Origin of the sequence: Flexivirga endophytica, assembly GCF_014640635.1 — a bacterium.
Classification (GTDB): Bacteria; Actinomycetota; Actinomycetes; order Actinomycetales; family Dermatophilaceae; genus Flexivirga; species Flexivirga endophytica.
On record NZ_BMHI01000006.1, the window covers coordinates 1 to 55,348 of the forward strand.

The following is a 55,348-nucleotide window of genomic DNA, read 5'->3' on the forward strand; positions in this document are numbered from 1 at the left end:
CGCATCCACTCAGACCAACGGCTGCGACTAGCAGCATGGTTGCGCGGCTTGCTGCAGATACGAACATGATCGCCCCCTTCAATTCAGTGCAGGCCCCGACCTTCAGGTCCACCACCGCTGCAGGTGCCCAGACGACTACCCGATTGGTGCGACGAAGTTCGACCTCGTTCGGATCCCACAAACGAGTTCTCGTCCAGGGAGCAGGCGTCTCGATAGAGGTTCCACAAACGGTGAACACCCGCGTCAGGGCATGATCCAGCGCGCGGCGCGGCGATGTCGGTCCCGTAGAGCCTGTCCGCGTAGGCATCCCGGGACGCGGCCGTGCTACGGCACACGAGGCGACCACCTCGACAACGCCTTGTCGGTCATTCAGGCGCTCCAGCATCCGGGACTCTTAGTCAGCGGAGACGCTCACTGAGCCAAGCGCTGCCGCTGATCGGTTTCACGCGGCTATTGACACTGAACAGCAGTTGGCTGGGCTGCACCGCATTGGCTGAATTCGATATTCATCAGGGTGCGTGAGATCGGGGATCTCGTTGGTGGTGGGTGTCCTGGTGGGGCGGGTGGTCTGCTGCTGGCGGTGAATCCGCCGGTCAGGGTGAAGGTTTCGCCGGCGTCGCCGCCGACGAGGTGGTCGGGGTGTTCTTTGACGTAGTTGCAGCGTTCGCAGAGGCCTTGGCCGTTGCGTTCGCTGGTCGCGCCACCTTTGCTGTGGGGCACGATGTGGTCGGTGTGGGCGATGGGGGCGTCGCAGTAGGGGGTGCGGCAGGTCCGGTCCCGCAGCTTGATGAAGTCGGCCAGTAACCCGGTGTAACACCGGGAGGCGGACTCCATCCCGATCAGGTCGCCGGTGCCGGGGTAGGAGAACAGCCGCCGTATTGCGGCTGCTTTCTGCGGGTGGTTGGTGATCCATTCGCGGGCCAGGTCGGCCGGGATCGGCCCGTACCCGGGCAGGTCTGCTGGGGTGTCGCCGGTCAACGAGTCCAGGGGCAGGATCAGGTTGATGTTGACGCCTGGGCCGTCGATGGTGGTGCGGCCGGTGACGCGTTCGACGAGGGTGTCGGCCATCACCTGCCCGCGCGGGTGCTCAGGTGTGGCATTCGCATCAGCGGCGGTTTTGAGTGCGGCGAAACACGCGACGCCGTCTTTGACCGGGAGCAGTGCGGTCAGCCAGGTCATGCAGTCCGGTGCGGGTCGCAGGCTGACCCGGCGTTCGGACTCTGCTTTGGCGCGGCGGGCGGTGGCCGCGGCCGGGTCGGCCCGGTACGCGGCGGCTTGTGCCGCGGCGATCAGTCGCCGGTGGGACACGACCCCCAGGTCGCCGGCGATCGCGGTGTCGACGCGGCCCCGGTCTTCCCTGCTCAGGTAGGAGGTGGCGGCGACCAGGTCGGTGGCGTCGCGTTCGTTGATCACCCCGGCCGCAAGGGCCGCGAACGTGCAGGGCATTTCCTCGACCACGGCGTGTGCCAGGCCCAGCAGTCGGGAGCCCAGGTGCGGGGCGGACCGGCGGGCCAATGCGATGTCGGACCCGACTTTGTGGGCGGTGGCGGCCCGGTCGATCCCACGCGGCAGGTCCAGTCGTCGTTGCTGATCGTGGGCTTGGACGGTCAGGCGGGCTTGGCGGGCGGTGATGGCGTTCTTGGCTTCCTCCAACGCCCGTGCCTCGGCCAGCAGGTCCTCCAGGGTGTCAGCGACCACTGCCTCGTCGAGCCGGTCGTGGAAGGCACGCACAGCCGACGCATTGAACGTGCACCCAGCGCGTTCAATCGTATCGGTTCTCATGTCGTCCATGTGTTCGATTATACTCGAATTGTCAGTAAAGACAACACTTTTCGTGCATAACTGTTATCCACATCCCCCTCTCGATGCGCCGGATTGCGAGAGGGATGTGGATAACTCGATAGGTCAGTTCTTAGGCGTCAGCCCGAGCAGCTCGAGAGCCTGGGCGAGCGATGCCTCGGGCGTCTGGTGGGCGTGAACGACGACGCCGGCCTCGTCCGGTTCCAGCGGCTCCAGAGCCTCCAGTTGCGACGGAAGCAGCGACGGCGGCATGTAGTGACCGGTGCGCTTGGCGAGCCGCTCTTCGAGCACCTTCTGCGGAACATCGAGGTAGACGAAGCGCACGTTGTCGCGACCCTCGCGCAGCAGGTCGCGGTAGCTGCGCTTCAGCGCGGAGCAGGTGATGACCGCACTGCGGCCGTCGTTCTCGTGCTCGTCGATCCAGGTGCCGATGGACCGCAGCCAGGGCCAGCGGTCCTCGTCGGTGAGCGGCACGCCGGCGGCCATCTTGGAGACGTTGGCCTGCGAGTGGAAGTCGTCACCCTCGGCGTAGAGCCAGCCCATCGCGTCGGCGATGCCCTCTGCGAGGGTCGTCTTCCCGGAGCCGGAGACCCCCATGACGATGAGGAACTGGGCGGGGTCGTCGGCGGCGCTCATGCGTGCAACTCTAACCAGAGCGCAGCCTCGGCCTCGTCAGGTCGGCAGCCGGAAGCGCTCACGAGGGAGTGCTTCGACCAGGCCGTCCTCGATGAGCGAGACCAGGCACCGGTCGCGCTGACCGGGGTCGTGCCAGACGATGTCGAGCTCCGTGCGCGGCACCGGCGCTGTGGCTTCGCGCAGCACGGCAAGCAGCTTGCCGCGCACCTGCCGGTCGGTGCCGTGCCACTTCTGCGCCTTCTTGCGCGGGCCGTCGTGCGCGGGCCGGCCGGCGAGCACCCAGCTGCACTGTGCGACGACCGGGCAGGCGTTGCAGTCGGGCGTGGTGGCCTTGCAGACCAGCGCGCCCAGCTCCATCACCGCGACGTTCCATCGGGTAGCGTCCGCGTCGTCGGCGGGCAGCAGGGTCTCGGCGAGCCGGGTCTCCGCCGCGGTCAGGCTCGGTGCGGCATGTTGTGCGCCGGTCACCAGGCGCGCCTCCACCCGACGGACATTGACGTCGACGACCGTCGTGCGGATGCCGAAGGCGAACGCGCCCACCGCAGCCGCGGTGTAACTGCCGATACCCGGAAGGGCCTGCAACTGCTGCATATCGGCGGGTATGACGCCCTCGTGCTCCTGCGTGATCGCGGTCGCTGCGGCATGCAGGCGCAGCGCACGCCGGGGGTAGCCAAGACGTCCCCACTCGCGCACGGCATCACCGGGTGACGCGGCGGCGAGCGCGGCAGGGGTCGGCCAGAGCTGCATCCAGGTGCGCCATACCGGCTCCACGCGGGCGACCGGGGTCTGCTGCAGCATCACTTCCGAGACCAGCACCGCCCACGGCCGGTCGACCTCCGGCCACGGCCACTCGTCGGCCGGCACCCGCCACGGCAGGTCGCGGGCGCTCTCGTCGTACCACTGCAGAATGGCGTCGTGCAGGGACTCGGTGTCGGTCATGGAGTTGCGAAGAGCGTTGGGGTAACTAGACGTATCGCTCGAGGATGCTGCTCTCGGCCAGCCGCGACAGGCCCTCGCGGACCGCGCGGGCGCGGCTCTCACCGACGCCTTCGACGGCCATCAGGTCGTCGAAGTCCGCGGCGAGCAACCGCTGCAAGGTGCCGAAGTGATCCACCAGCCGGTCGACGATGGTGCCGGGCAGCCGCGGCACTTTGGTCAGCAGCCGGTAACCGCGCGGGCTGACCGACAGGTCGAGCATGTCGCCGATCACCGAGAAGCCCGCAGCGCGGGCACCGGCCGACAGGTCGAGCAACTCGGTAGAGCTCATCTCGCCGAGCCGGGTGATGGCGTCGTCGACGCTCATGTCGGCCCGGTCGGGGTCGACGTAGTCGCGGACGACGAGCTCGCGGTCGTCGGTCAGGCCGCCGACCAGCTCGTCCAGCTGCAGCGAGATCAGCCGGCCGTCAGTGCCGAGCTCGACGACGTATTCGCTGATCTCCTCGCTGATCCGGCGAACCATCTCCAGCCGCTGCAGCACACTGGCCACGTCGCGGACGGTGACCAGGTCCTCGATCTCCAGCGCCGACAACGTGCCGGTGACCTCGTCGAGGCGCGCCTTGTAGCGCTCCAGGGTCTGCAGCGCCTGGTTGGCGCGGGACATGATCGCGTTGGAGCCCTCGATGACCTTGCGCACGCCGCCGACATACAGGGCGATGATGTGCATCGACTGGCTGACCGACACGACCGGGAATCCGGTCTGCTTGGCGACCCGCTCGGCCGTGCGGTGCCTCGTGCCGGACTCCTTGGTCTCGATGCTCGGGTCGGGCATCAGCTGGGTGCCGGCACGCAGGATCCGGGACACGTCACTGTTGACGACGATCCCGCCGTCCATCTTGGCCAGCTCGCGCAACCTGGTCGCAGTGAACTCGATGTCGATGGGGAAGCCGCCGGACGACATGTCCTCCACGACCGAGTCGTGGCCGATCACGATGAGCGCGCCGGTGCGCCCGCGCAGGATCCGCTCCAGCGCGTCGCGCAGGTCGGTGCCGGGCGCGACGGCGGCGAGAGTTTCGCGGAGGATGACTTCGGGGGAGCGTGACACACGGTCAGTGTAGGTGCGGTCCGCTCGGCGAAGCCGCTCCCACACGCGGCGCGAACCTGTCCGCGTCCTGGGAATCGAGCGTCGAACCTCAGCTGTTGACGCCTTCTGTCGCGCCTCTTCCCTCGGCTGCGCGCCTCGCTCGTGCCTCGCTCGCGTGCTCGCCTCGGTCGGCGCTCACCGGTATGGCGATGGCGCGTGTCGCCGCGTGCACGTCGCGCACCTCGATCACCCGCATCCCGGCCGGCGGCGTCTCGGTGCCCATCGAACCGGCCGGCACGATGGCCCGCTTGAAGCCGATCCGGGCGGCTTCGGCCAGCCGGCGCGGCACTCCACCGACGCCCCGCACGTCGCCGGCGAGGCCGACCTCGCCGACCGCGAGCGTCCCGGTCGGCATCGGGCAGCCGTCCTTGGCGGAGGCCAATGCCAGCGCGATCGCCAGGTCGGCCGCCGGCTCGGAGAGCTTGGCGCCGCCGACCGTCGAGACGTAGCAGTCGTCGTCGCGCAGCCGGACACCCGCGCGACGGTCGAGCACGGCCAGGATCATGGCGGTGCGGGAGTTGTCGACGCCGTTGGTGGTCCGTCGCGCGGAGCCGCCGTTGCCGGGCACGAGCAGCGCCTGCACCTCGGTGACCAGGGGCCGACGGCCCTCGAGGGTGACCGTCACGCAGGTGCCGGGCACCGCCTCCTTCATGTGCGACAGGAACAGGCCACTCGGATCCGGCAGACCGGTGATGCCCATCTCGGTCAGGTCGAAGCAACCCACCTCGTCGGTGGGGCCGTAGCGGTTCTTGGCGGCCCGGACCAGCCGCAGCCGGGAGTGCCGCTCGCCCTCGAACTGCACGACGACGTCGACGAGGTGCTCGAGCACGCGTGGCCCGGCGATCGAGCCGTCCTTGGTGACGTGGCCTACCAGCAGCGTGCCGATGCCGTCGCGCTTGGCGACCTGGATGATCGCGGCGGCGACCTCCCGCACCTGACTGACGTTGCCCGGCGAGCCGTCGACGTCCGCCGACGCGATGGTCTGCACCGAGTCGATGATCAGCAGATCGGGGTGCAGCTTGTCGATCTGCGCGAGCACGGTCGCCAGGTCGGTCTCGCTGGCGAGGTAGAGGTCGCGGGCCAGCGCCTCGATGCGCTCGCCGCGCAGCCGCACCTGGGCCGCGGACTCCTCACCGCTGACGTAGAGGACGGTCTGCCCGCCCCGGGCGGCCCGTGCCGCGACGTCGAGCAGCAACGTGGACTTGCCGATGCCCGGCTCCCCGGCGACGAGAACCACGCCGCCGGTCACCAGGCCGCCGCCGAGGACCCGGTCGAACTCGCCGACGCCCGTCGATCGGTGCTGCGCCCTGGTCGCGTCGACCTCGCCGATCGGCAGCGCGGGCCGCTCGATGGTCGCCGCCGGCGCCGTGCGGACCTGTTGCTGACCGACCTCGGTCACCGTCCCCCAGGACTGGCACTCACCGCAACGACCGGCCCATTTGATCGCCTGCCAGCCGCATTCCGTGCAACGGAACGTCGGGGCCGGGGCCTTCTTGCGTGTGCTGCTCGCCATACGCCGGACTCTAGAGGCGGGCCCCGACAGGCCGTACATGGTGTTCGAGTAGCTTAGCCTCGCCTTACTCACCCGGAGGATGTCGATGTCTCTTGCCAACACCCTGGTCCTCGGCCTCATCGCCGGTGCGACGATCCTGCTCGGTATGCCGCTCGGCCGGCTCCGCGCGCCCGCTCCGGCGACCCGATCGCTGCTCAACGCGATAGCGGTCGGGGTCCTGCTCTTCCTCTTCTGGGACGTCCTGTCCGCGGCGTGGGAGCCGATCGACGCAGCGCTCGGCGACATACATGACGGCAAGGGTGGACTCGGATCCGCGATCGGCTACGGCGTCCTGTTCGCCGTGGGCATCACGGTCGGCCTGCTCGCGCTGGTGGGTTACGAGAAGTGGATGCTCCGCAGGGCGCGCGCCGCGCACGCCCTGCAGCCGATGCAGTTGGCGACACTGATCGCGGTCGGCATCGGACTGCACAACTTCGCCGAAGGACTGGCGATCGGCCAGGCGGCCGCCACCGGCGAGATCGCGATGGCCACCCTGCTGGTGGTCGGCTTCGCCCTGCACAACGCGACGGAGGGCTTCGGGATCACCGCGCCGCTGGCCGCCGACGTCGATGATGCGGGGGAGCGCCGGTTGCCGACCTGGGGCCGGCTCCTCCTGCTCGCGCTGATCGGTGGCGGGCCGACGTTCGTCGGCACCTGGGTCGGGCACAGCTTCACCAGCGACGCGGTGAGTGTCGTCTTCCTGACCCTCGCCGCGGGATCGATCCTGTATGTCGTCATGCAACTCGTCGGCCTCGCCGCGCGCGCTCGCCGTACGGACCTGCTCGCTTACGGCGTCCTGATCGGCCTCGCCGCAGGCTTCCTCACCGACGCCATCGTCTCCGCCGGCGGCGCGTGATCGAGGCAGTCAATCTGGGGAGACTCAATAACGACGGTGGCGCACGAAGACCGCGTAATCGACTCCGGTGCCGTTGTGTTCGGCCAGGATCCGCTCGGCGTGCTCAGGTGTGAACTCGATGCGCACGACCGCCTCGAAGTCGGCGCGGGTGTCGAACGCCCACCGCATCGTCACCGGCACGGACGTGAAGCCGACCCGGCGCCAGAAGCGCTCCACACCCACCGGGTCGTATGACGGCAACGCTCTCCGGAACCACGACCCGAACGTCGACCGGGACGCGTCGTTGTCGATGACGAACGCCACCCCACCGGGACGCATCACCCGGTCGAGTTCGGCGAGTCCCGGCTCGCACCCGCCGCCGAAGAAGTACGCCCACCGCGCGTGCGCGATATCGATCGAACCCGACTGCACCGGAAGGGATTCCGCCCCGCCTGCCCGCACCTCGACCGAGGAGTCGAGGCCTGCGCGGGTCGCGCGTGCACGGGCGGCCTCGACCAGTGGCGGGTGTGGTTCCACCCCGATGACCGAGCGTGCGGACGCGGCGAAGAACGGCAGATGGAAGCCGGTCCCGCAGCCGATGTCCAGCACGTCGGAGTCCGCCCAGTCGCGCACCTGGCGCATGGCCGCCCAGATCGCACCGTCCGGGTCGACGCCGTGGTTCTCGATCTCGTAGGTGTCCGGCGATGTCCAGATGTTCGGCGACGGGACAGTCGACGAAAAGAGGGGCGGGGACGGGATTGCCGCAGGCGCCGAATCTCTTTGTGTCACTTGCGCTTCCGTTTGGACGACTTCGCCGAGGAGGCCTCTTCTGCAGCTTCCTCGGCCAGCAACGTCGCCGGGTGCACGTAGAGCGGCAGCAGCTCACGACCGGCCGGGCCGGCATGCCGCAACGCCGTCGCCTGGACCAGGTGCGCCTCGCAGCGGCGCGCCAGCTCGGCATACGCGTTGTCGCCCATGAGGTGTCGCAACTCGCCCTCGTTGGACACGTAGACCGGTGAACTGCCCACGTGCGCCTCAGGATTGCCCGAGCAGTACCAGTCGAGGTCGTGGCCGCCGGGCCCCCAGCCGCGGCGGTCGTACTCGCCTATCGAGATCTCCAGGTAGGACGTGTCGTCCGGCTGCTCGACGGTGCGGTAGGTGCGCCGCATCGGCAGCTGCCAGCACACGTCCGGCTTGATGGTGTGCGGCGGAACGCCCGTGAGTATGGCGTGTTGGTGCAGCGCACAGCCGGCGCCGGCCGGGAACCCGGGACGGTTGTGGAAGATGCACGCGCCGTCCACGACCCGCGTCTTCCAGTCGCCGTCCTCCTTCTCGCGCCAGCCGTCCTTGGAGTGGCCCTCGTCGTAGTACTGCCACTCGTCGGGTCCCAGCTCGCGGACCGCGGCCTTGACGTTCTTCAGATCGTCCTTGTCGGAGAAGTGCGCGCCCAGGGTGCAGCACCCGACGTCCGGTGCTTCCTCGTAGATGCCCTGGCAACCATTGCCGAAGATGCACGTCCAGGACGACGTCAGCCAGGTCAGGTCGCACCGGAAGCGTTCCTCCGGGTCGTCCGGGTTGTCGAACTCGACCCAGGTCCGCGGGATGTCCAGTGCTGTCTCGACCACGCGCCACATCGTAGGTGTGCGCGTCACCGCTGCACCATCCGATGCAGGCGATCCGACGCGGAGATGAGGAACCGGTCCCCGGGTCGGATAGCGTTGCAGTCATGCGGCTCGGTGTGATCGACGTGGGATCGAACACGGTCCACCTACTCGTGGTTGATGCTCACCGGGGCGCACACCCCCTGCCTGCCACCTCGCACAAGCGCGAGCTGCGGCTGTCCGAGCACACCGATCCGGACGGTTCGATCTCGGCCGACGGGGTCCAGCAACTGACGACCTTCGTCCAGGAGTGCCTGACCATCGCGGACGACCAGGGCTGCGAGGACCTGCTCGCCTTCGCCACCAGCGCGATCCGCGAGGCGCCCAACGGTGACCAGGTCCTGTCGCAGGTGCACGCCGCGACGGACGTGAAGCTGGAGGTCCTCGAGGGCCACGACGAGTCGCGACTGACCTTCCTGGCCGTTCGCCGCTGGTTCGGTTGGTCCGCCGGGCGCCTGCTGGTCGTCGACATCGGCGGTGGCTCCCTGGAGTTCTCGGCCGGCATCGACGAGGAGCCCGACGTCGCGCTCAGCCTTCCGCTCGGCGCTGGTCGCCTCACCCGCGACCTGGAGGGTGACCCACCGGTCGCCGCGGATCTCAAGGTGCTGCGCAAGCAGGTCCGTTCCGACATCGCACGGGTGGTCCGTGACCTGCACAAGGTCGGGACACCGGACCGGGTGGTCGGCACCAGCAAGACCATCCGCTCCCTCGCCCGTGTGCTGGGCGCCGCGCCGCGGGGCGACGGGCCCCGGGTCGACCGGGTGCTCGAACGCGACGCGCTCGGTGAGCTGGTGCCCCGGCTCGCCGAGATGACAGCGGACGAACGCGCAGCACTGCCAGGCGTTTCCGCCAGCCGCGCGCGACAGTTGCTCGCCGGGGCGATCGTTGTCCACGGCGCCATGGACCTGCTGGGGGTGGAACGCCTCGACCTGTGCCCCTGGGCGCTGCGCGAGGGCGTCATCCTCCGGCGCCTCGACTGGCTGGACACCTGATGAGCACCTCGCGGCTGACCGTGCCGCAGGGCCGCATCGCGCTGTCCACCTCCTCGGTCTACCCGCTGGGCGTCGCCGACGGCTTCGTGATGGCCGAACGCCTCGGGTATGACGGCGTCGAAGTGATGATCTGGACCGACCCGGTCAGCCAGGAGTCCGGCGCGCTGCGCAAGCTCGTCGACCACTACGGCATACCGATCGTGTCCGTGCATGCGCCGACGCTGTTGCTCACGCAACGCATCTGGGGTCCGGAAGCGTGGCCGAAGATCGACAACTCGGTCGCCCTGGCCGAAGAGGTCGGTGCGCAGACCGTGGTGGTGCATCCGCCCTTCCGGTGGCAGCGGGAGTATGCCGCGGAGTTCACCGCTGGCGTCGCCGAACGCAACACCCGCACGGACGTGCGGATCGCGATCGAGAACATGTTCCCGTGGCGGGCCCGTGGCCGCGAGATGCAGGCGTACCTCCCCGGCTGGGATCCCGTCGGGCTCGACTACGACCACGTCACGCTCGACCTGTCGCACACCGCGACAGCGGGATCGGACGCTATGCAGATGGCCGAAGATCTCGGTGACCGGCTGGCGCACATCCACCTGGCAGACGGGTCCGGCTCGTTCAAGGACGAGCACCTTGTCCCGGGGCGTGGCTCCCAACCGTGCGCGGATCTGCTGGAGTCGTTGGCCGGGCGTGGCTACACCGGCGACGTCGTGCTCGAGGTCGGCACCCGCAAGCTGTCGATCGAGCAGCGGGAGCTCGACCTCGCCGAGGCGCTCGCCTTCGCCCGGCTGCATTTCGCCGCGTCGGCCGCCGGGCGTTGACCACCGGCTGATCACCGCCGGTCGATCACGCGCGGATCGCCGCCGGGGTCGCTCGGCCGCGCGCGGTCACCGCGCCATACGCTCGGATTCGGACATACCGAGTAAGTGAAGGAGCCACTCTCGTGATCGACCCCAGCGCAGCCGTGCGGCAGGGACTGCTGGCCCTGAGCCGGAGCGATTCCGCCCGGCGGGTCGTCGAGCGTGTGCCGGTCAGTCGCTCCGTCGTACGCCGCCTGGTGGCCGGGGACACCGCCGAGGACGGGATCGGGGTCGCCGCCGACCTGGTGGCCGACGGGCTGCTCGCGTCGTTGGTGTTCCTGTCCGAGGACGTCCGGGACGTCGCGCAGGCCACTCACACCCGGGACGAATACCTGTCGATGCTGCGCGAATTGCACGAGTGCGGGCTGAGCGCCGACGGCGCCGCCGAGGTCAGCATCAAGCTCAGTGCCCTGGGTCGCGAGCTGCCGGAGGACGGCGCGAAGATCGCGCTCGACAACGCCCGGCAGATCTGCGAGGCGGCCGCCCGCGCCGAGACGACCGTCACGGTCGCGACCGAGGATCACACCACCGTCGACTCGACCCTGTCGATCGTGCGCGACCTGCGCGCCGACTTCCCGTGGGTCGGCGCGGTGCTGCTGGCCGACCTGCGCCGCACCGAGGCCGACTGTCGTGACCTGGCCACCGAGGGCAGCCGCGTCCGGTTGTGCAAGGGCGGCGGATCCACGCAGGCGGTCGCCTACCAGGACGAGCACGAGGTGGACCTGTCCTACGTGCGATGCGCCAAGGTGCTGCTGGCGGGAAAGGGCTACCCGATGATCGCGACCCACGACCCGGCCATCATCGACATCACGCGCTCGCTGGCCGACAAGGAACTGCGGGCACCCGACTCCTTCGAGTTCCAGATGTTCTTCGGAGTTCGCGCCGACGAGCAGTCGCGCCTCGCGCAGGCCGGGCACCGGATGCGCGTCTACCTGCCCTACGGCAGCCAGTGGTACCCCTACGTCATGCACCGACTCGCCGAGCACCCGACCGGCGCCGTGTCGGGCCTGCGCAAGAACACGAGAGGATGACCGGCATGTCCGAATCAGCTGAGAAACAGGGAGAATTCGTCGATCGCCGGGTCGCCTTCCTCGGTGTCGGGATGATGGGGGAGGCGCTGCTGTCCGGGCTGCTCCGCAGCGGCGACCCGACTCGGATCGTCGTCTCCGACCACAGCGCGGAGCGCCAGGCACAGGTCGCCGAGAAGTATGGCGTGCAGTCCGCCACAACGGCAGAGGCCGTCGCCGGAGCCACCACCGTCATCGCCGCGGTCAAGCCGCCGGACATGGGCGCGCTGCTGGACGAGATCGCCGCCGGCCTGGAACCCGGTGCCCTGGTGATCTCGGTGGCGGCGGGCATCACCACGGCATACCTCGAGGCACACCTGCCCGAAGGCACCCCGGTGGTGCGCGTCATGCCCAACACCCCGGCCCTGGTCGGCGAGGGTATGACGGCCATCAGCCCCGGCACACACAGCGAGAGCCGCCATCTGGCTGCGGCGCAGGACCTGCTGAGCTCGTCGGGAACGGTGATCTCGGTGCCGGAGAGCAAGCTCGACACCGTCACGGCGATCAGCGGCAGCGGCCCGGCATACGTCTTCTACGTCGTGGAGGCGATGGTCGAGGCGGGGGTGCTGCTGGGCCTACCGCGCGACACCTCGACCGAGCTCGTCGTGCAGACCCTGTATGGCGCCGCCACCATGCTCAAGGAGACCGGCGACCATCCGTCGCTGCTGCGTGAACGGGTGTCCAGTCCCGGCGGGACCACGATCGCGGCGCTGCGACAGCTGGACGACCACAAGGTGCGCGCGGCGTTCCTGACCGCGATGGAGGCGGCCGCGCGCCGCTCCGCAGAGTTGGCTTCCGACCAGGGCTGACGACGGATCGTTATCTGCGCGGCGCTCGCAGTTCACCCCACCTCGTGACCATCGGCGAGCGATGCATGGGAGAGTTGTGCTCATGACTGACATCACGGTGCGCGCCCTCGGGGATGAGGAATGGCAGGTTTACCGGGACGTTCGACTGACTGCATTGCGTGAAGCTCCCGACGCGTTCGCGGCGTCGGTTTCGCAGGAGGAGAAGTTCGACGACGAGTTGTGGCAGGCCCGCATCAAGCGGTCCCGACGACTGGTCGCAGAGGACGGCGACAAGATCGTCGGAGTCGTCTCGGTCGGCAGCAAGCCGGGCAACGACGAACGGGTCAGCGAGCTCTTCGGGCTCTGGGTCGACCCCGAGCTGCGTGGCAAGGGCGTCGCCTGGAAACTCGTGGACGCCGGTGTCCGACAGGCACGTCAGGACAGCTACGACTTCGTCCTCTACTGGGTCGGCACCGACAACGGTCGCGCCGTCGCATTCGCCTCCAGCTTCGGCTTCCGTCCGACCGACGGCCGGCGAGCCATGCAGTCCGAGGCAGAGGATGACGCCAGCTCCGAGGACGAGATGGCGATGGTCTACCCGCTGGGAGACGACCCGGGCGCAGTGCCGAGCTCAGTGCTCTGATCGGCCAGTCGATGACCGCCGCCGACCCACGGGTGCGAGTCGTGTGGGGCGAGGAGCTGACCGCGTACGACTTCGGTCCGCAGCACCCGATGAACCCGATCAGGTTGGACCTGACGGCCCGGCTGTGTCGTGCGCTTGGCGTTTTCGACGCGCCCGGTCTGGAGGTCGTCGCACCGTCGATGCCCGGCGGCAACGACGACTTCTTGTCCTGGGTGCATCGCGCCGACTACATCGACGCTGTGCGCGCCGCCTCCGCCGATCCCGCGTCGGCGGATTCGTCATACGGGCTGGGGACCGAGGACGACCCGGCGTTCGTCGGCATGCACGAGTCGTCGGCGCTGATCGCCGGGTCCACGGTGCGCATCGCGCAGGATGTATGGCGCGGCGAGGTCGACCACGGCGTCAACTTCTGCGGCGGCCTGCACCATGCGATGGCCGCCAGTGCGTCGGGCTTCTGCATCTACAACGACGCCGCGCTGGGCATCCAGTGGCTGCTCGACAACGGCGCCGAACGCGTCGCCTATGTCGATATCGACGTCCACCACGGTGACGGCGTCGAGCGCGCGTTCTGGAACGACCCTCGCGTGCTCACCATCTCGCTGCACGAAACGGGACGAGTCCTCTTCCCGGGCACCGGTTTTCCCGGTGACATCGGCGGCCCGGACGCCCGGGGCAGCGCCGTGAACGTGGCTCTCGCGCCGGGCACCAGGGACGCCTCGTGGCTGCGGGCACTCCACGCGGTCGTGCCGTCGCTGGTGCGTGCGTTCGACCCCGACGTGCTGGTCACCCAGCAGGGCTGCGACTCCCACTACGCCGACCCGCTCGCGCACATGGCGCTTTCTTTGGACGCGCAGCGCACGGCATACACGACACTGCACGACCTTGCCCACGAGGTGGCCGACGGCAAGTGGATCGCGCTCGGCGGCGGTGGTTACGAACTGATCGACGTGGTGCCGAGGGCGTGGACGCACCTCACCGCGATCGCCGCGCACCGGCCGATCGATCTCGAGACCGAGGTCCCCGCCGTATGGCGAGAGCACGTCCGACGCACCTTCGACCGACCCGGGCCGCCGCGGATGGGCGACGGGCAGGCCGAGAACGGTCAGGTCTGGTGGCGCTCCTGGGAGAGCGGCGTCGACCCCGCCGACGCGGTCGACCAGTCGGTCCTGGCCACCCGGGAAGCGGTCTTCCCCCTGCACGGCCTCGACGTCTGGTTCGACTGACTCCTCTGCTTCGACTCCTCGCGCGCCGCCCGCCCGCCGCGGTCGTCGTCTCCGCGGCGGTCCGCCTGTCGGTGGGTTCGGTTGTCGTGCGCTGTCGCCTGCACCCGCGTCCCGAAGTGCCGACGGTCGGTCTGTTGGGACGGGTTTGTGGGTCCAGGGCGTGCCGAAGTGCCGACGGTCGGTCTGTTGGGACGGGTTTGTGGGTCCAGGGCGTGCCGAAGTGCCGACGGTCGGTCTGTCGGGCAAAGACCGCCAGTCACACCGGTAACGCCGGAAACATGCGGATACCTGCACCGATCGCCACATTTTTCTCACCAGTATCGGCGTGTCAGGTGGACATTTCGCGCGCTCAGACTTTCCACAGACACCGCTGACCCTCTATCGTTGCCCAGCAGGACACCTGTGGGACGCGTTGAGCGGCCCGCAGTTCGGGGTCGACATCGCGTCGCCAGAAGAAGGGTTGGCAAGAGCCATGGCCGAAGATCGTCAGCCGGGCGAGGTCACGTTCATGACCGTCGCCGAGGTCGCCGCCATCATGCGGGTCTCCAAGATGACGGTCTACCGGCTGGTGCACTCCGGCGAGCTGCCCGCAGTGCGGGTCGGCCGATCCTTCCGGGTGCCGGAGGACGCGGTCTCCGAATATCTCAGCCAGTCCTACATGGGCACGGCCTGACTCCTCGGCCGAGTCCGCCCGAGCACACTCGATTCGTCTGTGGTCGGGCCGATGGCGTAGCCTTGGGCGGCGCATCAGGTCCTACACCGGACGTGATGACACCGAGGCTTCGCGACCGGTCACGGCGCCACGGCCGACCGGTTCCAATCAGCAATTTTCAGGAAGAGCGTACGCATGGGTTCAGTCGTCAAGAAGCGCCGTAAGCGGATGGCCAAGAAGAAGCACCGCAAGCTGCTTCGCAAGACGCGCCACCAGCGCCGCAACAAGAAGTAAGAGCGCACGGCCGAAGGTCCATCACGGATCAGCGGCCGGCGCGGAGACCAGGACGGGCCTTCGCAGCAGCGCGACCGAGCCCCGGACCGTTTCGTGCGGCACCGGGGCTTCGTCATACCGTGTGGCTTGCCCGAAGAGCGCGACTCGTCTCCCGCACATGCGCGGCGGATAGGATCGTCGCTCAGTCAGTCGTCACCGAGGAGAGTCGATGGGTCGCGTTGTCCTGGTCACAGGTGTGTCCCGGCTGGTCGGCGGTATGACGTGCCGCGCGCTCGCGGCCGACGAGTCCTTCGAGCGGGTCATCGCCATCGACACGGTGCCGCCGCTGCACAGCCTTGGCCGCGCCGAGTTCATCCGGGCCGACATCCGCAACCCGATCATGGGCAAGATCCTCGCTCAGGAGAAGGTCGACACCGTTCTGCACCTCGGCGTGATCATGACACCGAAACAGGCCGGCGGCCGCACCCTGCAGAAGGAGATCAACGTCATCGGGACGATGCAGTTGCTCGCCGCCTGCCAGAAGGCCGAGTCGGTCGAGCGGCTGATCGTCAAGTCGTCCTCGTCGGTCTACGGCTGCTCACCGCGTGACCCGGCGATGTTCACCGAGGACATGAGCGCCCGTCGCCACCCGACCGGTGGCTTCGGTCGCGACTCGGTCGAGGTCGAGACCTACGTTCGCGGACTCGCCCGACGCCGCCCGGACATCGACGTCACCATGCTCCGTATGGCGAACCTCGTCGGTCCCCGCTTGCGCACCACCTTCTCCGAATACTTCACGTTGCCCGTGCTTCCCGTGCCCCTCGGGTATGACGGCCGCTTCCAGGTCCTGCACATCGACGATGCCGTCGGGGTGCTGCACCGGGCCGCGCTCGCCGAGGATCTGTCCGGAACGATCAACGTGGCCGGTTCCGGCATGCTGACCATCCGGCAGGCAGCGCGCATCGCCGGCAAGCCGGTCCTCCCTGTGCTCGCCCAGGCCAGCGCGATCATGCAACAGCTGTCCGGCATGGTCGGCGGCAGCGGCGCGTTCGACGCCGAGCAGATGCAGTTCCTGCAGTTCGGGCGTGGCATGGACACCACCCGCATGCGCACGATGCTCGACTTCACCCCGGAGCACAGCACCCGCGACGCATTCCGCGTGGTGCTCGGAGCGTCCGGCCGTAGCAACGCCGCACACCTGGGAGGTGCACGTGTCTGAGGAGCAGCACACCGGTGCCGCCGACAAGGGCGCGACCGGCGACGGTCCGGCGCGCAAGTCGACGGTGAAGAGGACCGCCGCGAAGAAGTCCGCCGCTAAGAAGTCCGCCGCGTCGAAGAGCCGAACGACCAAGAGCCAAGCGTCGAAGACCACCGCGAAACAGACCACGAAGCCGGCCACCGCCAAGAAGGCGCCGGACTCCGTGAAGCGCGCCACGAAGCAGGCCGCCACGAAGCAGGGAGGGGCGAAAGCCACGCCCGTGAAAGCCGCACCGGCGACCCGCGCGACATCCGCGCCGCGCACCGCTTCGGCGCCGGCGGCGAGTCATCGTCATACGGCGGCTGCGGAGGCGACTCCCCGCAGTCGCCCGTCCCGCAACAACATCGTCGCGGCCGCCCGACGCAGCGCCGGCTCCCGCGACGACCGGTCAGCGACTGGCAACGGGCCCGGGCTGCGCGTCGTGCCGGACCCACCGGAGCGGCCCGAGTCGTCGGAGATCGCGACGAGCCCATCCGACTTCGAGGGTGTCGTCAACGTCATCGTCGAGGGCCTGCGCAAGGCGGGTTCGCTGGTGGGCATCGAGGGTGACGACCTGGAGCGCCGCATCGCTCAGGCGTTGTCGTTCCTGCGGCGCCGGATGACCGGTGACTACGAGATCGACGATTTCGGCTTCGATCGGGAGTTCACCGACCAGGTGTGGCTGCCGATGCTGCGACCGCTCTACAAGCGGTGGTTCCGGGTCGAGGTCCGCGGGATCGAGAACATCCCGGACGAGGGCGCCGCGCTGGTGGTGGCCAACCACTCCGGCACGTTGCCGATCGACGGGCTGATGACCCAGGTCGCCATACACGATGAGCACCCCAAGCACCGGCATGTGCGGATGCTCGGGGCCGACCTGGTCTTCGAGTCGCCGCTGATCGGCGAGCTGAGCCGCAAGTCAGGCACCACCCTGGCCTCGAACCCGGACATCGAGCGGCTTTTCGCCGCGGGCGAGCTGGCCGCCGTCTATCCCGAAGGTTTCAAGGGTGTCGGCAAGCCGTTCTCCGAGCGCTACAAGCTGCAGCGGTTCGGCCGCGGCGGTTTCGTGTCCGCCGCGCTGCGCGCCGAGGTGCCGATCATCCCGTGCGCGATCGTCGGCGCCGAGGAGATCTTCCCGATGATCGGCAACGTCAAGGGCCTGGCGCGGGTGCTCGGGTTCCCCTACTTCCCGGTGACGCCGTTCTTCCCGCTGCTCGGGTTGGCCGGGCTGATCCCGCTGCCGAGCAAGTGGATCATCGAGTTCGGCGCCCCGGTCGACACCGACACCTACGGCGCTGCCGCTGCGGACGACCCGATGCTGGTCTTCGACCTCACCGACCAGGTTCGCGAGACCATCCAGCAGTCGCTGTATTCGCTTCTGCTGCAACGTCGTTCAGTTTTCTTCTGATCGCAGCCTCGTATGCCGCAAACCCGCATCACGCTCATCGGCAAGCCTGACTGCCACCTGTGCGACGACGCACGCGCGGTCATCGAGCGGGTCTGCGCGGACACCGGGGAGTCCTTCACCGAGCGGAACATCCTGGCGGAGCCGGAGCTGATGGCGGCATACGCCGAGCAGGTCCCGGTCACCCTCGTCGACGGCAAGCAGCACGACTACTGGCGGGTCGACGAGCAACGGCTGCGCAAGGCGCTGTCGCGGCGGCGGCTCTTCAAGCGCTGAGGTTCGGAACTCGCCCCGAGCGGTCGAATACCCGCGAGTATTTCGCCATACCCACGGGTAAGTGACCGTTCGGGGCAACTTCCTGAAGCGGCGCCGCGCTGCGACGCGAGTTGCGACGTGAGCCGTCGACGACGCGACCGGGACCACCGGTGAACCATTGGTGAACAGCCTCCGGAGCCCACGAACCGGCGGCATTCTGCTATCACGAGCACACCTCCGGGCATGAGCCGACCCCCGTTTAGCACTTTTGCCGGAATATTGCGACTTTGTGCCTGTGTTCACAAAGACCTACAGTCAGGGGGTCATTGATCCTCTGTGGCGGGCGTTTGATATACGCCTGCCCACGACGCATGGAGGAGTCGGAGCGCACGTGAGCACCGCATCGGCCGACCGTCGGGACATCCCCGAAGCCACTGTGGCTCGGCTACCGCTCTATCTGCGCGCTCTCGTGGCCTTGGACTCCCGCGGAGTAGAGGTCGTCTCCTCCGAGGAACTCGCCGAAGCGGCAGGTGTCCGATCGGCCGGCCTGCGCAAGGATCTGTCCCACCTCGGTTCGTATGGCGTGCGCGGCGTCGGGTATGACGTCGATCGGCTCTCCGAGGAGATCTCCCGCGAGCTCGGACTCCACCACGACTGGTCCGTGGCCATCATCGGCATGGGCAACCTGGGTCATGCGCTCGCGGCATACGGCGGTTTCGCGACCCGCGGATTCAGCGTCCGCTGGCTGGTCGACGAGGACCCGGCAGTCATCGGCACCCAGATCGCCGGCCTGCAGGTCATCGACTTCGCGGAGCTGGAGAAGCAGGCCCCCGAGAGCATCATCGCGGTGCTGGCGACGCCGCCGCACGCGGCACAGCAGGCCGCCGACCAGGCGATCGCGCTCGGTGTGCGGTCGATCCTCAACTTCGCTCCCTGCGTGATCACGGTCCCGGCGGGCGTCGAGGTCCGCAAGGTCGATCTGGCCACCGAGTTGCAGATCCTGGCCTTCCACGAGCAGCGCGGCAGAGACATCACGCTCGGCACGATCGAGGGGGCGCGGTGAGCCTGATCGTCATCGGTATGTCGCACCGCACCACGGGTGTCGACCTCCTCGAGCGGGTCGTGCTGACCGATGAGCAGACCCGTGCCCTGGAGTCGTCGCTCGCACTCAACGAGCACGTCAATGCCACGGTCGTGGTCTCCACCTGCAACCGCGTCGAGATCTACGCCGATGTCGAGACGTTCCACGGCGCGGTCACCGGCATCACCGAGTCCCTCGCTGCGACAACGGGTTTGGCGGTCGGGCAGTTGCGCGACCACCTCTACGTCCACTTCGAGGACCGTGCCGTCGCACACTCCTTCCAGGTCGCAGCCGGCCTCGACTCCGTCGCGGTGGGCGAGGGGCAGATCCTGGGCCAGCTGCGCGACGCACTGCGCACCGCGCAGAAGGGCGGTCACCTCGATCCGTCACTGTCCGCGCTCATGCAGCACGCGCTGCGGGTCGGCAAGCGCGTCCACTCCGAGACCGACATCGACACCGTCAGCAGGTCGCTCGTCGAGCGGTCCCTGGTCGTCGCGCAGTCGACGCTGGGTGAGCTGAGTCAGCAGCGCGCACTGGTCGTCGGCGCCGGAGCCATGAGCGGACTTGCCGCGCACACGCTGGCCCGCGCAGGCATCGGACACCTCACCATCATCAACCGGACACCGGCCAAGGCAGCACGGCTCGCTCAGGCGACCGGGGGAGTCGCCAGTGACTGGTCCGACCTGACCGACGCCGTCGTCGAAGCCGACCTCGTCATCTCCTGCACCGGTGCGGTCGGGCACGTGCTCGACGCCGACAACGTCCGCGGCTCCGAGACTGCGAAGCTGTTGGTCGACCTCGCGTTGCCGCGCGACGTCGATCCCGTGCTGAGCACGCTGCCCGGCATCGCAGTGATCTCGCTGGAGGGCCTCAGCACAGCCGTAGCCGACGACGCCGAGAAGACCCAGCTGACCGCCGCCCACGAGCTGGTGAGCGCGGAGGTCGCCGAGTTCCTCGTCGCCCGGCGGGCCGCAGCCGTAGCACCCGCGGTCGCCGAGCTGCGGGCGCGCGCCGCCGAGGTCGTCTCCACCGAGCTGGCCCGGTTGGACCAGCGCACCGAGCTCTCCGAGCACGACCAGTCACAGGTGCAGATGACCGTGCACCGGGTCGTCGAGAAGATCCTGCACACCCCGACCGTCCGCATCAAGCAACTCGCCGGCGAAGAGCAGGGCGGTCAGGACTATGCCGCGCTGCTGCGGATGCTCTTCGACCTCGACCCGCACGAGTCGCGGGTCTCGGAAATCCCGCATGGCGAGCCTGCTGGAGGTGAGCTGACGTGAACACCGTGAAGGAGAACCGGGGTCCCCGCGAAGTATCGGAGCGAGGGACGAGCGGAGAACTTCGTGGGGTGGTTCGTATCGGGAGTCGCCGCAGCAACCTCGCGATGACACAGACCGGTCTGATCGCCGACCGGCTCCGGGCGATGGGTCACGAGGTCGAGATCGTCGAGATCGTCACCGAGGGCGACACCAACCGGGCCCCGCTGACCCAACTCGGCGGGACGGGCATCTTCGCCACCGCGATCCGAAACGCGTTGCGCGACAACCGCATCGACCTTACCGTGCACTCGCTCAAGGACCTGCCGGTCGCGCCGGCTCCCGGTCTGACGATTGCCGCCATACCTGCTCGTGCGGACGCGCGGGACGCCTTGATCGCCCGTGACGGTCTGACCCTCGGAGAGCTGCCGGCCGGCGCCGTCGTAGGCACCGGGTCACCACGGCGGGTCGCGCAACTGGCGGCCCTCGGACTGGGCCTGGAGACCCGCGAGATCCGCGGCAACATCGACCGACGGATCGACTTCGTCCGGGGCGGCGAGCTCGATGCGATCGTCCTCGCCCGCGCCGGTATGTCGCGCGTCGGTCGCCTCGAGGAGATCACCGAGACGATCGACCCGTTGCAGATGCTGCCCGCGCCGGGACAGGGCGCGCTCGCCCTGGAACTCCGCAGTGACGACGAGGCGTTGATCGAGGTGGTGCGGCAGCTGGACGACGCCGACACCCGCGCCGCCGTCACCGCCGAGCGTGCCGTGCTCGCTCGCCTGGAGGCGGGCTGCTCCGCACCACTGGGTGCACTCGCGGAGGTCACTGAGGATGTCGACGGCAGTCTCGAGATCTCGTTGCGCGCTTTCGTCGGTCGCACCGACGGCACATTCGACCTGCGACGGTCCCAGACCGGACCGTTCGACCAACCGGAGCAACTCGGTCACGACGTCGCAGAGTTACTGCTCGCCGACGGAGCGCTGGATGCGTTCCCGTCCGACGAGCAAGCACCAGAGCCGACCCCCGGCGGACTCTTACCAAGGGACGCAGATCCCGTCACCGTCCACCACCCCCAAGCGCCGCGGAGCGTGAAGAAGTGAGTACAACCAAGACCCGCAAGACACTGCCCCAGATCGCCTTCATCGGCTCCGGCCCGGGCGACCCGTCACTGATCACGGTCCGGGCGGCAAGGCTGCTGCGTGAGGCCGACGTGATCATCATCGATCAGATCGCGCGTGAGGACTTCGTCGCTTCGTTCGCTCGCGAGGACGTCGAGATCGTCGACGCCGGCCACGGTGAGACCGGGCAGACCCTCACCACGGCGTCCCGCGCGAAGCTGGTGGTGCGCACCGCGAAGGCAGCGGCTCGCAACGATGGCACCGTCGGACTGGTGGTGCGGTTGATGGACGGCGACCCCGCGACCTTCAACGGGCTGGCCGAGGAGTCGATCGCCTGCCACAAGGCCGACATCGCCTTCGAGATCGTGCCGGGCGTCAGCGCGGTCAGCGCGGTTCCGTCATACGCCGGCATCCCGCTGGTGGGCAGCGGCGCCCGCACCGTGCACGTGCTGTCCGCCGCCGACGAGAAGACTGACTGGTCCAGCGCCGTGGCGAAGGACGCCACCGCGGTGGTGCTCGGCACCGCCGAGTCGGTGCCGGCCGGACTGGCCAAGCTGCAGGCCGCCGGTCGCGACGCCGACACACCGGTCTCGCTCAGCACCGAGGGCACCACGATCCGCCAGTCGACGCGTGTCACCACGCTCGGCGAGGTGGCGGGTGCGCTCAAGACCCAGCCGCTCACCGGACCTGTGGTCGCGGTCGTCGGCTCGGTCGTCGCACTGCGCGAGCAGTTGTCCTGGTGGGAGACCAAACCGCTCTTCGGCTGGAACGTCCTGGTGCCGCGCACCAAGGAGCAGTCCGGCACGATGACCGACCGGCTCGCGTCGCACGGCGCCGCCAGCGATGTCGTCCCGACGATCAGCGTGGAGCCGCCGCGGACCCCGCAGCAGATGGAGCGTGCGATCAAGGGCCTCGTGACCGGCCGCTACGAGTGGATCGGCTTCACCTCCGCCAACGCGGTGCGCGCCGTGCGCGAGAAGTTCGTCGAATTCGGTTTGGACGCAAGGGCGTTCGCCGGTCTGAAGATCGCCGCCGTCGGCGGCGTGACGGCCGAGTCGCTGCGCGAGTGGGGCCTGGAGCCCGACCTCGTGCCGGCCGGGGAGCAGTCCGCCAAGGGGCTGCTCGAGGAGTGGCCGCCGTATGACGACGTGCTCGACCCGATCAACCGCGTCTTCCTGCCCCGTGCCGACATCGCCACCGACACGCTCGTCGCGGGCCTGCAGGACATGGGCTGGGAGGTCGACGACGTGACGGCATACCGGACGGTGCGTGCTGCTCCGCCGGCGCCCGAGGTGCGTGAGGCGATCAAGGCCGGCAAGTTCGACGCGGTCTGCTTCACCTCGAGCTCCACGGTCCGCAACCTGGTCGGCATCGCGGGCAAGCCGCACGCCACCACAGTCATCGCCTGTATCGGCCCGGCGACCGCCAAGACCGCCGAGGAGCACGGCCTGCGGGTCGACGTGCTGGCGTCCGAACCGAGCGCCGAGGCGCTGGTCGACGCGCTCGCCGACTACGGCCGGGGCCTGGCCCTGACCGCGCAGGAGAACGGCGAGCAGGTCCGTCGCCCGAGCGAGCGGAAGGCTTCGTCGCGGCGCAAGGCCAAGGCTTCTCGATGAGGTTCACCCCACAAAGTTCTCCCCCGCTCCGCTCCTCCGATACTTCGCGGGGACCCCGAAAATGAGCCGGCACAGTGCAGCGAGCGGGAACCCGTGGGCCTTGCCCGCGGGTTCCGCCCGTCCGCGTCGGCTCCGCACGACGCCCGCGATGCGCCGGTTGGTCGCCGAGACGCGACTCCACCCGGCCGAGCTGATCCTGCCGATGTTCGTCAAGGAGGGTCTGGAGGCTCCCGTCGCCCTGAAATCCATGCCGGGGGTCGAGCAGCACACGCTCGACTCGCTGGTGAAGGCCGCGCGTGAAGCGGTCGACGCAGGCGTCGGTGGGCTGATGATCTTCGGCGTCCCGGAGAAGCATGACGAGATCGGCTCGGGCGCAACGGATCCCGACGGCATCCTGAACGTCGCGCTGCGGCGTCTGCGGGAAGAGTTGGGCGACGACACGGTGCTGATGTCGGACCTGTGCCTGGACGAATTCACCTCGCACGGGCACTGCGGTGTGCTTGATGAGCAGGGCCGGGTCGACAACGACGCGACCCTGCAGCGGTATGCCGAGATGGCTGTCGCGCAGGCCGAAGCAGGCGTCCACGTGGTCGGTCCGTCCGGGATGATGGACGGCCAGGTCGCCGTCATACGCCGTGCGCTGGACGACGCCGGTTACACCGACGTCGGGATCCTGGCGTATGCCGTGAAGTACGCCTCCGCGGCATACGGGCCCTTCCGCGAAGCGGTGGAGTCGACGCTGCAGGGCGACCGGCGCACCTACCAGCAGGACAGCGCCAACCGCACGGAGGCGCTGCGTGAGGTGCAACTGGACCTCGCCGAGGGCGCCGACATGGTGATGGTCAAGCCCGCGCTGCCCTACCTGGACATCGTCCGTGACGTCCGCGAGGTCAGCGACGTGCCGGTCGCGGCATACCAGATCAGCGGCGAGATGGCGATGATCGAGGCGGCTGCGGCCAACGGCTGGATCGATCGCGACGCCATGGTCATGGAGGCGCTGACCTCCATCAAGCGGGCCGGCGCGCAGATCATCCTGACCTATTACGCGACCGAGATCGCCCGCCGGCTGCAGGCCGGCTGAGCACTCTTACCGAGCGGACACTAAATGCACTGAGCGGATAGGGAAAGCGGCCGGAATCCGGCCGCTTTCCCTATCCGCTCGCTGTTTGCCTGTCCGCTCGGCGAGGGGGCTGCGAGCGAAGACGCGAGCGGGACCAGGCACTCGGGGGTATGCCGGTCCCGCTCGCGGGTTCATGAGGTGTGACTTCGTTCAGACTGCCACACCGGGGGAGGATTTATCAGAACAGGTACCGGAGGCTTGATTTCAAGCCTCGCTGAGGCGATCGGCTGATCAGGCCTTCACGAACTGCAGGTCGAGGATGATCTTGACCTTGTCGCCGACGACCACGCCGCCACCCTGGAGCGGCATCTCGATGTCGACGCCGAACTCCTTGCGGTTGATCTCGACGGTCGCCTCGAAGCCAGCGCGGGTGCCGCCCCAAGCGTCGGGGCCCACGCCACCGAACTCGACGTCGAACGTGACGGGCTTGGTGACGTTCTTGATCGTCAGGTCGCCGGTCAGCTCGGTCGCGGACACGCTGGTCGACTTGAAGGTCATCGTCGGGAAGGTCTCGACCTCGAAGAAGTCGTTGGTGCGCAGGTGGTTGTCGCGGTCGGCGACGCCGGTGTTGATCGAAGCCATCTTGACCTCGGCCTCGACGCTGGAGGCCTCGAGCTGGTCGGCGACCACGAGCGTGGCGGTGAACTCGTCGAACTTGCCCTTGACCTTGCTGACCATCAGGTGGCGGACCTGGAAGCCGAACTCACTGTGTGCGGGGTCGAGGTTCCAGACGCCGGTGGTCAGGCCCTCAAGTGCGGTGGCGGTGGTGGTCGTCATGTGGTGCTCCTTCGTAGCGAAGTGGAAGTTCGTGTGCCGTTGTCGGCAGCCATCATGCCCAACAATGGTTGATATTTCAATTATTCCCCGATCGCGAAGAAATTTGCGACCTATGCTGTAAGGGTGTCCGAGATCCAGTCCGCTCCGCCCGCTGCCGCCATCGCCGAGGCCGATGTGCCCTGGCTGTCCGATGACGAGCAACGCGCCTGGCGGGCCTATCTGAGGGGGAGCCGGGCGCTCGAGGTCATCCTCGACGCCGAGTTGCAAGCGGTCGGTGTGTCACTCGCCGAGTACGAACTCCTGTCGATGCTGTCCGAGGCCCCGTGCCTGACGATGCGGATGAGCAAGCTCGCCGACCAGACCGTGCAGTCCCGCAGCCGAGTCACGCACACCGCGACCAGGTTGCAGCGACGTGGGTGGGTGGAGCGCCATCCCGCGCCGGACGACGGGCGCGGTATACAACTGCACCTCACCGACGACGGCCTGGCGGCGGTGCGCTTCGCCGCACGGGTGCACGCGACCGGTGTGCAGGAGCACCTGATCCGGCAGATGGATCCGGCGTTGTTCCGGTCGCTCGGCGACGCGATGGACAAGGTGCGGACCCACTTGCTGGGTGAGCAGCCGGCCAACTACAACCCGTAGGAGTTCGCGCGAGGTCGCCTGAGACAATGCTGGTATGACGAGCTCGCCCTCCACGCACGATGGGACACCCGACCGGATCACCCGCGACGAAGCCTCGGCAGCGCTGCTGCAGCGAGCGCGCGACGTCACCCCCGGGGGAGTCAATTCCCCGGTCCGGGCATTCCGCGGCGTCGGCGGCACACCGCGCTTCATCGCCAGTGCGAAAGGTCCGTGGCTGACCGACGTCGACGGCAACCGCTACGTCGACCTGATCTGCTCCTGGGGACCGATGATCCTCGGTCATGCGCACCCCGACGTCCTGGCGGCCGTCCAGGAGGCCGCGACCCGTGGTTTCAGTTTCGGCACTCCGAGCGAGAACGAAGTTGCACTCGCCGAGGAGATCGTCTCCCGGGTCGAGCCGATCGAGCAGGTGCGCCTGGTCAACAGCGGCACCGAGGCGACGATGTCCGCGTTGCGCCTCGCGCGCGGCGCCACCGGGCGCAGCTCCGTGGTGAAGTTCGCCGGTTGCTACCACGGTCACGTCGACCCGTTGCTGGCCTCGGCCGGCTCCGGGCTGGCGACCTTCGCGCTGCCGGACTCCGCCGGTGTGCCGGCTTCGGCGGCGCACGAGACGATCGTGTTGCCCTACAACGACATCGCAGCGGTCGAGGCCGCGTTCGCCGAGCACGGTGACGAGATCGCCTGCGTGATCACCGAGGCGTCGCCCGGCAACATGGGCGTCGTCCCGCCCGCTCCCGGCTTCACCGCCGCATTGCGCCGCATCACCCGCGAGCACGGTGCGCTGCTGATCTCCGACGAGGTGATGACCGGATTCCGCTGCTCCGCGGCCGGTTGGTACGGCCTCGAGGGAGAGCCTGAGGGCGGCGCACCGGACCTGTTCACCTTCGGCAAGGTCATGGGCGGCGGCTTCCCCGCCGCCGCGTTCGGTGGCAGCGCCGAGCTGATGGGCAATCTGGCACCCGACGGACCCGTCTACCAGGCGGGCACCCTGTCGGGGAACCCGGTCGCGACGGCGGCCGGCCTGGCCACCCTGCGCGGTTGCACCCCCGAGGTCTACGACCGGATCGGCACCGTCGCGCACGCGATAGCCGACGGCGCGTCCGCGGCGTTGTCCCAGCACGGTGTGCCGCACACGATCCAGTGGGCGGGCTCGATGTTCTCGGTCTTCTTCACGGGCGGCGCGGTCCGCAACTACGACGACGCCAAGACCCAGGACACCGCCGCGTTCGGCCGGTTCTTCCACGCGATGCTCGATCAGGGCGTCCACCTGCCGCCGAGTTCCTTCGAGGCGTGGTTCGTCAGCGCGTCGCACGACGACGCCGCGGTCGAGCATGTCCTGCAGGCCCTGCCCGCCGCTGCTGCCGCGGCCGCCGCGAGCTGAACGACAGCTGAGAGAGCGACACAGATTCCGATGCGACACTCCGAGCGTGATATTCGTATGGCGTCCCACGGGCGGCACCGATGACTGAGACCGTGGTCCACCTGGTGCGGCACGGTGAGGTCGACAATCCCGGTGGCGTGCTCTACGGCCGGATGCCCGGCTTCCACCTGTCCGAGCTCGGCCGGCAGATGGCCAAGCGCACCGCGGCATACCTCGCCGAGCGCGACATCACCCACTTGGTCTCCTCGCCGCTGGAGCGAGCACAGGAGACCATCGAGCCGCTCGCCGAGACACTGAAGCTGCCGGTCGAGCTCGATGACCAGGTGATCGAGGCGGCCAACGACTTCGAGGGCCTGACCGTCGGCAAGAACCCCAAACAGCTTCTCAATCCACGTTTCTGGGGCAAGCTGACCAACCCGCTCAAGCCGAGCTGGGGCGAGCCCTACGCCGAGATCGCCGAGCGCATGGAAGCCGCGACCCGCGACGCGCGAGCCGCCGCGGAGGGGCACGAGGCGGTCATCGTCAGCCATCAGTTGCCGGTGTGGATCGCGCGGACGCACTTCGAGGGCAACCGCCTGTGGCACGACCCGCGACGTCGGCAGTGCACGCTCGCGTCGGTGACCAGCATCGTCTTCGACGACGACCGCTTCAGTCGGGTCGTGTATGCCGAGCCCGCGGGTGACCTGCTGCCCGGCGCGACGGAGGCTGCCGGCTCCGCGACAGGACGATCCAAATGACCCTTCGCCGTGCCGTTCCCGCGGTGACACTGGCCTGCGTGGCCGCGCTCGGACTCGCGGCCTGCGGCAGCGACGGCGGGAAGTCGATCAGCGACCAGGCCAACCAGGGCTCCGACAAGAACTACCTGTCCGGCGACGGCACGCTCGCACAACTCTCGCCGGGGGAGCGCGGCAAGCCGGTGACCCTGTCCGGCAAGCTGCTGGACGGCACGCCGTGGTCGACCAAGGACCACCCGGGCAAGGTCATCATCGTAAACGTGTGGGGTTCGTGGTGCCCGCCGTGCAAGGCGGAGACTCCGGACCTGCAGAAGGCGTGGGAGAAGCTGCAGAAGAAGGGCGTGCTGATGGTCGGCGTCGACCGGCAGGAAGGCCCGCAGACCGCGGCGGCATACCTGAAATCGGCCGGCGTCACCTACCCGTCGTTGCGTGACGACGGCGGTGCCGCGCTCGTCGCGCTGCAGGGCAAGGCCTCGGCCACGCCGTCCACACTGGTCCTCGACAGCGAGCACCGCATCGCGGCGCGCGTGTCCGGTCCGACGACGACCTCCACCCTCACCGGTCTGGTCAACGACGTCCTGAGCAAGGGTTAATGTCACCCCACGAAGTTTCTCCTCCGCTCCGTCACCCCACGGAGTTCTCCCCCGCTGCGCTCCTCCGATACTCCGCGGGGGCCCCGACGTGCTCCCCCGAATACTTCGTGGGGGCCCCGACTTCTGCCGTCCAACCGTTCGGGGGACTCCGGTGATCTCGGACGCCGCGCAGACCGTTGCCACGGGCAGCCTGCCACTCGCCGTACTCCTGGCGCTGGTGGCGGGCGTGGTGTCGTTCGCCTCACCGTGCGTATTGCCCTTGGTGCCAGGCTTTCTCGGCTATGTCACCGGGCTGACCGACGAGCAGCGCAAGACCCGTCTGGTGACCGGCGCGCTGCTGTTCGTGCTCGGCTTCTCGGTCGTGTTGGTGAGCGTCGCGGCGGCATACAGCTGGGTGGTCAACCTGCGCTACCTGCACCAGGACGCGATGATCCGCATCAGCGGCGTGATCGTCATACTCCTGGCGCTCGTTTACCTCGGCTTCATCGGGCAGCGCGGCATACCCGTGCGCTGGAAGCCGTCCGCCGGCCTGCTCGGCGCACCGTTGCTCGGCGCCGTCTTCGGGCTCAGCGCCAGCCCCTGCGTCGGCCCGGTGTATGGCGCGATCCTCAACCTGGCCAACCCGATCGGTCACTCCGGCGCGACGCGCGGCGTGACATTGGCAGCGTTCTACTGCCTCGGGCTGGGCATTCCGTTCCTACTCATCGCGGCCGGCTGGTCCCGCGCTGAGACCTGGTCGCGCTGGCTGCGCGACCACCACCGGCCAATCCAACTGGTCGGTGGCATCCTCATGCTGGTAGTCGGTCTGATCATGGTGTCGGGGCAGTGGTTGCACCTGATCTCCTGGATCCAGGTCCGGCTGACCGGCTCCGACACGTTCGTTCCGGTGATCTGATGCGTAGATTCGTCCCTCATCTCCCCATCAGTTCGCTGATGTTCTTGCCCGTCCTTCGGCCGGTGATCTGATGACACAAACCAAATCCACCGACTCCGGCACGAAGTCCGGGTCCGGCGGTCGCAAGCCACGGGTGCTGGCGCCCAAGCTGGGTGTCCTGGGCACGCTGCGCTGGCTGTGGCGGCAGCTCACCTCGATGCGCACTGCGCTCTTCCTGCTGCTGATCCTGGCCGTTGCGGCGGTGCCCGGGTCGATCTTCCCGCAGCGCAGCATCGATGCCGGGAGGGTGACGACATACCTGGACGAGCACCAGACGATCGGGCCCTGGCTCGACAAGCTGAGCATGTTCGACGTCTACGGCGCACCGTGGTTCGCGGCGATCTACATTCTGCTGCTGATCTCGCTGGTCGGTTGTGTGCTGCCGCGTTGCGTGGTCCACGCCAAGGCTCTTCGGTCGCCGCTGCCGCGCGTGCCCAAGCGGCTCTCCCGGCTGCCTGCGAGCTCCGAACGCACCGTCGACGCGAGCACCGGCGACCTGGTCGAGGCTGCGCGAGAAACGTTGCGCCGCAAGGGATATCGGGTGCGGGTCGATGACGCCGTCGACGGCGAGCAGGCTGTCACCGCCGAGGGCGGGCGGCTGCGGGAGACCGGCAACCTGCTCTTCCACCTGTGCCTGCTCATCCTGGTGCTCGCCGTCGCGGCCGACCACCTGATGGGCTGGCGGGGCGACGTGATCGTGCCCGAGGGCAACGACACCTTCGTGAGCGCGGTCGGCAGCTACAACACCCTCGATCTCGGCCCCTGGGTCAACACCGACGACATCAAGCCGTGGACCCTGAAGGTCAACAAGCTCGATGTGACTTTCGAGAAGAACGTGCCCAAGGACTCACCGCAGTTCGGCCAGCCACGTGACTTCATCGCCTCGGTGACCACCGGCTCGGCACCGGGCAGCAAGACCACCACCCGCCGGCTGGCGGTCAACGACGCGGTCAAGCTGGACGGCACGTCGGTCTACCTGCTCGGCAACGGCTACGCGCCGGTGATCACCGTCAAGGACCCGAAGGGCAAGGTGCTCTACCACCAGGCGACGCCGTTCCTGCCCCAGGACAACGCGTACCGGTCGGTGGGCGCGGTCAAGGTGCCGGCGGCCTCGCCGAAGGAGCTGGGCTTCTTCGGGTTCTTCCTGCCGACCGCGACGTTCGACGACAAGATGGGCCCGATCTCGACGTATGCCGGGCTCGACAATCCCGCGCTCGTCCTCGGGGCCTACCGCGGAGACCTCTTCCCGGACGGCACACCGCAGTCGGTCTACACGCTCAACACGAAGAAGATGACGCAGGTCAAGGACGGCAAGAGTCCCTGGCGCGCGGTCGTGAAGCCGGGACAGACGGTGAAACTGCCCGACGGCACGACGATCTCGATGGACAAGAAGATCCCGCGCTGGGCAGGCCTGTCGGCTCGCTACGACCCGGGCAAGGGCACTGCGCTCGGCTCGGCGCTGCTCGGCCTGGCCGGACTGATCATGTCGATGACACTGCGCCGCCGGCGCATCTTCTTCAAGGTGCGTGCCGCGGGCCGCGGCGAAGAGGACGACAAGGACTTCGACACGAACGAGACCGGTCCGGCAGGCGGGCGTAGTCTGATCACCGCGGGCGCGCTCGCCAAGGGCGAGGATCCGCGGCTGCAGGTCGCACTCGACGCCCTCCTCGACGGCATCGAGACAAGACTTGGCAATACCCCCACATCTCAGGCAGGTTCGGCACGATGATCACGCTCACGCCCTCCATCTCCTTCGACTGGGGCGGTCACGCCACCGACGTCGGGCTGTCCAACCTGTCCAACAACTTCCTCTACGCCTCGGCGGTCGTGCTCGTGCTGGCGATGATGTCCTTCGCCGCCGACCTGGCCACCTATCCCGGCCGAATGGCACGGGCCGAGCAACGCGAGGCCGAAGCCGCCGAGAAGTCGGCGGCCGTGAGCGCCGGGTCGAGCAGCGGTGGCACCGCCGTGCTCGAGCGGACCGCGGAAGGCACTGGCGCCATACCGGAGAAGAGACAGTGGGCGGGCATCGGTATGTCGCTGTCATGGCTCGGCTTCCTGTTGGTCGCTGCCTGTGTCGTGCTCCGGTCGGCCTCGGTCGGCCGTCCGCCATTGGGCAACATGTACGAATTCGCGATCGTCGGCGCATTCTTCGTGATGGGGGCATTCCTCGGCTGGAGCCTGCGGCGCGACGTGCGCTCGCTCGGGATCTTCGTGGTCGGCCCGACCGTGCTGACCGAGATGCTGGCCGGCCTCGTCTTCTACACCGACGCCAGCCAGTTGCTGCCGTCGCTGAAGAACTACTGGCTGAGCATCCACGTGACGGTCGCGATCCTGTCCGTCGCCTTCTTCACCATCGCCTTCTCCACGACGATCCTCTACTTCGTCCAGAAGTGGCGCGAGGACATCAAGGACACGAAGTACAAGTTCATGGATGCCGTGCCGGGCTCCGAGGTGATGGACCGCACGACATACGGCCTGCTGATCATCGCCTTCCCGTTGTGGACGTTCACCGTCATCGCCGGCGCGATCTGGGCACAGAAGGCCTGGGGCAACTACTGGGGCTGGGACCCCAAGGAGGTCTGGTCGCTGGTGATCTGGGTGGTGTATGCCGCCTACCTGCACGCCCGGGCCACCGCCGGCTGGGGCGGTAAGAAGGCTGCTTACATCGCGCTCGCCGGCTTCGGCTGTGTGTTGTTCAACTTCTGCGTCGTCAACATCTTCATCGTCGGTATGCACTCCTATTCGGGTATGTGATGATCCGCTACAGCATTCTGCGACTGCTCATCTTCGTGGTCGCCCTGCTCGTCCTGTATGCCGTCGGCTTCCGCAGTTGGGCGCTGTTGCTGCTGTCCGCGCTGGTGTCGCTGGTGGTGTCCTTCGTCGCGTTGCGCCAGCAGCGCGAGCAGTTCGCCGAGCAGGTGCAGCGCAAGGTGTCCGAGCGACAGGAGCGCGCCGCGGCATACCGCAGCGCCGAGGACGACGACACCGACGACGAGTGACCCGACTCGTCGGCGATCAGTCGCTGGCCCCGTGTGTGAAGTCGCGCCCGATTGCCACCAGTTCCTGTATGACGTGGTGCACTGCTGCTCGCTCGGCGCGGTCGCGCCGAGCCATCACCAGCACCCGCCGGGCAGTGTCGACGTCACGTAACCGCAGCAGTCGGACGGCGGGGTTCGGGCGGGTGGTGAAGCGCGGCAGCAGCGCGATGCCCTCTCCCGCCGCGACCAGCGCCTCGACCACCCGGTTGTCCCGCACCTCCTGCACGACGTCGGCACGCCGTCCCGTGGTGCGTTCGATGCGGTCCAGCAGGCTGCGGAACGGATAGCCAGGGGGAGTCGTCACCCACGGCTCACCGATCACTTCGCCGGGCCGGACGCTGCGCCGTTTCGACCAGCGGTGGTCGACGGCAACGATGATGTCGAGTGGCTCGCGGACCGCTTCCTGGATCACCAATCCCCGCCGACGCGGAACCGTCGCACGCATGGTGTGCCCGATGACGACGTCGTAGTCGTCGGCCAGCCCCACGAAGTCCTCCTCGGCGACGTCGACGTCGTCCAGTCGCACCTCGATCGGGTGCTCGCGCAGCGCCGCCAGCAGCCATGGCGCGAGGTATTCGATGGCGCTCGGCAGCGCAGCGACCCGGACCTCGCCGGAGATCTCCCCGCGGAACTCGTCGAGTCTGGCCTGGGCACGGGCCAGCGCCGTCTCGACGTCGAGCGCGGCGTCGGCCAGCAACCTGCCCTCGTCGGTGAGCCGGAGCCCACGTCCGTCCGCCTCGACCAGCGTCACGCCGAGATCCCGCTCGGCAGTGCGCAATTGTTGTGACACCGCCGACGGCGTGCGCCACGTGGTGGCCGCCACCGCAGCGACGCTGCCGCGGTCCCGCAACTCTCGCAGCAGGGTGAGGTGTCTCAGCTCCATGAAGGAAGCCTAATGAGACGGCATAGAAAATATCACTAGACCTTCTGAATGCTTGGGACCCAGCATTGACCTATGCCGATCCGCCACCGCCTGCTCGCCGGGCTCGTCGCCGTCCTGTGGGGACTGAACTTCCTCGCGATCCACGCATCACTGCAGCAGTTCCCGCCATACTTCCTGGTGGCGTTGCGCTGGACGCTCATCGCGGTGCCGACCGTGCTGCTCGTGCCGCGGCCGCAGGTGCCCACGCGCTACCTGATCGGGTATGGCGTGGGCTTCGGCGTCCTGCAGTTCGCGTTCCTCTACAGCGCGATGGATGCCGGTATGCCGACCGGGCTCGCCTCGCTGGTGCTGCAGAGCTCGGCGCCGTTCACCGTGCTGCTCGGAGTGCTCGTGGGGGAGCGGCTCACGCGGACCCGCGCACTCGGCGTCATCGTCGCAGTCATCGGGCTGGTCATCGTCGGGTCGCAGCGGGTCGGCGGCGCAGCCTGGTGGCCGTTCGTGCTGACCCTGTGTGCGGGCTTCGGTTGGGCGATCGGCAACCTCTCCAGCAAGCTGGCCCACCCGCCCAAGCCGTTGCACCTCACGTTGTGGATGACAGTGGTGCCGCCGCTGCCGATGCTCGGGCTGGCCCTGCTCCTGGAGGGGCCACAACGGATCGCCGACTCGGTGACCTCATCCGGCAGCGCTTGGGGTGCATGGTCCGGGCTGCTCTACACCTGCGTGCTCGGCAGCGTGGCGGGCAGCGGCATCTGGACCTGGCTGATGACGCGGCACCCGGCGAGCACCGTGGCGCCATACTCGATGCTGGTGCCGGTCGTCGGCCTCAGCGCCGCGTGGATCGCGCTCGGCGAACGCCCCAGCCCGGTCGAGCTGGTGGGTTGCGTGGTGGTCGTCGCCGGTGTGCTGCTCACCTCACGGACGCCGGCGCCGCCCATCGTCCGCGCCGTGGCGATCGACCCGGGCGAGGACGCGGCTCACAGGGAAGGCACAACCGCTTCCGCGGTCCTCCATCAGTAACGGCGAGAACCTGGGTTCAGTCGAACTTCAGGAGCCGTCATGAACCGCCGCATCGCAGCAGCCACCGCAGCACTCGCCGTCGTCGCACTGGCGCCCGCCGGGGCCGTCGTGGCGAACCAGACGATGGCCGATCACGTCACCGTCTCCGGCTCCGCGCCGTCGGTGACGACCCCGGCCGGCCCGAGCAGTCCGGCGACCGGCTCCGGGGGCTCATCGAGCAACGGGTCGTCGGGCAATGGTTCGGGCAATGGCAACAACGGCAACTCGAACGACGGCAACGGCCTCAACCCGTGGTCCCAGGCAGCGACCAGCCGAATCTCCGGCACACCGGTCTCGTCCTGGCCCGGGGTGGTGATGGTCGACACCGTCATGCAGGGCGGTGAGGGTGCCGGCTCCGGCATCGTGCTCACCTCGAACGGCATCGTGCTGACGAACTACCACGTCGTGGACGGCTCGACCGCGATCCGGGTGAAGGCCGCGAACGGCACGACATACACGGCCAAGGTGCTGGGCTTCGACCAGGCGCACGACATCGCGGTCATCAAGCTGGAGGGTGCGAGCGGGCTGAAGACCGCGTCGCTCGACACCGGCAAGGCCGTGCTGGGCGAGAAGGTCACCGCGGTCGGCCAGGGCGGCGGCCAAGGGACGCTCTACAAGACCGGCGGCACCGTGACCGACACCAATGAGCAGATCACGGCGTCGGACGGCGGCACCGGCGCGTCCGCGGAGAAGCTGACCGGGCTCGTCGAGACCAACGCCCAGATCGTGCCGGGGTACTCCGGTGGCCCGTTGCTCAACTCGGACGGTCAGGTCATCGGCATCGACACCGCGGCGTCGTCGACGACACCGATCTCGGGCTATGCCATACCGACCTCGGCGGCGCTGAAGATCGCGAACCAGATCGAGAGCGGCAGCAAGTCCACGGCGGTGCACATCGGCCGTCGCGCCGCGCTCGGCGTCGAGATCAGCTCGCAGCCGGGCGGCACGTATGGCGGTGGCGCGACCGGGGCGTCGGTCGTCGGCACCACCTCCGGCAGTGCGGCCGCAGCGGCCGGGATCACCGCTGGGTCGACGATCACCGCGATCAACGGCAAGCAGGTGGCGAGCCCGACCACCCTGACCGGGGTGCTGGACACGAAATACCCGGGCGACAAGGTGTCGATCACCTGGGTCGACGCACAGGGTCAGTCGCACACGGCCACGGTCACCCTCGGGTCGAGCCCGGAGAACTGAGTCCGGCTATCGGCTCAGGAACAGCCCGAGGCCGAAGAGGACGCCATACGCCAGGATCGTGATGCCGGTGGTGGCGAGTGGCGGGATGAGGTCGCGGCCGGTGGCACCGTGGTTGACGGTGCGCACCGAACGTGCCGACGGCACGAGGCCGATCAGGGCGATGATCGCCCATGGATGCTGGATGGCGGCGACGACCGCCGCGACCAACGCGACCGCGAACATCGCGGTGAAGAGCTTGCGGGTGGCGGCGTCGCCGATCCGGACCGCCAGGGTGCGCTTGCCGGATACGGTGTCGCCAGGTATGTCGCGCAGGTTGTTGACCACCAGGATCGCGCAGGCGATCGCGCCGATGCCGACCGCGGCAGCGACAGCGCTGAGGTCGATCGAGCCGGCCTGCGTGTAGGTGGTGCCGAGCGTCGCGACCAGGCCGAAGAAGACGAAGACGAAGATCTCGCCGAGTCCCATGTAACCGTAGGGGTGTTCGCCGCCGGTGTATTTCCACGCGGCGACGATCGCGAGCGCACCGGCGATCAGCAGCCACCAGGTGCCGGACAGCGCGACGAGCGCCAGGCCGCACAGTGCAGCGGCGCCGAAGCAGGCGAACGCCGCGGTCTTGACGCTGGACGGCTGCGCGAGTCCCTGGCCGACCAGGCGCACCGGCCCGACTCGGCTGTCGTCCGTGCCGCGGATCCCGTCGGAGTAGTCGTTGGCGAAGTTGACGCCGATCTGCAGCAGCAGGGACACCAACAGGGCGAGCAGTGCGTAGCCGGGATTGCCGTTGTCCAATGCGTATGCCGCTCCGGTGCCGGCCGCGACCGGTGCGACGGCGACGGGCAGGGTCCGAGGCCGGGAACCGGCGATCCATTCGTTGAGCGTGGCCATGGGCGTCTTCGGGACACTTTCGAGGAGGCGGGCGGCCGTCAGTCGGCCTGCTGGTGAACGTTCAGAGTCTGCCATCCCGGCGCGGTCGCGAGACTCGCGCGGTCCGGCTTGCCGGGCCCGCGAAGCGGCATCTCATCCACCAGCAGCAACCGCTTGGGCAATGCGTATGACGGCACACGGCCGCGCAGGTGTTCACGTATGTCCTCCAACGACAAAGCATTCCGGGCGCGTATGGCGAGACCGACCGCCTGACCCCAGTCCTCGTCGGGCAGACCCAGCGCGACCGCCTCGAGCACGTCGGTGTGCGATGTCGCGGCGGTCTCGACGATCCGCGGCGCGACCTTGACCCCGCCGGTGTTGATCAGGTCGTCGATGCGGCCGACGACCTGGAGTCGACCGTTGCGCCATACACCGATGTCGTCGGTGCGGAACGTGCGTATCCCGTCTGCCCGCCGCCCGAAGGTGGCGGCGGTGAGGTCCGGCCTTCCGAGGTAACCGGAAGCGATCGTGTTGCCGCACAACGTGATCCGGCCGTCGTCCGCAATGTCGACAGTGGTCCCGGTGAGCGGCTCTCCGCTGTAGACGCACCCGCCGGCGGTCTCGCTCGAGCCATAGGTGGTCAGCACCGTCGCGCCGAGCCGCTCGGCGTCCTCGAGCATTCCGGGGTCGGCTGCCGCGCCGCCGAGCAGGATCCCGTCGAACGAGCCCAGGGCGGCTCGAGCCTCGTCACCGGCGTCCAACAAGCGGTGCAGCTGGGTCGGGACGAGAGCGGTGTAGCGCCGCTCGTGAGTGAGTTTCCTTGCGGCAGCGATGAATTCGCGGACTCCGAAGTGTTGCGGCGTCACCGGCGTCGTGCCGGCCCGGAGACTGCGGATGAGCACCTGGGTGCCGGCGATGTGTTGTGCCGGCATCGGCAGCAGCCATTGACCGGGCCCCCCGAGGCGTTCGTGGGTGGCGTCGGCGCTCGCGACGAGCGCATCACGGGTCAGCATCGCGCGTTTGGGACTGCCGGTCGAGCCGGACGTGCTGACCACCAGTGCGAGCCCGTCGGGCAGCCCGGCGAAAGGTGCAAGATCCGGTGCCGCGCGGTCGGCATACGGGGCGATGGCGGGTCCACTGCCGTCCAGAGCGGCGGCGAGGGCGGCGCGGTAGGCGGTCAGGTCGCCGACGGCGAACGGCTGCAGGTCTGGCACCCACCAAGGGTAGGCCGACACTCCATCGCTCTATCGTGAACGTCGAGCGAACCGGCGTTGGCCGGGCTCGCGCCAACGACTGTCGACCGAGGAGAAGTGTGATGACCCGTCCGATCGCGGTGGTGACCGGGGCGAGCAGTGGCATCGGCCGCGCGACCGCCCGCAAGCTGGCGTCCGAGGGCTTCGAGGTGGTGTGCGCGGCACGCCGGACCGAGCGGATCGAGGAGCTGGCGGCGGAGATCGACGGGCGTGCGGTCACCTGCGACGTCACGAAGGCCGCGGACGTGGGCGCGCTCGCCGAGGCGGCGGGGGAGCAGATCGCCGTCCTGGTCGCCAACGCCGGCGGTGCGCTGGGGACCGACCCCGTGGCGGATGCGAACTTCGACGACTGGCGCGCGATGTTCGAGACCAACGTCATCGGTGCGGCCTCGACGATCCAGGCGTGCCTGCCCGCGCTGCGTGCGGCGCACGGCGTCATCGTCACGGTGGGCTCGACGGCCGGCCTCGTCAGCTACGAGGGTGCAGCCGGTTACTGCGGCGCGAAGGCCGCTGAGCACGCGATGATGATGTCGCTGCGACTGGAGCTGTGGGACCAGCCGGTGCGCGTGTGCGAGATCCTCCCCGGTCTGGTGGAGTCGGACGAGTTCTCCCTGGTCCGTTTCCGGGGCGATGCCGAGAAGGCCGCGAAAGTGTATACCGGAGTGCGCAATCCGCTGTCCCAGGAGGACGTCGCGGACTGCATCGCCTTCGCCGCAACGTGCCCGGAGCACGTCAACATCGACCAGCTCGTGGTGCGCCCTCGCGCCCAAGCGGCCGCGCACAAGCTCTACCGCGAGGACGCACAAGAACGCTGATCGCGCGTCGTCCCCGAGGTCGGTGTGGACCCGCCCAACCTGCGTCGGCACCCGACCCGGCATAGTGGGACACGTGCAGACTGACGAGGTCCTGAACCTGCTGCAAGAGGTCTCCGAAGCGGTGATCGAGCCCCGCTTCCGGGCCCTCGCCGACTCCGAGGTCATGGAGAAGAATCCCGGAGACCTGGTCACGGTGGCCGATCGTGAGGCCGAGGTGGAGATCACCAGGCGGCTGACGGCGGCATACCCGGACGCCTTGCTGGTGGGCGAGGAGGCCGTCTCCGCGGACAGTGCCGCACTGCACGCGGCCGGGGACGCCGACCACTGGTTCACGATCGACCCGGTCGATGGCACCCGCAATTTCGTGCACGGCTCGCAGGACTACGCCGTGATGGTTGCCGAGTTGCGCGGCCGCGAGGTCGTGCGCAGCTGGATCTGGCAGCCCGAGCACAAGCTCGCGTATGTCGCTGAGCGTGGCGCCGGCGCCTGGTGCGGTGATCGCCGCCTGGAGATCCCGACCCGCGACGAGCAGAACCCGCGCGGGCGCACGTCCCGTCGTGCACGGGTCGGCACTGCGCTCGGAGACTTCTCACCGTTGGAGCTGACCTGGGCGAGCTGCGGCATCGACTACCCGAAACTCGCCGAAAATGCCTGCGACTACGTGCTTTACGGTTCCGTCATGCCCTGGGACCACGCGCCGGGTTCGCTGCTGGTCGCCGAGGCCGGCGGTGTCACGACGTATGACGACGGCGCGACCTACGACCCGACGACGACCCGCTCGCCGCTGCTCGCGTCCGGCAGCCAGGCCATCTCTGCCGACGTGCTGTCGGCCTGGGACGGCGCGCCCGTCTGAGTGGCTCCGGTCGAGCTCAGTCCAACCATCCGGGATCGACCTCGTCCGGGAAGGCCGTCATCCAGTAGTCCGGCAGCACGTCCTTCAGCGGCTTCCAGACGATCTCGGTCGGATCCGGCCGTCCGGCCACCGCAACCAACACGTGCGGTCCGTGGACGGCGAGACGCTCACGGCATACACCGCACGGGCTGAGCACGATGGTGCGGCCGCCGGGCTGCCGGTGCAGGCAGATCGACGCGACGACCGGCCGGCCCAGGCGGAACGCTCCGGCGTAGGGCTCGATCTCGTGGCAGGCCTCGACCGACGGGTTGACGGCATCCGGCGCGGTGCCGGTGAGGATGGTGCCGTCCGCGAGCAGCATCGCAGCCGCCCCGCGATCCTCGTCGTCGGGGAATCGGGAGTTGATCAGGTCCTTGCAGGCCGCGGCTGTCGCGTCCAGTCGGTGTGGGTCCATGCGGGCAGCGTAGGCAGCGGCACGTGCCGTTCGCCGCTGAATTATCCGGTGGCGCCCGCCGATGTCTCGACGGGGGCCGCGGTGGGCAGCGTGTAATCGCGCATCTCCCGCCCGCTTGCGACGATCCCGGCCACGGCGAGGATCGAGGTCAGCCCGCCGAGTGCCATCGCAGGGCCGGCACCGATGACGTTGCCGACGGCACCGGCTCGGAAGTTGCCAAGGTTGGGTCCACCTGTGCCGACCACCTGCTCGAGAGCGCTCAGGCGGCCCCGGAAGCGATCGGGGGTGGCGGACTGCACCAGGGTGGTGCGGCTGGTCACCGCCCACGTGTCCGCGGCCCCGCAGACCGCGAGCATCCCCAGCGTGAGCGGCAGCAGATGCGACGTGCCGGCGATCACCAGTGCGGCGCCCCAGACGATCGAGCACGTCACCATCACCAGGCCCGGTCGGGGGCGATGAGTGATCACTCCACTCAGCGCCGACGCGGAGACGCCGCCGACCGCCACCGCGGTGGTGAACCACGCGAGCGTCTGTGCGGTGCCGTCGAAGTTGTCGGCGTTGAGCGCGGGGAAGAGCGCGAACGGCATGGCGAGGAACGTCGCGCCCAGATCGCACAACAACGCACCGCGCACCACGGGCTCCCTTGCGGCAAAACGGAATCCGGCAACAGCTGCCCGCAACCCACGGTCGGCGGAGGCGTCCTCGGGTGGGCGGTGCAGGCCGCGCAGTCCGGCGAGCGCGACCAGAAAGGTCGCGGCGTCGATCAGGAAACAGACCGGCAGGCTGAACCACGTCGCGACCAGTGCCGCCAGTCCCGGACCGATCAGCATCGAGACCTGGAAGGCCAATGACGTCAACGCGTATGCCGCCGCCAGCTCGCTTCGGCCGACCACTGACGGGGTGAGCGCTCGCCGGGCAGGCCCGGACAGAGCCCCGAGCGCAGCCGCTACGGCGGTCAGTGTGATGAGTATGGCGACCTGCTCCGCCAGCACCGCCCACGCCATCAGCAGACTGGTGACGAACTGGCCGACGGTCGCCCGGCGGGCGAGTGCGGCTCGGTCGACGCCGTCGATGAACATCGAGCCGACGAGCGCGATGACGACCAGCGGCACACCGGATGCGAGCCCGAGCAGGCCGACCATCAGTGATGATCCGGTGAGATGCCAGACGGCATACATGGCGGCGAAGCTGTTGAACTGCCCGCCGACGGCGGAGACCGCGCCGCCCAGCCAGAGGTTGCGGAACGCGGGGCAGGTGCGCAGCGGGGTGATGTCCGCGAGGACCTTCATTGCTCGGCACCGGTTTTCAGGCGTTGTTCGAGCGCCTCCTCGAGCCGCTCGTGGAACGGCTTCTTCTCCAGCGCCGCCTTGAGGTCCTCGACGGCGCGCATGAGTGGCTGCGCGATCTCGTCGTCCAGTGCTCGCAGGACCGACTCGGTCGCGCGCCACTCGGCACGCACCAATGGTGCGATCTCCTCACCGGCGGGGGTCAGCGAGACGACCCGGGTGCGGGCGTCGTCGCCGGGATCGAGGCGCACCAGGCCGTCGCGGGTGAGCCCGCTGATGGTCTGGCTCATCGCGGAGTGCGAGACCTCCCGGTCGATCGCCAGGTCCTTCACCGTCATCGGGCCGAAGCGGGACAGCGAGATCAACGGACCGACGGAGCGGCTGCGGACCGATTTCCCGCGCGACGTGTAGAGCCGTTCGATGTCCTGGTCCAGGGAGTGCATGAGTTGGAAGAGCGGGCGGTAGTAGCTGCTGTCGAGCAGATCGTTCTCGGGCATTCAGTAAATGTAACAGTGCTTATATAATTGGACAATCGCAATCCCCGACGGTCCGGTTGACCGCTGACGGTCGCATTGGACCGTCAGCCGTCAATCCGACCGTCAGTGTCGGGTGAGGTGTGCGAAGCAGGCGGCGACTCGATCACGCCACCATGCCTGCCGGTCCTCCGGAGCGCGGCGTTCCTCCAGGAGCGCCGCGACCGGTTCCGGGCGGCGCACCGCAATCGAACCTCGCTGCGGCACAAGCGAATCCGCGACCACGTCGCCGGCCATCAGCTCCAGCGTGCCCAGTCCGCAGGCGTGCGGCAGCTCGGGTAGGGCAGCCGCCAGCGCGACACCCGACGCGATGCCGACCGAGGAGTCGATGGCGCTGGACACCACGGTCGGCAGTCCGGCGTCGGTCGCGATCTGGAGGGCGGCTGCGACTCCACCCAGCGGTGCGACCTTCACGACGGCGACGTCGGCCGCGCCCAGCCGCGCCACCCGCAGCGGGTCCTCGGCCTTGCGGATCGACTCGTCCGCGGCGATCAGCACGTCGATGCCATTGCGTGCCAGCAGTTTTCGCAGGTCGACGAGCTCCTCGACCGTCGCACACGGTTGCTCTACATACTCCAGCCCGTATGGCGCCAGCGCCGCGATCGCGGATGCCGCGTCGTCCACCGACCAGCCGCCGTTGGCGTCGATCCGCACGAAGGCGTCGGCACCCATGGCATCGCGCACGGCCGCGACGCGGGACACGTCGTCGGTCAACGCCTGGCCACGCTCGGCGACCTTCACCTTGGCGGTGCGGCAGCCGTCATACCGCGCGAGGACGGCGGAGACCTCGGACGCTTCGACGGCGGGCACGGTCGAGTTGACCGGCACGGACGAGCGCAGCGGCGCGGGCCACGACCCCCACGCCGCGTCGATCGCGGCGTCCAGCCAGCGGGCGGCCTCGGGCGCGTCATACTCCAGGAACGGTGAGAACTCACCCCAGCCGGACGGCCCTGCGAACAAAGCGATCTCGCGGTGCATCACGCCTCGGAAGCGGACCTGCATCGGGATGCTGACGACGTGCATGGTCGACAGCAGGGTGTCCAGGGACGGTGTGGCGCTCACGGAAGACGACGGTAGTCATACCCTTGGCCGGGTGAGTGAGCAGCGTCAGATCAGTGAAATCTTCGACGAAAGTGCGTGGGAGCCGGTCGAAGGCTTCGACTTCACGGACATCACCTACCACCGGTGTGTCCGGCCCGGCCCGGAGCAGGGCACTGTGCGCATCGCGTTCGACCGCCCCGAGGTGCGCAACGCGTTCCGGCCGCACACGGTCGACGAGCTCTACCGCGCACTCGATCACGCCCGTATGACGCCCGACGTCGGCGTCGTGCTGCTCACCGGCAACGGCCCGAGCGCGAAGGACGGCGGCTGGGCGTTCTGCTCCGGCGGCGACCAGCGCATCCGCGGCCGCTCGGGTTATCAGTATGCCGAGGGCGAGACCGCCGACACCGTGGACGCCGCACGGGTCAAGGCACAGGGTGGCCGGCTGCACATCCTGGAGGTGCAGCGTCTCATCCGCACCATGCCGAAAGTCGTTGTCGCAGTAGTGAATGGCTGGGCCGCGGGTGGCGGGCACTCGCTCCACGTCGTGTGCGACCTGACGATCGCCTCCCGCGAGCACGCTCGCTTCAAGCAGACCGATGCCGACGTCGGATCGTTCGACGCCGGTTATGGCTCGGCATACCTTGCGAAGATGGTCGGGCAGAAGAATGCCCGCGAGATCTTCTTCCTCGGTCGCACGTATGACGCCGAGGCGATGCAGCGGATGGGCGCCGTCAACATCGTCGCCGACCACGCCGAGCTCGAGAACGAGGCGCTGCAGGCGGCCGCCGAGATCAACGGCAAGAGTCCGACGGCGCAGCGGATGCTGAAATTCGCGTTCAACCTGACCGACGACGGGCTGATGGGTCAGCAGGTCTTCGCCGGTGAGGCGACCCGGCTTGCGTACATGACCGACGAGGCCGTCGAGGGCCGCGACTCGTTCCTGGAGAAGCGCGACCCCGACTGGTCGCCGTTCCCCTGGTACTTCTGAGCCGTATGGCGTGGCGGCGCAAGATCCCGGAGACCGACTTCGCGCGGTTGCAGCGCTGGTGTGAGTCGAAGGTGCCACCGCGTGACCGGCGCGAGGTGCGGATCGAGTGCCACATCCGTGGAACCTTCGTGACGCTGTCCGAGGCGCGACCGAACTGGAGCGGCGACGGTGGCTGGACGCACCGGAAGGTCTGGCAATTGCGCTACTACGAGGAAGAGCAGCAGTGGGGGCTCTACTGGTATGCGCCGCGCACCGGCCGGTGGGGGCGTTATGCGCGTGGATTTCAGTTCCACTGCGGGTCGATGGTCGAGATGCTCGCTGAGATCGACCTCTATCCGGACCGCCTCTTGTGCCCTGACCGCTTCTAGCTCGCGGTGGCGCTGTCTGTCGCATTCTCGGCGCGCCACCGCCGATTCATCGAGATCACCTCGTCGAGGGCGCGCAGCGTGGTGCGCAACTCGTCGATGTGCGCATTGAGCTTCGCGCGCTCGGTCAGCATCCGCTCGAACGCGTCGTCACTGCTTTCGATGCTCGGCGCGTAGGTACAGGGCAACAACTCGGTGATCACGCGGCTCGTCAGCCCCGCGCCATACAGCCGGCGCAGCAGCGCGACACGGTCGACCGCCTCCTCCGGGTAGTGCCGCTGCCCTGACGTGCTGCGCTCGGACGTGAGCAGTCCTTGCTCCTCGTAATAGCGCAGCGATCGCACGCTGGCGCCGGTTCGTTCGGCCAGCTCGCCGATCCGCATTTCGATACCCCCATGGCCTGGTTGTTGCCTTGGTCACATCAGGGCGTCATGACTTGCCTCTGACGTCAATGTGAGGTTTTAGCGTAGCCGACGTACCGGACGAATCGCACCAGAAGGAAGCACCGTGACCAATCTGTTCGAGCCCCACCGCGTCGGCGACCTCAGCCTGCCCAACCGTGTCGTGATGGCGCCGATGTCCAGGGTCCGCGGCACCGCCGACGGGCTCGCCACCGAGCGCATGGCCACCTATTTCGCCCAGCGGGCCGATGCCGGGCTGATCATCTCCGACGGGATCCAGCCCAATCTCGTCGGCACCTCCAACCCGGGAGCTGCCGGCCTGCGGACCGAGGAGGAGGCGGTCTCCTGGAAGCCGGTCACCGACGCCGTCCACGTCAACGGCGGGCGGATCTTCGCCCAGCTGATGCACGGCGGTCGGGTCGGCCACGAGCTCGTCACCGGGGTGCAGCCGGTCGGACCCTCGGCGGTCGCCATCAACGGATCCATCTTCACTCCCGACGGGATGAAGCCCGCGCCGGTGCCGCGGGCGTTGGCCACCGGCGAGGTCCCGGAACAGGCCGGCTCGTATGCCGAGGCGGCGACCCGGGCGATCGGTGCCGGCTTCGACGGCGTCGAGTTGCACGGCGCGAACGGCTACTTGATCGGGCAGTTCCTCTCCTCGAACGCGAACCTGCGCACCGACCGCTACGGCGGCTCGATCGCGGGCCGCATCCGGTTCGCGGTGGAGGCGGTCGAGGCCACCGTCGACGCGATCGGCGCCGGTCGGACCGGCATTCGACTGTCACCCGGAGCCGGGCTCTGGGACGTGACCGAGGAAGACGTCCCGCAGTTGTATGACGCCCTGCTCGCCGAGCTCAACAGGCTCGATCTGGCCTACGTGCACCTGGAGGCGACCGCTGACGAGACCACCATGCTGGCTCTGCGCCGACGCTGGGACGGCGCCTTCATGGTCAACCCCAGCACCTGGCTGGTGCGGGGTGAATCGCCATACGGTCCGGTGCCCACCAATCGCGAGTCGGCCGACCACTGGCTGGGCCTGGGTGCGGACCTCGTCAGTTTCGGCCGCGCTTACATTGCCAATCCCGATCTCGTCGAGCGGCTCCGGCTCGGACAGCCGCTTGCCGAGGCCGACCCGGCCACCTTCTTCGGTGGCGATGACAAGGGGCTCATCGACTACCCGCCCTACCGGAAACCTTGACCGAGCGGACAGGAAACAGCCTGAGGGGATACGAAAATCAGCTGTTCCGAAGCCGATTTCGGTGTCCGGTCGGTGCGTATCCTGTCCGGTCGATCTGCGGGCAGCTTCAGTGCCGGTGGTGCGGCTCGAGGGCCCGGCGCAGCAGGTCGGCGAGCGTTTGCTGCTGCTCGTCGGTCAGGTGCCCGAAGAACTCGTCACCCTTCTGTGCGCGCACCCGCGCGACCCGTCGACGTAAGGCCCATCCTTCGTCGGTCAGGGTGATCGTCACCGCGCGTCGGTCGGTCGGGTCGGGTGATCGGCGTACGAGTCCACGTCCCTCCAACCCGTCGACCACCTCCGTGGCAGAGCGGGGCGCGATGTCCAGCCGCGCCGCGATATCGCTCAACCGTGGCGGGTGCTCGCCATACCGTTCGATCACGCCGAGCGCGCGCGACTGGCTCGGCGTCAGCCCGAAGGGCTCCAACTCGCTCCGGCTCGCGCGCCGCAGGGCGCGCGAGGTGTGCAGCACGAGCTGGGAGAGCGACAACTCCGGCTGGTCGTCCATGCGGGCAGTGTATGGCGCTCGGACGGGGTTACATCAAGGTGAGGCAACCTCACCACCGCTGCGCCGGCGGAGGCCGGCCGGCGGTGGTCAGCCGGCCACGGCCACAGGCTGCTCCGCGGGTTCGTTCCGCGCGCTGAGTTGCTCCTCGACGAAGCGGGCGACCCGGTCGAGGGCAGCGTCACCCTCGCCGAGGATCGCCGCGAACGCCTGGAAGACGTGCGCGACGCCGGGCGTGATGTCGAGGGTGACGGCGACGTCGTCGGCCGCGGCCTTGACTGCCAGGGCGGTCGCGTCGTCGAGCAACACCTCGTGCGAGCCGGCCTGGATGAGCAGCGGCGGCAGCCCGCGCAGGTCTGCGAACGCCGGGCTGACCCGTGGGTCGGTCGGTGCCGTGCCGGTGCCGTCGAGGTAGTCGCCCACCCGGTTGTGGATGGCCTGAGCGGTGATGTTGGGGTCGAGTTCGGACTTGCTCGCGAAGCTCGCGCCCCCGGCGGTGAGGTCCGTCATCGGGGACATCAGCACGGCAGCCCTGGGCATCGTCACCCCCGCGGTCCTGACTGCGACGAGCAACTCGACGGCGAGGTTGCCACCGGCGGACTCGCCGCTGACGACGACGGGTAGGTCGGTGCTCCGTAGCAGGGCACGGTAGGCGGCATTGACGTCGTCCAGTCCGGCAGGGAACGGATGCTCAGGGGCGAGCCGGTATTCGACCGACACGACGCTCATGCCGGTGCGGCGAGCGAGATCGGAGGCGAGTCCGAGTGAGCCGGCGGCCGAGCCGAGCGCGAAGCCGCCGCCGTGGATGTGGAAGAGGACGCCGCGCGGTTCGACACCGTCGATGGTCGCCCGGGCCACCGGCACGCCACCGAGCTCGTCGGAGCTGGTGAGGACATCCGAGGGCAGGGGCTGTTCGGTGAGCAAGCCTTCGAGGAGTGGACGCTGCACGGCGAGGTCGCCGCCGAGGTCGAAGGGCGCGTTGCGCAGCAGTTGGTCGACGAATTGGCGTTGTTGGAGGGTCATGGCTGATTCCTGTTCGTGAGGTGGGGTCGGCTGCGTGCCGGCTCACGAGATATAGATTAGCACTAATTAAATTAGTAACAACTTACTGCGTGTTAATCTACCTGGATGAACACGGAGACTGCCCAGCTGCGCCAGGTCTTCGACGACCTGGTGAGGTTCGAGACGATGCTGTGGGCGGCGGTCGACGAGCGCCTGCAGGCCGAGTGCGATCTGAGCCTGGGCAGTCTCAACGCCCTGTTGGTGATCGACGCCACGCCGGCCTGCCGTGTCCAGGACATTGCCCGCGCGGTGGCCATCACGGTCGGCGGGGCCAGTCAGGCCGTCGACCGGCTGGAGAGGTCGGGATGGTGTGCGCGCGAGTCCAATCCGGCCGACCGGCGATCTTCCATCGTCGTGCTGACTCCCGCTGGCGAGGCGCTCGTCCGGCGTGCGGGTCCGGTCTTCGACGAGGAGCTCGAGCGACTGCTGAGCGCGCCGCTGACGCCGCGCGCGCTCGATGTGCTCGCGCGGACCCTCGGCACGCTGCGCGGGGCGATCGCGGGCCCGTCGGCGCGGAAGTAGGTGCACACGGCCTGAGGATGCGGGCGTGCGGGAATGGTTCGGCGGTCGGTGTGGTTACAGGAATGTGAGGTAACCTCACCAATGCTTCCGATCGAAAGGCAGGTGCTGCCGTATGACGGCCACCACCACACTTCCCGGCACCCGCCCTCCCGGCGGCGGCCGTGGCGGACCGCCGCCGAGCGTCCGCGCGAGCCGTAAGAAGGACCCCGCCGACGTCGCCCAGCTCGAGCAACATCCGGTCCCGCTTCGCCGGATCGCTGCACTCTTCGGCCCGCACCGGCGCCCGCTCTCCGTCGTCACCGCCATCATCGTGATCAGTTCGTCGATCGGACTGGTCACGCCGTTCCTGACCAAGCACCTCATCGACGATGCCATTCCGCACCAGGACGTGCGGCTCCTGCTGATGCTGGTCGGCGGCATGCTCGCCGTCACCATCGTCACGCAGGCACTCGGCGTCATACAGACGTGGCTGTCGACCAAGATGGGCCAGCAGGTCATGCACGGGCTGCGCACCGACCTCTTCAGCCACCTGCAGCGCCTGCCGCTCGGGTTCTTCACCCGCACCCGCGGCGGCGAGGTTCAGTCCCGGCTGACCAACGACGTCAACGCCATGCAGGGCGTCGTCACCAACTCCGCGACCTCGGTCGCCACCAACATCACCACCGCCGTCGGCACCGCTGCTGCCATGGTCGTGCTCTCCTGGCGGCTCTCCCTGCTCAGCCTCCTCGTCCTGCCGCCGGCGATCTGGCTGACGCGTCGCGTCGCCCGACTGCGCCGCACCATCCAGTCCCGTGCCCAACGCGCCCTGGCCGACATGCAGACCCAGATCGAGGAGTCGCTGTCGATCAGCGGGGTGATCCTGTCCAAGACGGTCGGCTCCGGCCCGGCGCTGTCCCACCGATTCCACGAAACTTCCTCGGAACTCACCGAACTCGAGCTCCAGTCGCAGATGGCCGGGCGCTGGCGGATGGGCACCATGGCGATCGTGTTCTCCGCCATACCCGCGCTGATCTACCTGGCGGCTGGTCTGCCGGCAACCAGCGGCGGTATGACGATCGGCACGCTCGTCGCCTTCACAGCGCTGCAGTCGGCGTTGTTCCGACCGATGCTCGGCGTGCTCAACGTCGGCGCCGAGGTCGTGACCTCGATGGCGCTGTTCAGCCGCGTCTTCGAGTTCCTCGACATGCCCGTGACGATCGACGATCCGGCCGACCCGACGCCCGTCGACCCGGGCACGGCCCAGGGCGACGTGACGCTGACCGACGTCACGTTCCGGTATGACGGAGCCGACCGCAACGCGCTCGACCACATCGACCTGGAGCTGCCCGCCGGCAAGCAGGTCGCCCTCGTCGGCGCGACCGGCTCGGGCAAGTCCACCCTCGCCGGACTGATCTCCCGCCTGCACGACCCGACCGCCGGGGCGGTGCGCATCGACGGTGTCGACCTGCGGGACATGACCCTGCAGAACGTCTCCGCGCTGGTCGGTGTCGTCTCGCAGCAGAGCTACCTGCTGCACACGACGATCCGCGAGAACCTGCGCTACGCATCGCCGGACGCGACCGACGAGCAGATCGAGCAGGCCGCTCGCGCGGCCCAGGTCCACGACCTCATCACAGCGTTACCGGACGGCTACGACACCCTCGTCGGCGCTCGCGGGCACCGCTTCTCCGGCGGTGAGCAGCAACGCATCGCGCTCGCCCGGACCATCCTGCGCGACCCCGCCGTGCTGGTGCTCGACGAAGCCACCAGCGCACTCGACAACACGACCGAGCGCGCCGTACAACTCGCACTGGACGAGGTCAGCCGCGGGCGCACCACGCTGACGATCGCGCATCGGTTGTCCACCATCCAGGGCGCCGACCTGATCGTCGTCCTCGACGGCGGTCGCCTCGTCGAGCGCGGCACGCACGACGATCTGCTGGCGCGGGGCGGCCGATATGCGGCTCTCTGGAACTCCCAGTCGAACCGATCCGTCAGCACCAAATACTGATCCGGTGGACGTGACCGACGGCCACGTGGTCTGCTGACAGCTCCACACACCGGCAACCGGGAGACGACCATGCAGGTGCCCAAACGACGCGGTCTCGCGCTGACCATCATCGGCGCGGTGCTGATGCTGCTCATCGCGCCCGCCGCTGCCGGCATCGGCATCTGGAAGGGTGTTTCCGGCGGCATGAACGCCGTGAGCGACACCGCGTGGATCGAGCCGGGCAGGACGGTGCACCTGACCGGCGTCGACGATCAGACGATCCTGGTCGAAGGACGATACGAAACCGGCGAACCGCTGCCCGCCTGCGACGTCACCGGTCCAGGTGACCGGCGGATCACCGTGGACCAGGGCACCGCCCGACTGTCGATGGACTGGGGCGGCACCGCCTACACGCGGGCCGGCACCTTCCACCCGGTCGGTGCCGGTGACTACGCGATCGACTGCAGCGATCATCGCGCCAAGGTGATCAGTTCCGCTGTGGCCGACGACGTGGCGCGGCGTGTGCTGGTGCCGCTCGGCATCGGTCTGGGCATCGGCGTGCTCGCGTTCATGGCGGGCGTGGTGTTGCTGATCGTCGGCATCATCAAGCTGGTCAAGTCGGGGCAGGAGCGCTCCCGCGCCAAGGCCGCCGCCGCGGGCTGGCCGGGCTACGGACCCGGCGGCGGGCAGCCGCACGGACAACAACCGCCATACCCACCGGGGAACCCCGACGACCCCTATCGCCGCTGACGTATCGTTCGCGTCGTGTATGACGCCGTGTATGACGCTGACCGGCTCGTCGTCGGATTCGACCTCGACATGACCCTCGTCGACTCCCGACAGGGAATCGTCGACTGCATGCAGCGCACGCTGCGGACACGTGGCGTGACAGCCACCGAACAGCAGCTGTGGCCGCTGATCGGTGCACCGTTGCTTGACAACCTGGCGCTGTTCCTGCCGGACGACCAGGTCGAGGACGCAGCCACCGACTACCGGGCCGACTACCTCGTGCAGGCCATCGAGGTGACGGTGCTGCTCCCCGGTGCCCGCGATCTCGTCGATGCCATCCACGCCGCGGGCGGCAAGGTGCTGGTCGTCAGCGCCAAGAATCCCGCCGCGGTGCAGGCCGTGCTGGAGCACGTCGGCATCACACCGGACATCGTGGTCGGTGACCTCTTCGGTCATGACAAGGCGGGCCCGCTGAGCGAGCACCATGCGACGGCATACATCGGCGATCACAGCGGTGACATGCACGCAGCCGGCACGGCCGGCGTCCGTGCGGTCGGTGTCACGACCGGTCCGACAGATGCCGCCGCGCTGCTCGCGGCCGGCGCCGACGTCGTCGTGGACGACCTCGCCGAGCTGGTGCCACGCCTGGCCGATCTGGCCGCGGGAGCGCCCGCGGCGAAGTGACCTCTCCCGGATGGCAAACGATTCGATCGAATCGCCGCTGACGGGTTAATCTTGCGCCGCAAGCATCGCGCACACGCGGGCCACGCTTCCCCCTGAACAACCGCAACAATCAAGTAGGTGTCACGTGCCTTCCGGCAAGGTCAAGTTCTTCGACTCGGACAAGGGCTTCGGGTTCGTCTCCGGCGACGACGGGCAGGATGTCTTCCTGCCCTCGAGCGCGTTGCCGGCCGGTGTCACATCGGTCAAGGCCGGCACCCGCATCGACTATTCGGTCGCCGAGGGCCGTCGCGGCGCGCAGGCGCTCAGCGTCACGCTGCGCGACGCGTCCCCGTCCCTCGCCGCGCGCCACCGCAAGCCCGCCGACGACATGGCGATGATCGTCGAGGACCTGATCAAGTTGCTCGACGACCTCGGCAACGGCCTGCGCCGTGGCCGCTACCCCGACAAGCGGCACGCGGACAAGGTCGTGTCCGTGCTGCGCGCTGTCGCCGACGATCTGGAGGTCTGACGTGGCTCCCACGCAGAAGAAGGCGAAGACCGACAAGGTGCTGCTCGCCGCGATCGACCTCGCGCGCGAAGCGGCGATCAGCATCGCCGAGCCGGGCACCGTCGGCGAGCACGTCGGTGCCGTGATGCTTGGCGAACGGATCGTCATGCACTACTTCGAGTGCACCTCGCCGGGCTATGTGGGCTGGCACTGGGCCATCTCGGTCGCGCGTGCTCCCCGCCAGAAGTACGCGACGGTCTGCGAGACCAACCTGCTGCCGACCGACGCGGCAGTGCTCGCTCCCGACTGGGTCCCGTATGTCGAGCGCCTCGCCCCGGGCGACATCGGCGCCGGCGACGAGCGTCCGTATGTCGAGGAGGATCCCTACCTGGAGGCCGGTTTCGAGGCCACCGATGAGGAGGACGTCGACCGGGTGGCGTTCTTCGAGCTGGGTCTCGGCCGCCCGCGAGTGCTGTCCGCCGAGGGCCGTGACGCCGCCGCACAGCGCTGGTATGACGGTGACGCCGGCCCTCGTGCCGAGGTTGCCGCGCAGGCCAAGGCGCACTGCTCGACCTGTGGCTTCTTCCTGCCGATGCCCGGCGCGCTGCGTCAGGTGTTCGGCGTCTGCGCCGGTGAGTGGTCGCCGTCCGACGGCAAGGTCGTCTCGCTCGACCACGGCTGCGGCGCGCACAGTGAGACCGAGGCGCCCTCGACACCTCCGGAGACCGTCGACGCCCCCGTCCTCGACGAGTTGGCCCTCGACTTCTCGTAGCCCTTCTCCGCCGATTGACGGCTTCTTCGGCGAGTGACGGTCCAATTGGGCCGTCACTCGCCGAGGGAGCCGTCATTCGCGATGGTGGTGGGGAGGGTGACGCTGAGCCGGAAGCCGTCGGGCACGTGCTCGGCATGGATCTCGCCCCCGTGCGCTTCGACGATGCCGCGGACTATCGCCAGGCCGAGACCCGCTCCGTGCGTCCCGTGGTCAGTGGTTCGGGCGGCGTTCGCCCGCCAGCCCACGTCGAACATCCGGCCCAGGTCCTCGACGTCCACGCCGCTGCCATGGTCCATGATGCTGAGCACCAGGTGGTGGTCGTCGCTCGTGTGCGCCGAGATCACGATCTCCGAGTGGTCCGGGGCATGACGCACACCGTTGGCCAGCAGGTTGCCGATCGCGCGGGTGAGCTCGCGGGGGTCGGCCCACAGCATGTGTCCTTCGACGCCATGCTCGACGATGGACACTCCACGCGCCGCAGCGGCCGGCTGTATGTCGGAGACCGCGTCCGAGATCAGGTCGAGCAACACGACCAGCTCCGGCTCGAGTCGAAGCGTGCCGCTCTGCAGCGTCGACAACTCGAAGAGGTCGTCGACCATGTCGGTCATGGTGTCCACCTTGGTGCGGATCGTGCGGATGTAAGCCTCCCTGTCCGGGGCGACCCCATCGTCCAAAGCCTCTGTCATCGCACGCATTCCGGCCAGCGGCGTGCGCAGGTCGTGCGAGATCCAGGCGAAGAACTGCCGACGTGCCGCGTCCAGTTTGTCGACCTCCGAGCGTGCTGCGGCGAGCCGGGTGGAGGACTCGGCGAGCTGGGAATGCAGCTCGTTGAACTCCTTCAGCCCCGGTGTCTGCGGCTGGAGCACGTCGCCGTCGCCGATCCGCCGGGCCGACTCGACCAGGCTGCGCACCGACCTGCCCACGGTCTGATGCATCGTCACCCAGGCGGCGGTGAGGCTGACCACCGCAGAGACGCCGACGATCCAACACAGCACGGTCAGGTCGTGGGACGAGACGAACATCTCGAGCACCACCGCGACGACGGACGCGACGATCGACAGCACCGCGGCGGCAACGACGATGGTGACTTGCGAGGCCACGGAACCCTTTGAGTTCCAACGCAACACGGCCACGGCCAGCGCGGTCACGAGCGCGGTGCAGATCGCCGCGGTGAGGACGATCAGCGCAAGGTCCGGCACGGTGAGCATGTCAGCCCTTTCCGTAGGGCGTGAAGCGGTAGCCCGCGCCCCACTCGGTGCGCAGGTAGACCGGGAAACGAGGCTCCGGTTCGATCTTCTCCCGGAGCCGTCGGACGTGCACGGTGACCGTCGAGGCGTCGCCGAACGTCCAGCCCCAGACCTCGCCGAGGATGTCGTTGCGGGTCAGCACCTCGCCCGGTCGCTGCACGCAGAACAGCAATAACTCGTATTCCCTTGTGGTCAGCGCGATCTCGTCGTTGTCTCGCCATACACGACGGTGACCGGGGTCGATGCGGAATGCCCCGACGGTGAAGGGCTCGGCCGGCGCCGACGGAGAGTGACGACGCAGTTGAGCGGCCACTCGGAGCTGAAGCTCCTTCATCGAGAACGGTTTTGCGATGTAGTCGTCGGCTCCGTGCTCGAGACCACTGATGCGATGGTCCACAGCGCCTAGCGCCGTCAACATGATGACGGGTATGTCGGAGCGGCTACGCACGTCTCGGCACAGGTCGTCGCCGCTGACACCCGGCAACATCCGGTCGACGATCAGCACGTCGGGCAGGTGCTCGGCCAGCGCATCGCGGGCGCGAGCACCGTCGCTGAAGGAGGACACGTCGTAACCGCTCGACCGCAAGTAGTCGCCGACGACCCCGCGCACGGTCGGGTCGTCCTCGACGATCATGACGCGGGATCTGCTCTCCATGACGAAGACGTTACCCACCGGGGGTTGATCCGGCCGCCTTCCTTACGGCGATGAAAGATCCACGGCTCCCGATGACACGCGCTGCTTCGATCGGTTTCTGCCAAGGGGCTTGCCGAACAGGCGGCCGAGAATGACCAACGAGGAGACCTCATGCGTTCAAAAGCCTTCATCGGCACCGGATTCGCCATCGCTGCGCTCGCACTGACGGCATGCGGCTCGAGTGACGGCGGCGGCTCGGCTGCGTCGTCGACGCCGTCGAAGATGTCGAGTGACAAGGCCATGTCCTCCAGCGCTCCCATGTCGAGTGGGATGTCGAGTGGGATGTCGAGTGGGATGTCGAGTGGCAAGTCGATGATGGCCGACGCCATGGGCCACGGAACCTTCAAGGGGCTGAACGGCAAGCACGTCGCGGGCAAGGTCACGGTCGAGGGCCACACGGTGAAGCTGTCCGGCTTCTCCTCGGACGAGGGTCCCGACCTGCACCTCTACCTGGCCAACGGCACCGACGAGGCGGCGGTCGGCAAGGGCAAGGAACTCGGCAAGGTGTCCTTCGACAAGGCCACCCAGACGTTCGACCTGAGGGACGTGCAGGCCTCCGGGTTCACCGACCTGGTCGTGCACTGCGACAAGGCGAAGGCGGTCTTCGGTGCAGCCGCGCTGAGCTCATGACGACGGCGCTGGGGCGCCCACTGGCCTGGGTCGCCCCGGCGCTGAGTGGCGCGGTGCGGGTCGTGCTCGGTCTGCTGTGGGTGCGCGAAGGCGTCACGAAATATCGGGCACACTTCGGGCGCGCCGACATACTCCTCGTGGTGGACAGCGCGAAGCAGAACTCACGCGTGCCAGGGGTATTCAGCGATTTACTGGCCCAGAGTCTCGGCCGTGCACCGAGTCTCTTCGGGCTGATCGTGCCGGCCTGGGAGACCCTGCTGGGCCTGGCGCTCGTCGTCGGCATACTCAGCAGAGTGCTGGCGTGCGCCGCGATCGTGACGTTGATGACCTATTGGCTGTCGGACCAGCTCATCGGTCAATACCCGGTGATGGTCGTGTTGGCAGCAACGGTGCTGGCGTTCCCGGTGGCGGCGAGCACCTACTCGGCGTCGAGGGCGCTGAGCCCACCCCGGGCGCGCTCGATCTCCAGTTCCTCACCGATGCCGGAGGCCACGGACAGCGCCTCTCGGTAGAGATCGCGTGCGGTGTCGGCGTCGTTGGCTGCGACGAGTTGGTCGGCGCGGTTGTTCAGCACCGAG

At 68.5% G+C, this 55,348-nt stretch carries 61 protein-coding genes (1 of these 61 cut by a window edge); 40 read left to right on the forward strand and 21 right to left on the reverse strand.

Annotated features, from left to right (window positions below; genetic code table 11):
- Positions 1-450: 450 nt before the first annotated feature.
- The 5 genes from IEX71_RS18340 to radA all read right to left on the reverse strand — a co-directional run bounded on the left by IEX71_RS18340 (position 451) and on the right by radA (position 6,029).
- Positions 451-1,791 (reverse strand): HNH endonuclease, encoded by a 1,341-nt coding sequence (locus IEX71_RS18340; RefSeq protein WP_188838531.1) that lies wholly within the window; start codon positions 1,789-1,791, stop codon positions 451-453.
- Between the two features lie 114 nt (positions 1,792-1,905).
- A complete protein-coding gene (locus IEX71_RS18345) occupies positions 1,906-2,436 on the reverse strand; it encodes a gluconokinase (RefSeq protein WP_188838532.1) in 531 nt (176 codons plus the stop codon).
- A gap of 36 nt (positions 2,437-2,472) precedes the next feature.
- Positions 2,473-3,375 (reverse strand): HhH-GPD family protein, encoded by a 903-nt coding sequence (locus IEX71_RS18350; RefSeq protein WP_188838533.1) that lies wholly within the window; start codon positions 3,373-3,375, stop codon positions 2,473-2,475.
- 25 nt (positions 3,376-3,400) lie between these two features.
- Positions 3,401-4,477, reverse strand: a complete 1,077-nt coding sequence (gene disA, locus IEX71_RS18355) for a DNA integrity scanning diadenylate cyclase DisA (RefSeq protein WP_188838534.1) — start codon at positions 4,475-4,477, stop codon at positions 3,401-3,403.
- A gap of 88 nt (positions 4,478-4,565) precedes the next feature.
- Positions 4,566-6,029, reverse strand: a complete 1,464-nt coding sequence (gene radA / locus IEX71_RS18360) for a DNA repair protein RadA (protein ID WP_188838535.1) — start codon at positions 6,027-6,029, stop codon at positions 4,566-4,568.
- An 85-nt stretch (positions 6,030-6,114) separates the two neighbouring features.
- Between radA and IEX71_RS18365 the strand changes: the two genes are divergently transcribed.
- Positions 6,115-6,924 (forward strand): ZIP family metal transporter, encoded by an 810-nt coding sequence (locus IEX71_RS18365; RefSeq protein WP_188838536.1) that lies wholly within the window; start codon positions 6,115-6,117, stop codon positions 6,922-6,924.
- Between the two features lie 24 nt (positions 6,925-6,948).
- Here IEX71_RS18365 and IEX71_RS18370 read toward each other — a convergent pair whose 3' ends face one another.
- Together IEX71_RS18370 and IEX71_RS18375 are read right to left on the reverse strand one after the other, a co-directional pair.
- The gene (locus IEX71_RS18370; protein ID WP_229749859.1) at positions 6,949-7,692 is read right to left on the reverse strand and encodes a class I SAM-dependent methyltransferase; all 744 of its coding nucleotides are present in this window, start codon (positions 7,690-7,692) and stop codon (positions 6,949-6,951) included.
- Entirely contained in the window at positions 7,689-8,528 is an 840-nt protein-coding gene (locus IEX71_RS18375) for a DUF3109 family protein (protein WP_188838537.1), read from the reverse strand. The genes IEX71_RS18370 and IEX71_RS18375 overlap by 4 nt, the downstream gene beginning before the upstream one ends.
- 101 nt (positions 8,529-8,629) lie before the next feature.
- Between IEX71_RS18375 and IEX71_RS18380 the strand changes: the two genes are divergently transcribed.
- The 16 genes from IEX71_RS18380 (at position 8,630) to hemB (ending at position 24,108) form a co-directional block, all read left to right on the forward strand.
- Positions 8,630-9,556, forward strand: a complete 927-nt coding sequence (locus IEX71_RS18380) for a Ppx/GppA family phosphatase (protein WP_188838538.1) — start codon at positions 8,630-8,632, stop codon at positions 9,554-9,556.
- Positions 9,556-10,371 carry a sugar phosphate isomerase/epimerase family protein gene (locus IEX71_RS18385; protein WP_188838539.1) on the forward strand — a complete coding sequence of 272 codons (816 nt, stop codon included), beginning with the start codon at positions 9,556-9,558 and terminating at the stop codon, positions 10,369-10,371. The genes IEX71_RS18380 and IEX71_RS18385 overlap by 1 nt, the downstream gene beginning before the upstream one ends.
- Before the next feature lie 122 nt (positions 10,372-10,493).
- Positions 10,494-11,441 (forward strand): proline dehydrogenase family protein, encoded by a 948-nt coding sequence (locus IEX71_RS18390; protein WP_308420996.1) that lies wholly within the window; start codon positions 10,494-10,496, stop codon positions 11,439-11,441.
- A 5-nt stretch (positions 11,442-11,446) separates the two neighbouring features.
- Positions 11,447-12,286 (forward strand): pyrroline-5-carboxylate reductase, encoded by an 840-nt coding sequence (proC, locus tag IEX71_RS18395; protein WP_188838540.1) that lies wholly within the window; start codon positions 11,447-11,449, stop codon positions 12,284-12,286.
- Positions 12,287-12,368: 82 nt separating this feature from the next.
- Entirely contained in the window at positions 12,369-12,908 is a 540-nt protein-coding gene (locus IEX71_RS18400; protein WP_188838541.1) for a GNAT family N-acetyltransferase, read from the forward strand.
- Between the two features lie 11 nt (positions 12,909-12,919).
- Complete coding sequence (locus IEX71_RS18405) at positions 12,920-14,131, forward strand: acetoin utilization protein AcuC (RefSeq protein ID WP_229749860.1); 1,212 nt, start codon at positions 12,920-12,922, stop codon at positions 14,129-14,131.
- A gap of 472 nt (positions 14,132-14,603) precedes the next feature.
- Entirely contained in the window at positions 14,604-14,804 is a 201-nt protein-coding gene (locus IEX71_RS18410; RefSeq protein ID WP_188838542.1) for a helix-turn-helix domain-containing protein, read from the forward strand.
- A 174-nt stretch (positions 14,805-14,978) separates the two neighbouring features.
- Positions 14,979-15,077, forward strand: coding sequence for a 30S ribosomal protein bS22 (locus IEX71_RS18415; RefSeq protein ID WP_082775156.1), 99 nt, complete (start codon positions 14,979-14,981; stop codon positions 15,075-15,077).
- A gap of 208 nt (positions 15,078-15,285) precedes the next feature.
- Complete coding sequence (locus IEX71_RS18420; protein WP_188838543.1) at positions 15,286-16,275, forward strand: NAD-dependent epimerase/dehydratase family protein; 990 nt, start codon at positions 15,286-15,288, stop codon at positions 16,273-16,275.
- On the forward strand, positions 16,268-17,701 hold the full coding sequence (locus IEX71_RS22590) for a 1-acyl-sn-glycerol-3-phosphate acyltransferase (RefSeq protein WP_229749861.1): 1,434 nt from the start codon (positions 16,268-16,270) through the stop codon (positions 17,699-17,701). Before IEX71_RS18420 ends, IEX71_RS22590 begins: the two co-directional genes overlap by 8 nt.
- Positions 17,702-17,713: 12 nt before the next feature.
- The gene (locus IEX71_RS18430) at positions 17,714-17,974 is read left to right on the forward strand and encodes a glutaredoxin family protein (protein ID WP_188838544.1); all 261 of its coding nucleotides are present in this window, start codon (positions 17,714-17,716) and stop codon (positions 17,972-17,974) included.
- A gap of 370 nt (positions 17,975-18,344) precedes the next feature.
- Positions 18,345-19,016 (forward strand): redox-sensing transcriptional repressor Rex, encoded by a 672-nt coding sequence (locus tag IEX71_RS18435; protein ID WP_188838545.1) that lies wholly within the window; start codon positions 18,345-18,347, stop codon positions 19,014-19,016.
- Positions 19,013-20,314 (forward strand): glutamyl-tRNA reductase, encoded by a 1,302-nt coding sequence (locus IEX71_RS18440; RefSeq protein WP_188838546.1) that lies wholly within the window; start codon positions 19,013-19,015, stop codon positions 20,312-20,314. The genes IEX71_RS18435 and IEX71_RS18440 overlap by 4 nt, the downstream gene beginning before the upstream one ends.
- Positions 20,315-20,382: 68 nt before the next feature.
- Positions 20,383-21,393, forward strand: coding sequence for a hydroxymethylbilane synthase (gene hemC, locus IEX71_RS18445; RefSeq protein ID WP_268235975.1), 1,011 nt, complete (start codon positions 20,383-20,385; stop codon positions 21,391-21,393).
- The gene (locus tag IEX71_RS18450) at positions 21,390-23,027 is read left to right on the forward strand and encodes a bifunctional uroporphyrinogen-III C-methyltransferase/uroporphyrinogen-III synthase (RefSeq protein ID WP_188838548.1); all 1,638 of its coding nucleotides are present in this window, start codon (positions 21,390-21,392) and stop codon (positions 23,025-23,027) included. Before hemC ends, IEX71_RS18450 begins: the two co-directional genes overlap by 4 nt.
- Before the next feature lie 61 nt (positions 23,028-23,088).
- Positions 23,089-24,108, forward strand: coding sequence for a porphobilinogen synthase (hemB, locus tag IEX71_RS18455; RefSeq protein WP_188838549.1), 1,020 nt, complete (start codon positions 23,089-23,091; stop codon positions 24,106-24,108).
- Positions 24,109-24,378: 270 nt separating this feature from the next.
- Here hemB and IEX71_RS18460 read toward each other — a convergent pair whose 3' ends face one another.
- Positions 24,379-24,924 carry a YceI family protein gene (locus IEX71_RS18460; protein WP_188838550.1) on the reverse strand — a complete coding sequence of 182 codons (546 nt, stop codon included), beginning with the start codon at positions 24,922-24,924 and terminating at the stop codon, positions 24,379-24,381.
- Positions 24,925-25,047: 123 nt separating this feature from the next.
- Between IEX71_RS18460 and IEX71_RS18465 the strand changes: the two genes are divergently transcribed.
- From IEX71_RS18465 to IEX71_RS18500, 8 genes are all read left to right on the forward strand, one after another.
- Positions 25,048-25,566, forward strand: coding sequence for a MarR family winged helix-turn-helix transcriptional regulator (locus tag IEX71_RS18465; protein WP_229749862.1), 519 nt, complete (start codon positions 25,048-25,050; stop codon positions 25,564-25,566).
- A 34-nt stretch (positions 25,567-25,600) separates the two neighbouring features.
- Positions 25,601-26,947: a glutamate-1-semialdehyde 2,1-aminomutase gene (hemL, locus tag IEX71_RS18470; RefSeq protein WP_188838551.1), complete on the forward strand. Its 1,347-nt coding sequence runs from the start codon at positions 25,601-25,603 to the stop codon at positions 26,945-26,947.
- A gap of 80 nt (positions 26,948-27,027) precedes the next feature.
- Positions 27,028-27,684 (forward strand): histidine phosphatase family protein, encoded by a 657-nt coding sequence (locus IEX71_RS18475; RefSeq protein WP_188838552.1) that lies wholly within the window; start codon positions 27,028-27,030, stop codon positions 27,682-27,684.
- Positions 27,681-28,274 carry a TlpA family protein disulfide reductase gene (locus IEX71_RS18480; protein ID WP_188838553.1) on the forward strand — a complete coding sequence of 198 codons (594 nt, stop codon included), beginning with the start codon at positions 27,681-27,683 and terminating at the stop codon, positions 28,272-28,274. The genes IEX71_RS18475 and IEX71_RS18480 overlap by 4 nt, the downstream gene beginning before the upstream one ends.
- A 151-nt stretch (positions 28,275-28,425) precedes the next feature.
- Complete coding sequence (locus IEX71_RS18485; RefSeq protein ID WP_188838554.1) at positions 28,426-29,169, forward strand: cytochrome c biogenesis CcdA family protein; 744 nt, start codon at positions 28,426-28,428, stop codon at positions 29,167-29,169.
- A gap of 70 nt (positions 29,170-29,239) precedes the next feature.
- A complete protein-coding gene (gene resB, locus IEX71_RS18490; RefSeq protein WP_188838555.1) occupies positions 29,240-30,937 on the forward strand; it encodes a cytochrome c biogenesis protein ResB in 1,698 nt (565 codons plus the stop codon).
- Positions 30,934-31,965: a c-type cytochrome biogenesis protein CcsB gene (gene ccsB / locus IEX71_RS18495; protein ID WP_188838556.1), complete on the forward strand. Its 1,032-nt coding sequence runs from the start codon at positions 30,934-30,936 to the stop codon at positions 31,963-31,965. Before resB ends, ccsB begins: the two co-directional genes overlap by 4 nt.
- Positions 31,965-32,210, forward strand: a complete 246-nt coding sequence (locus tag IEX71_RS18500) for a DUF4229 domain-containing protein (RefSeq protein WP_188838557.1) — start codon at positions 31,965-31,967, stop codon at positions 32,208-32,210. Before ccsB ends, IEX71_RS18500 begins: the two co-directional genes overlap by 1 nt.
- A gap of 16 nt (positions 32,211-32,226) precedes the next feature.
- Here IEX71_RS18500 and IEX71_RS18505 read toward each other — a convergent pair whose 3' ends face one another.
- A complete protein-coding gene (locus tag IEX71_RS18505; RefSeq protein WP_188838558.1) occupies positions 32,227-33,132 on the reverse strand; it encodes a LysR family transcriptional regulator in 906 nt (301 codons plus the stop codon).
- Positions 33,133-33,204: 72 nt separating this feature from the next.
- Here IEX71_RS18505 and IEX71_RS18510 point away from each other — a divergent pair, with 72 nt between their 5' ends.
- Together IEX71_RS18510 and IEX71_RS18515 are read left to right on the forward strand one after the other, a co-directional pair.
- Positions 33,205-34,149 carry an EamA family transporter gene (locus IEX71_RS18510; RefSeq protein ID WP_188838559.1) on the forward strand — a complete coding sequence of 315 codons (945 nt, stop codon included), beginning with the start codon at positions 33,205-33,207 and terminating at the stop codon, positions 34,147-34,149.
- A gap of 39 nt (positions 34,150-34,188) precedes the next feature.
- A complete protein-coding gene (locus IEX71_RS18515; protein WP_188838560.1) occupies positions 34,189-35,382 on the forward strand; it encodes a S1C family serine protease in 1,194 nt (397 codons plus the stop codon).
- A 6-nt stretch (positions 35,383-35,388) separates the two neighbouring features.
- Here IEX71_RS18515 and IEX71_RS18520 read toward each other — a convergent pair whose 3' ends face one another.
- A complete protein-coding gene (locus IEX71_RS18520) occupies positions 35,389-36,264 on the reverse strand; it encodes a 1,4-dihydroxy-2-naphthoate polyprenyltransferase (RefSeq protein WP_188838561.1) in 876 nt (291 codons plus the stop codon).
- 38 nt (positions 36,265-36,302) lie between these two features.
- Entirely contained in the window at positions 36,303-37,457 is a 1,155-nt protein-coding gene (menE, locus tag IEX71_RS18525; protein WP_188838562.1) for an o-succinylbenzoate--CoA ligase, read from the reverse strand.
- Positions 37,458-37,558: 101 nt separating this feature from the next.
- Here menE and IEX71_RS18530 point away from each other — a divergent pair, with 101 nt between their 5' ends.
- Complete coding sequence (locus IEX71_RS18530; protein WP_188838563.1) at positions 37,559-38,311, forward strand: SDR family oxidoreductase; 753 nt, start codon at positions 37,559-37,561, stop codon at positions 38,309-38,311.
- Positions 38,312-38,384: 73 nt separating this feature from the next.
- Positions 38,385-39,164, forward strand: a complete 780-nt coding sequence (locus IEX71_RS18535) for an inositol monophosphatase family protein (RefSeq protein WP_188838564.1) — start codon at positions 38,385-38,387, stop codon at positions 39,162-39,164.
- A gap of 16 nt (positions 39,165-39,180) precedes the next feature.
- Here IEX71_RS18535 and IEX71_RS18540 read toward each other — a convergent pair whose 3' ends face one another.
- From IEX71_RS18540 to IEX71_RS18555, 4 genes are all read right to left on the reverse strand, one after another.
- Positions 39,181-39,618: a cytidine deaminase gene (locus IEX71_RS18540; protein ID WP_188838565.1), complete on the reverse strand. Its 438-nt coding sequence runs from the start codon at positions 39,616-39,618 to the stop codon at positions 39,181-39,183.
- Between the two features lie 41 nt (positions 39,619-39,659).
- Positions 39,660-40,907, reverse strand: coding sequence for an MFS transporter (locus IEX71_RS18545; RefSeq protein WP_188838566.1), 1,248 nt, complete (start codon positions 40,905-40,907; stop codon positions 39,660-39,662).
- Complete coding sequence (locus tag IEX71_RS18550) at positions 40,904-41,401, reverse strand: MarR family winged helix-turn-helix transcriptional regulator (RefSeq protein ID WP_188838567.1); 498 nt, start codon at positions 41,399-41,401, stop codon at positions 40,904-40,906. Before IEX71_RS18550 ends, IEX71_RS18545 begins: the two co-directional genes overlap by 4 nt.
- A 102-nt stretch (positions 41,402-41,503) precedes the next feature.
- Positions 41,504-42,499 (reverse strand): o-succinylbenzoate synthase, encoded by a 996-nt coding sequence (locus IEX71_RS18555; protein ID WP_188838568.1) that lies wholly within the window; start codon positions 42,497-42,499, stop codon positions 41,504-41,506.
- Between the two features lie 31 nt (positions 42,500-42,530).
- Between IEX71_RS18555 and IEX71_RS18560 the strand changes: the two genes are divergently transcribed.
- Positions 42,531-43,469, forward strand: coding sequence for a 1,4-dihydroxy-2-naphthoyl-CoA synthase (locus IEX71_RS18560; RefSeq protein ID WP_188838569.1), 939 nt, complete (start codon positions 42,531-42,533; stop codon positions 43,467-43,469).
- A gap of 5 nt (positions 43,470-43,474) precedes the next feature.
- The gene (locus IEX71_RS18565) at positions 43,475-43,837 is read left to right on the forward strand and encodes a DUF3024 domain-containing protein (RefSeq protein ID WP_188838570.1); all 363 of its coding nucleotides are present in this window, start codon (positions 43,475-43,477) and stop codon (positions 43,835-43,837) included.
- On the opposite strand, the gene IEX71_RS18570 is transcribed toward IEX71_RS18565, so the two are convergent.
- Positions 43,834-44,217, reverse strand: coding sequence for a MerR family transcriptional regulator (locus IEX71_RS18570; RefSeq protein ID WP_188838571.1), 384 nt, complete (start codon positions 44,215-44,217; stop codon positions 43,834-43,836). The genes IEX71_RS18565 and IEX71_RS18570 overlap by 4 nt on opposite strands.
- A gap of 124 nt (positions 44,218-44,341) precedes the next feature.
- Here IEX71_RS18570 and IEX71_RS18575 point away from each other — a divergent pair, with 124 nt between their 5' ends.
- Positions 44,342-45,433 carry an alkene reductase gene (locus IEX71_RS18575; RefSeq protein ID WP_188838572.1) on the forward strand — a complete coding sequence of 364 codons (1,092 nt, stop codon included), beginning with the start codon at positions 44,342-44,344 and terminating at the stop codon, positions 45,431-45,433.
- 106 nt (positions 45,434-45,539) lie between these two features.
- Here IEX71_RS18575 and IEX71_RS18580 read toward each other — a convergent pair whose 3' ends face one another.
- Together IEX71_RS18580 and IEX71_RS18585 are read right to left on the reverse strand one after the other, a co-directional pair.
- Positions 45,540-45,977 carry a MarR family winged helix-turn-helix transcriptional regulator gene (locus tag IEX71_RS18580; protein ID WP_188838573.1) on the reverse strand — a complete coding sequence of 146 codons (438 nt, stop codon included), beginning with the start codon at positions 45,975-45,977 and terminating at the stop codon, positions 45,540-45,542.
- 87 nt (positions 45,978-46,064) lie between these two features.
- The gene (locus IEX71_RS18585; RefSeq protein ID WP_188838574.1) at positions 46,065-46,997 is read right to left on the reverse strand and encodes an alpha/beta hydrolase; all 933 of its coding nucleotides are present in this window, start codon (positions 46,995-46,997) and stop codon (positions 46,065-46,067) included.
- Positions 46,998-47,102: 105 nt separating this feature from the next.
- Here IEX71_RS18585 and IEX71_RS18590 point away from each other — a divergent pair, with 105 nt between their 5' ends.
- The 6 genes from IEX71_RS18590 (at position 47,103) to IEX71_RS18615 (ending at position 52,199) form a co-directional block, all read left to right on the forward strand.
- The gene (locus IEX71_RS18590; RefSeq protein WP_188838575.1) at positions 47,103-47,558 is read left to right on the forward strand and encodes a MarR family winged helix-turn-helix transcriptional regulator; all 456 of its coding nucleotides are present in this window, start codon (positions 47,103-47,105) and stop codon (positions 47,556-47,558) included.
- Between the two features lie 112 nt (positions 47,559-47,670).
- The gene (locus IEX71_RS18595) at positions 47,671-49,548 is read left to right on the forward strand and encodes an ABC transporter ATP-binding protein (protein ID WP_188838576.1); all 1,878 of its coding nucleotides are present in this window, start codon (positions 47,671-47,673) and stop codon (positions 49,546-49,548) included.
- A 69-nt stretch (positions 49,549-49,617) separates the two neighbouring features.
- A complete protein-coding gene (locus tag IEX71_RS18600; RefSeq protein WP_188838577.1) occupies positions 49,618-50,277 on the forward strand; it encodes a hypothetical protein in 660 nt (219 codons plus the stop codon).
- A 15-nt stretch (positions 50,278-50,292) separates the two neighbouring features.
- Positions 50,293-50,940, forward strand: coding sequence for an HAD family hydrolase (locus IEX71_RS18605; protein ID WP_188838578.1), 648 nt, complete (start codon positions 50,293-50,295; stop codon positions 50,938-50,940).
- 124 nt (positions 50,941-51,064) lie between these two features.
- Entirely contained in the window at positions 51,065-51,448 is a 384-nt protein-coding gene (locus tag IEX71_RS18610) for a cold-shock protein (protein WP_188838579.1), read from the forward strand.
- Between the two features lies 1 nt (position 51,449).
- Entirely contained in the window at positions 51,450-52,199 is a 750-nt protein-coding gene (locus tag IEX71_RS18615; RefSeq protein WP_188838580.1) for a DUF3027 domain-containing protein, read from the forward strand.
- 53 nt (positions 52,200-52,252) lie between these two features.
- Here the strand turns inward: IEX71_RS18615 and IEX71_RS18620 are convergent, their stop codons facing one another.
- The gene (locus IEX71_RS18620; protein WP_188838581.1) at positions 52,253-53,407 is read right to left on the reverse strand and encodes a sensor histidine kinase; all 1,155 of its coding nucleotides are present in this window, start codon (positions 53,405-53,407) and stop codon (positions 52,253-52,255) included.
- A 1-nt stretch (position 53,408) separates the two neighbouring features.
- Positions 53,409-54,101, reverse strand: a complete 693-nt coding sequence (locus IEX71_RS18625) for a response regulator transcription factor (protein ID WP_188838582.1) — start codon at positions 54,099-54,101, stop codon at positions 53,409-53,411.
- Positions 54,102-54,251: 150 nt separating this feature from the next.
- Here IEX71_RS18625 and IEX71_RS18630 point away from each other — a divergent pair, with 150 nt between their 5' ends.
- Positions 54,252-54,770 carry a DM13 domain-containing protein gene (locus IEX71_RS18630; protein ID WP_188838583.1) on the forward strand — a complete coding sequence of 173 codons (519 nt, stop codon included), beginning with the start codon at positions 54,252-54,254 and terminating at the stop codon, positions 54,768-54,770.
- The gene (locus tag IEX71_RS18635; protein ID WP_188838584.1) at positions 54,767-55,282 is read left to right on the forward strand and encodes a DoxX family membrane protein; all 516 of its coding nucleotides are present in this window, start codon (positions 54,767-54,769) and stop codon (positions 55,280-55,282) included. The genes IEX71_RS18630 and IEX71_RS18635 overlap by 4 nt, the downstream gene beginning before the upstream one ends.
- Here the strand turns inward: IEX71_RS18635 and IEX71_RS18640 are convergent.
- Positions 55,189-55,348 carry the 3' portion of a tetratricopeptide repeat protein gene (locus tag IEX71_RS18640; RefSeq protein ID WP_188838585.1) on the reverse strand. Its footprint extends 2,252 nt past the window's final position, so only the last 160 of its 2,412 coding nucleotides appear in the window; its start codon lies off the right edge, out of view — the gene reads right to left on this strand; the stop codon is at positions 55,189-55,191. The genes IEX71_RS18635 and IEX71_RS18640 overlap by 94 nt on opposite strands.

What these genes read in the sequence shown, in the direction of transcription:
- IEX71_RS18340 (WP_188838531.1), bottom strand. Translation starts at nt 1,791, where the DNA reads ATGGACGACATGAGAACCGATACGATTGAACGCGCTGGGTGCACGTTC.
- IEX71_RS18345 (WP_188838532.1), bottom strand. Translation starts at nt 2,436, where the DNA reads ATGAGCGCCGCCGACGACCCCGCCCAGTTCCTCATCGTCATGGGGGTC.
- IEX71_RS18350 (WP_188838533.1), bottom strand. Translation starts at nt 3,375, where the DNA reads ATGACCGACACCGAGTCCCTGCACGACGCCATTCTGCAGTGGTACGAC.
- radA (WP_188838535.1), bottom strand. Translation starts at nt 6,029, where the DNA reads ATGGCGAGCAGCACACGCAAGAAGGCCCCGGCCCCGACGTTCCGTTGC.
- IEX71_RS18365 (WP_188838536.1), top strand. Translation starts at nt 6,115, where the DNA reads ATGTCTCTTGCCAACACCCTGGTCCTCGGCCTCATCGCCGGTGCGACG.
- IEX71_RS18380 (WP_188838538.1), top strand. Translation starts at nt 8,630, where the DNA reads ATGCGGCTCGGTGTGATCGACGTGGGATCGAACACGGTCCACCTACTC.
- IEX71_RS18385 (WP_188838539.1), top strand. Translation starts at nt 9,556, where the DNA reads ATGAGCACCTCGCGGCTGACCGTGCCGCAGGGCCGCATCGCGCTGTCC.
- proC (WP_188838540.1), top strand. Translation starts at nt 11,447, where the DNA reads ATGTCCGAATCAGCTGAGAAACAGGGAGAATTCGTCGATCGCCGGGTC.
- IEX71_RS18400 (WP_188838541.1), top strand. Translation starts at nt 12,369, where the DNA reads ATGACTGACATCACGGTGCGCGCCCTCGGGGATGAGGAATGGCAGGTT.
- IEX71_RS18405 (WP_229749860.1), top strand. Translation starts at nt 12,920, where the DNA reads ATGACCGCCGCCGACCCACGGGTGCGAGTCGTGTGGGGCGAGGAGCTG.
- IEX71_RS18410 (WP_188838542.1), top strand. Translation starts at nt 14,604, where the DNA reads ATGGCCGAAGATCGTCAGCCGGGCGAGGTCACGTTCATGACCGTCGCC.
- IEX71_RS18415 (WP_082775156.1), top strand. Translation starts at nt 14,979, where the DNA reads ATGGGTTCAGTCGTCAAGAAGCGCCGTAAGCGGATGGCCAAGAAGAAG.
- IEX71_RS18420 (WP_188838543.1), top strand. Translation starts at nt 15,286, where the DNA reads ATGGGTCGCGTTGTCCTGGTCACAGGTGTGTCCCGGCTGGTCGGCGGT.
- IEX71_RS18430 (WP_188838544.1), top strand. Translation starts at nt 17,714, where the DNA reads ATGCCGCAAACCCGCATCACGCTCATCGGCAAGCCTGACTGCCACCTG.
- hemB (WP_188838549.1), top strand. Translation starts at nt 23,089, where the DNA reads ATGAGCCGGCACAGTGCAGCGAGCGGGAACCCGTGGGCCTTGCCCGCG.
- IEX71_RS18460 (WP_188838550.1), bottom strand. Translation starts at nt 24,924, where the DNA reads ATGACGACCACCACCGCCACCGCACTTGAGGGCCTGACCACCGGCGTC.
- hemL (WP_188838551.1), top strand. Translation starts at nt 25,601, where the DNA reads ATGACGAGCTCGCCCTCCACGCACGATGGGACACCCGACCGGATCACC.
- IEX71_RS18475 (WP_188838552.1), top strand. Translation starts at nt 27,028, where the DNA reads ATGACTGAGACCGTGGTCCACCTGGTGCGGCACGGTGAGGTCGACAAT.
- IEX71_RS18480 (WP_188838553.1), top strand. Translation starts at nt 27,681, where the DNA reads ATGACCCTTCGCCGTGCCGTTCCCGCGGTGACACTGGCCTGCGTGGCC.
- resB (WP_188838555.1), top strand. Translation starts at nt 29,240, where the DNA reads ATGACACAAACCAAATCCACCGACTCCGGCACGAAGTCCGGGTCCGGC.
- ccsB (WP_188838556.1), top strand. Translation starts at nt 30,934, where the DNA reads ATGATCACGCTCACGCCCTCCATCTCCTTCGACTGGGGCGGTCACGCC.
- IEX71_RS18500 (WP_188838557.1), top strand. Translation starts at nt 31,965, where the DNA reads ATGATCCGCTACAGCATTCTGCGACTGCTCATCTTCGTGGTCGCCCTG.
- IEX71_RS18505 (WP_188838558.1), bottom strand. Translation starts at nt 33,132, where the DNA reads ATGGAGCTGAGACACCTCACCCTGCTGCGAGAGTTGCGGGACCGCGGC.
- IEX71_RS18510 (WP_188838559.1), top strand. Translation starts at nt 33,205, where the DNA reads ATGCCGATCCGCCACCGCCTGCTCGCCGGGCTCGTCGCCGTCCTGTGG.
- IEX71_RS18515 (WP_188838560.1), top strand. Translation starts at nt 34,189, where the DNA reads ATGAACCGCCGCATCGCAGCAGCCACCGCAGCACTCGCCGTCGTCGCA.
- IEX71_RS18520 (WP_188838561.1), bottom strand. Translation starts at nt 36,264, where the DNA reads ATGGCCACGCTCAACGAATGGATCGCCGGTTCCCGGCCTCGGACCCTG.
- IEX71_RS18530 (WP_188838563.1), top strand. Translation starts at nt 37,559, where the DNA reads ATGACCCGTCCGATCGCGGTGGTGACCGGGGCGAGCAGTGGCATCGGC.
- IEX71_RS18540 (WP_188838565.1), bottom strand. Translation starts at nt 39,618, where the DNA reads ATGGACCCACACCGACTGGACGCGACAGCCGCGGCCTGCAAGGACCTG.
- IEX71_RS18545 (WP_188838566.1), bottom strand. Translation starts at nt 40,907, where the DNA reads ATGAAGGTCCTCGCGGACATCACCCCGCTGCGCACCTGCCCCGCGTTC.
- IEX71_RS18550 (WP_188838567.1), bottom strand. Translation starts at nt 41,401, where the DNA reads ATGCCCGAGAACGATCTGCTCGACAGCAGCTACTACCGCCCGCTCTTC.
- IEX71_RS18565 (WP_188838570.1), top strand. Translation starts at nt 43,475, where the DNA reads ATGGCGTGGCGGCGCAAGATCCCGGAGACCGACTTCGCGCGGTTGCAG.
- IEX71_RS18570 (WP_188838571.1), bottom strand. Translation starts at nt 44,217, where the DNA reads ATGCGGATCGGCGAGCTGGCCGAACGAACCGGCGCCAGCGTGCGATCG.
- IEX71_RS18580 (WP_188838573.1), bottom strand. Translation starts at nt 45,977, where the DNA reads ATGGACGACCAGCCGGAGTTGTCGCTCTCCCAGCTCGTGCTGCACACC.
- IEX71_RS18585 (WP_188838574.1), bottom strand. Translation starts at nt 46,997, where the DNA reads ATGACCCTCCAACAACGCCAATTCGTCGACCAACTGCTGCGCAACGCG.
- IEX71_RS18590 (WP_188838575.1), top strand. Translation starts at nt 47,103, where the DNA reads ATGAACACGGAGACTGCCCAGCTGCGCCAGGTCTTCGACGACCTGGTG.
- IEX71_RS18595 (WP_188838576.1), top strand. Translation starts at nt 47,671, where the DNA reads ATGACGGCCACCACCACACTTCCCGGCACCCGCCCTCCCGGCGGCGGC.
- IEX71_RS18600 (WP_188838577.1), top strand. Translation starts at nt 49,618, where the DNA reads ATGCAGGTGCCCAAACGACGCGGTCTCGCGCTGACCATCATCGGCGCG.
- IEX71_RS18620 (WP_188838581.1), bottom strand. Translation starts at nt 53,407, where the DNA reads ATGCTCACCGTGCCGGACCTTGCGCTGATCGTCCTCACCGCGGCGATC.
- IEX71_RS18625 (WP_188838582.1), bottom strand. Translation starts at nt 54,101, where the DNA reads ATGGAGAGCAGATCCCGCGTCATGATCGTCGAGGACGACCCGACCGTG.
- IEX71_RS18630 (WP_188838583.1), top strand. Translation starts at nt 54,252, where the DNA reads ATGCGTTCAAAAGCCTTCATCGGCACCGGATTCGCCATCGCTGCGCTC.
- IEX71_RS18635 (WP_188838584.1), top strand. Translation starts at nt 54,767, where the DNA reads ATGACGACGGCGCTGGGGCGCCCACTGGCCTGGGTCGCCCCGGCGCTG.